Below are 56,753 nucleotides of genomic sequence, written 5' to 3' on the forward strand. Positions count from 1 at the left end.
CCTTCTGCACGTGGTCTTCACGGATGTTGCCCATACCGCCGGCGAGCATGATCGGCTTGTGGTAGCCGCGCACTTCTTCACCGTGCGGGGTGTTGATGGCTTGCTCGAAGGTACGGAAGTAACCGGTCAGGGCCGGGCGGCCGAATTCGTTGTTGAACGCAGCGCCGCCAAGAGGGCCTTCGATCATGATGTCGAGGGCGTCGACGATACGCTCGGGCTTGCCATAGGCCTGCTCCCAAGGCTGTTCGAAGCCCGGAATGCGCAGGTTGGACACGGTGAAGCCGGTCAGGCCGGCCTTGGGCTTGGCGCCCCGGCCGGTAGCACCTTCGTCGCGGATTTCGCCACCGGAGCCGGTGGAGGCGCCGGAGAACGGGGCGATGGCGGTCGGGTGGTTGTGCGTTTCCACCTTCATCAGGATGTGCACCGGCTCCTGCACCGCGCCGTACTGGCGGGTTTCAGGGTTCGGGAAGAAGCGGCCGGCAACGTTGCCGACGATCACCGAGGCGTTGTCCTTGTACGCCGACAGCACACCTTCGTTGTGCATCTGGTAGGTGTTCTTGATCATGCCGAACAGGCTTTTTTCCTGGGCCTGGCCGTCGATATCCCAACTGGCGTTGAAGATCTTGTGGCGGCAGTGCTCGGAGTTGGCCTGGGCGAACATCATCAGTTCGATGTCGTTCGGGTTGCGCTTGAGGCCCTGGAAGGCATTGACCAGGTAGTCGATCTCGTCTTCGGCCAGGGCCAGGCCCAGGTCGATGTTGGCCTTGGCCAGGGCGTCGCGACCGCCGGCCAGGATGTCGACCGAGGTCATTGGCTTGGGCTGGGCGTGGCTGAACAGGTCAGCGGCCTGCTCCAGCTGGCCGAGCACACGCTGGGTCATGCGGTCGTGCAGTTCGGCGGCGATCACGGCGGTGTCAGCGTCGCTCAGGGTGCCGGCCACGTAGTAGGCGATGCCGCGCTCCAGGCGCTGGATCGACTGCAGGCCGCAGTTGTGGGCGATGTCGCTGGCCTTGCTGGCCCATGGCGAAATGGTGCCCAGGCGCGGTACCACCAGGAACAGACGACCCGTCGGCTCCTGTACCGGCACGCTCGGGCCGTACTTGAGCAGACGGCCCAGCACCTGCTGCTGGTCGGCGGTCAGCTCGCCGTCGACATCGGCGAAGTGGGCAAATTCGGCATACAAACCAGTAACAGCGGGGACTTTCTGGCTCAGTTGCTCAAGTAATTTACCGTGGCGAAAGGCAGAAAGGGCAGGAGCGCCGCGCAGGATCAACATCGTCGGGACAGCCTCAGGAAGGGGTGTGCTTAGAGGCCGTGCATTCTAGCCTAATTCGATGGCTTTCGGCACCTGCTCTAAGCCACGCCTGCCGGGCGGCGGAACCGGACTTCGGGGTCAGTTTTCAGAGGTGTCCGTCTTGAGACGAGATCGAGCGCTAAATGTCTCAAACCGGGCACCTGATAGCCCTCATGCAATCCCCCCTCCCCCAACCACACAACCCGCTACCAGACAAGCTAACCGTTGTCGAGATATGGTTGGGCCAGTCCTTTGCGTATACTGCAACCTATGTTCGCCCACACTGCTTTGCGCCAGCGTTGCGCCAAATGGCTTCTCGCAACCGGACTCTTTCTGCTGCTAGGTGCCTGCGTTGAAAAACCCAGCACCCTCGAGCGCGTGAAGGAGGATGGCGTGCTGCGCGTGATCACACGCAACAGCCCGGCAACCTACTTCCAGGACCGTAACGGCGAAACCGGCTTTGAGTACGAACTGGTCCAGCATTTCGCCGACGATCTCGGCGTAAAGCTGCAGATCGAGACCGCCGACAACCTGGACGAGCTGTACGACGCCCTCGGCAAGCCCTCCGGCCCGGTACTGGCTGCCGCCGGCCTGGTCAGCAGTGAGCGGCGCAAAACCCAGGTGAGATACTCCCATCCCTATCTGGAGGTGACCCCGCAGGTCATCTACCGCAACGGCCGCCCGCGCCCCACCGGCGCCAAGGGTTTGGTCGGCAAGAAGATCATGGTGCTCAAGGGCAGCAGCCATGCTGACCAGCTGGCCGAGCTGAAAAAGCAGTACCCGGCCTTGCAATACGAGGAATCCGACGCCGTCGAAGTGGTCGACCTGCTGCGCATGGTGGACGAAGGTCAGATCGACTTGACCCTGGTGGACTCCAACGAACTGGCGATGAACCAGGTGTATTTCCCCAACGTGCGGGTCGCCTTCGATCTGGGCGAAACCCGTGACCAGCGCTGGGCAGTGGCCGCAGGCGAAGACAACAGCCTGCTCAACGAAATCAACGAGTATCTCGACAAGGCACAGAAAAACGGCACCCTTCAGCGATTGAAGGACCGCTACTACGGTCATGTCGACGTACTTGGCTATGTCGGCGCCTACACCTTCGCCCAGCATCTGCAACAGCGCCTGCCCAAGTACGAGAAGCACTTCAAGAGCTACGCCAAGGTCGAGCAGGTCGACTGGCGCCTGCTGGCAGCCATTGGCTACCAGGAATCGATGTGGCAGCCGGAAGTCACCTCCAAGACCGGCGTGCGCGGCCTGATGATGCTGACCCAGCGCACCGCCCAGGCCATGGGTGTGTCCAACCGCCTGGACCCGAGGCAGAGCATCCAGGGCGGCGCCAAGTACTTCATGAAGATCAAGGAAGAGCTTGACGACAGCATCAAGGAGCCGGACCGCACCTGGTTCGCCCTTGCCGCCTACAATGTCGGTGGCGGCCACCTTGAAGATGCCCGCACCCTGGCCAAGCGCGAGAAGCTGAACCCGAACAAGTGGCTGGACGTGAAGAAGATGCTGCCGCGGCTGGCTCAGAAGCAGTGGTACCGGCAGACCAAGTACGGCTATGCCCGTGGGGGCGAACCGGTGCATTTCGTGGCCAACATCCGCCGTTACTACGACATCCTCACCTGGGTGACCCAGCCGCAGCTCGAAGGCCAGGTGGCCGAGGGCAACCTGCATGTGCCCGGGGTCAACAAGGACAAGCCAGCGGATAAGTCGTCGCCGATGTAAGCCTGTCAGGACCTCTTCGCGGGCAAACCCGCGCCTACAAGATTTGCGCAGAACCTGTAGGAGCGGGCTTGCCCGCGAAGAGGCCGGTGCAGCTCAAGCCTTAGCCCGGCGGGCCTTGAAGAAGTCGCTGAGGATCTGCCCGCACTCTTGCGCCAGCACCCCGCCCTCCACCATCACCCGGTGGTTGAGAAAGCCTTGGCCAAAGAACTGCCCCTGGCTCTGCACGATCCCAGCCTTGGGTTCCAACGCGCCAAACACCACGCGCATCACCCGCGAATGCACGATCAGCCCCGCACACATGCTGCACGGTTCCAGGGTCACATACAGGGTGCTGCCGGGTAGCCGGTAGTTGCTGGCCGACCTGGCTGCCGCCCTGATCGCCACCATCTCGGCATGCGCGCTGGGGTCGCTGTCGATGATCGGCCGGTTGAAACCCTGGCCGATCACCTGCCCATGCTGCACCAGCACCGCCCCCACTGGCACCTCGCCCAACGCCGCGCCTTCGGCGGCCAAGGCCAGCGCCAGGCGCATGAATTCCTGATCGCGACTGCGATCGATGATCTGCGGGCGCATCAGACCACCGCAATCGCGGCCATCAGGCCGGTTTCCATGTGGTCGATGACGTGGCAGTGAAACATCCAGGTTCCAGGGTTATCCGCCACCAGTGCTACCTGGGCGCGCTCGTTCTTGCCCAGCAAGTAGGTGTCGGTGAACCACGGTTCCTTGATGTCGTGACGGTTGGAGGCGATCACCTTGAAGCTCATGCCATGCAAGTGGATCGGGTGCTGGTACTGGGTCATGTTCTTAAGCTCGAAGATGTAGCTCTTGCCCTTCTGCAACGTGGCGATGGGGCGGTCGGCGCAGGTCTTGTCGGTAATATCCCAGGCCTGGCCGTTGATCTGCCACATGCTCGACGGTTTGGCCGGATCAGCGGTGACAGAGACGCCGGCCGCCCACTCGAAATTGAAGTTCAGCTTTTCGGCATTCTCCAGGTCCGGCTCGGCGATCGGATTGGGCGGCAGCGCGGGCGGCCAGTCACTCGGCGCGTCGTTGCTGGCCACCGAACGCAGGGTGCCCAGGCGCACGAAACCGTCGCGCAGGGAAATTTCCTCACCCGCCTCAGGAATGCGGATGGCCAGGCAGATACGCATGCCAGGGCCTAGCCAGTATTCGTCCAGCGCACGCGGGGTCACCGGGTTGCCGTCGAGGGCATAGATTCTCGCCTCGCAGTTGCCCTTGAGGTTGAGGCGGTAGGTCCAGGTATTGTCCAGGTTCAGCACGCGCACCCGCACCACCTGGCCGGCCGGCAGCTCGGTGATCGAGTCGGCCTGGCCGTTGATGGTGATCAACCGCCCGGCAGTGCCGTTGCGCGCAGCCTCGCGCGGAATGCTGAAAGGCAGCCATGCGCCCTGCTCGTCCACATGCCAGTTCTTCAGGCTCAGCGTACGCTCATGCTGGAACCCGGTGGGTTCACGTTCCTCGACGATCAGCGGCCCGACCAGACCGCGGCCTAGCTCCTCAGAGCTGCTGACGTGCGGGTGGTACCAGTAACTGCCGGCGTCCGGCACGCGGAATTTGTAATCGAAGTACTCACCCGGCTTGACCGGCAACTGCGACACATAGGGTACGCCGTCCATTTCCAGCGGCAGGCGAATGCCGTGCCAATGGATAGTGGTTTCGACCGGCAGATGGTTGATAAAGCGTACCCGCAGCCAAGTGCCCTGGCGCACGCGCAGCTCGGTGCCCGGGGCCGATGGGCCGAAGGCCCAGGCCTCGGTCTTGAAGCCCGGCACCAGCTCGACGTCCAGGGGTGCTGCGATCAGCTCATAATCGTGGCCTGCGCTGTCGTCTTCGACCTTGCCCAGCCAGTAACGCGCCGCGCCACCGGCGCCCAGGCCAACCACAACCAGGCCGGTCAGGCCCTTGAGCATTTGTCGACGGGTGAAGGACATCGGTGCGGGTACCTCGTGTTCTGCGCAATCAGTCTGCCAGCAAGGCGCTGACGATGAGGGGCGAATACGATACACCTGCAAATGGGAAATATTAAGTGAAGTATCCAAGCATCGTCCGCTTTAGCCACGGCATTGGCTGGACGGCAGGCGTAGCGGAACCAATCGACAGCGCCAACATCAAATTGACACCATTGCCAGAGGCACCTCAGATGAGAAAATGCCTCGCAAGGCAACCATCAGCTTATTTGGCAGTTGGCTTGACTGCCAGGGCGGTGCATGGGAATGAATCGCCTTCAGCCAGCACACTCACCGGGCCTTCTCTAAAGGAATGCAATGGTAAATGGACTTATCAGCTTACGTCCCTAGCTGGGACGACATCGAACGCAACCTGGACCAGAAGTTCAGCGCCCTGAATCAGAGCGTCAGCAGCGGGTTGCGCAGTGCCCATGACAGCTGGGACGGCTTCACCCGCCGTGTAAGCGATGGCGCCAGCCAGGCCTATGGCGCTGTAGGCGGGCACCGGATCGACAACGTCCGGCAGGCGATGGCGCTGTCTTATCCCATGATGCAGTCAAATCTGTCCCGCAAATGGGCATCCATCAACATCGACCAGATTTTGCCCGTGCTGCTCAAGCTCGTGCAGGAAGTGGTGATGATTCTCGGCGGCAGCGTCGCGCTAGGCGGCGCTATAGGCGGCGCGGTAGGTTCTCTTGCCTTTGGCGTGGGCGCGGCACCTGGGGTGGTCGCAGGCAGCGGTATCGGCCTGCAGGTCGGTAACCTGATCCTGATGGCATTGGGCCTGGCCGCCATCGCGGAGTATTTCTATCAAGGGCTTCCCGCCTGCCTGGCCTCGATGCAAGAGGGGCTTGCAACCGCGTGGACTGCCGAAGACGGCCTGAAACCCTCGGGTCTCGATCCTTCGGGCGGCTCGGCCGCGCTGGTTCAAGAACGTACCGAACAAGCTGCAAGGCAACTGGCACGCGGACAAGAGCAACTCGTGATGCTTTTGCTGATGGCGATCGTGACCTACCTGACCCGCGGGCAGATGAAAGCCGGCGTGATGAGCAGCATGGAAAGCATCGCCAGCCGCAGCGCCAAGCTTCAGGCCGAGATTTCCAACAAGCAGTTGGCCAACTGGCTGGCAAAAAACCAGAACAGGCTGCTGATCGAACCTGAGCTGCAGATGAAAACCGCAACGCCGCTTAAGAAAGCGGAGCCAGAGCTGCCCCCAGCGACGCAAGCCACGGAAAAAACCGTTGCAGCGGCGCCGAAGAAGCTCATGAGCCTGCGCGATGCAGTGGGCAAGGACATGGCAGAGCGATGGATTGCCGAAGGCCGCGCTCGGGCAGACATACGGGCCCCGGAGCTTTCGAGACTGCTCAGCGACGATCAAATAGGCGCACTTTACGGCTACTCTACCAACGATGTGTACAAGGCGTATAACCAAGCATTGCGCGAAGGCACTGCTACGCCTGGTATCAAGGCCTTTGCCGAGCATGCAACCGAAGGGCTGGCACGCTTGCCTCGCTACTTAGGCGCTGAAACCTATCGTGGAACGGATCTTCCGCAGCATGTGCTCAATCGGATGCAAATGGGTGCAGTAGAGACCGACATGGCATTCTTCAGCTCATCCGCTACAACACCGTTTTCGGGCAATACCCAGATGGTCGTACGCGGCGTATCCGGCAAGGACATCAGTTTCCTCACGCAAATTCCCGAAGCGGAGGTACTGTACCCGCCAGGTACCTCTTTCAGAGTACTGAATCGGATTGAACAAGGCCCCACGACTCGTCTCTTATTAGAAGAAGTACTATGATCGACCTGCACAGCTCCACCCTCGCCGTTACCGAATATGCCTACCGGTACAACCACTTGCTGCCAGCGCCCACCCCACGCGAATCCGCAAGCCGTGGCTACGTACACCCGCAATGGCAAAATTCGCGCGCCTGCACACTCACCCCCGATCAATCGCTCGACAGAGCCAAGGGGGCATTGCTGGGGTTGGCCATTGGCGATGCCGTAGGCACCACGCTGGAGTTCTTGCCCCGTGATGCCAAGCATGTCGATGACATGGTCGGCGGCGGGCCGTTCAGGCTCAAGCCAGGTGAGTGGACCGATGATACGAGCATGGCGCTTTGCCTGGCGGACTCGTACCTGGCGTGCATGCGATTTGACCATGCCGATTATCTTGAGCGTCTGTGCAGGTGGTACAAGCAAGGGGAAAACAGCGCTAACGGTGTCTGCTTCGACATTGGCAATGCAACCCGCCTTGCCTTGGAAGGATGGCTACGGCAAGGCTTGGACTGGTCAGGCAACACAGACCCGAACACGGCCGGTAATGGCTCGATCATCCGACTCGCCCCGACCGCCATTTTCAGGCGCCACATGCTACCGTCCACCTGGCGCGAAGCTCAAAGTCAGAGTCGGACCACCCACCGGGCGCCCGAAGCACTAAGTTGTTGCGAACTGCTGGGTGCGCAGCTGCACCTCGCCCTGAACGGCGCGGACAAGGATGAAATGTGCCGCCCTATGGTCCGCCCGCTGCAAGCCCGCGCCACCATCATCAACGCTGGCGAATACAAGGAAAAAAGCCGCGATCAGATCCGCTCTTCAGGGTATGTCATCGACACCTTGGAAGCTGCACTGTGGGCGGTGTGGAATACCGACAACTTCAGGGACGCAGTGCTTCTGGCCGCAAACCTGGCAGACGATGCCGACAGTGTGGCAGCCGTGGCGGGGCAACTAGCCGGGGCGTTGTACGGGGTATCCGGTATGCCCGTGCAATGGGTAAAGACAGTGGCGTGGTCAGAACACATACAGGACCTCGCCCAAGCGCTGCACGACCAGGCGCCTGAAAGCGACCCGTTCTACTCGCTGTGATATTGCACGCAGCGGGGCAGATGAACGTGAGGAGCCGATAGACCTCAGAATGACAAAGGCCCGCGATTACGCGGGCCTTTGTGTGTTACAGGTCATCTGACACTGGCTACTGCCATGTGCCGGCTTATTCCCACTCGATGGTCGCCGGCGGCTTGCTCGACACATCGTAGGTAACGCGCGAGATACCGTCGATTTCGTTGATGATACGACCGCTGACAGTTTCCAGCAGCTCGTACGGCAGGTGTGCCCAACGCGCGGTCATGAAGTCCACGGTCTCGACGGCACGCAGGGCCACGACCCAGGCGTAGCGACGGCCGTCGCCGACGACGCCGACCGACTTGACCGGCTGGAACACCACGAACGCCTGGCTGGTCTTGTGGTACCAGTCGGCCTTGCGCAGCTCTTCAATGAAGATGTGGTCGGCGCGACGCAGGATGTCGGCGTATTCCTTCTTCACTTCGCCGAGGATACGCACGCCCAGGCCCGGGCCCGGGAACGGGTGGCGGTAGACCATGTCGTACGGCAGGCCCAGCTCCAGGCCGATCTTGCGCACTTCGTCCTTGAACAGTTCACGCAGCGGCTCGACCAGCTTGAGGTTCATCTCCTCCGGCAGGCCACCTACGTTGTGGTGCGACTTGATCACGTGGGCCTTGCCGCTCTTGGCGCCAGCCGACTCGATCACGTCCGGGTAGATGGTGCCCTGGGCGAGGAACTGGATGTTCTCCAGCTTGCTGGCTTCGGCATCGAACACGTCGATGAAGGTGCGGCCGATGATCTTGCGCTTCTTCTCAGGGTCCGCTTCGCCTTCCAGGTTGTCGAGGAACTGCTTTTCAGCGTCGGCGCGGATCACCTTGACGCCCATGTTCTCTTTGAACATGGCCATCACCTGGTCGCCTTCGTGCAGGCGCAGCAGGCCGTTGTCGACGAATACGCAGGTCAGCTGGTCGCCGATGGCGCGGTGCAGCAGCGCGGCAACCACCGAGCTGTCAACGCCGCCGGACAGGCCCAGCAGAACGTTGGCCGAACCGACTTGCGCACGCACCTGGGCGATGGCGTCTTCGACGATGTTGGACGCCGTCCACAGGGCTTCACAGCCGCAGATGTCCTGCACGAAGCGGGACAGGATACGACCACCTTGCTTGGTGTGGGTCACTTCGGGGTGGAACTGCACGCCGTAGTAGCCGCGGACGTCGTCGTACATGCCGGCGATCGGGCAGCTTGGGGTGCTGGCCAGAATGTTGAAGTTGCCAGGCATCTGGGTGACCTTGTCACCGTGGCTCATCCACACGTCCAGGCCCAGCACGCCGTCGTCATCAACGTGGTCTTCGATGCCGTCGAGCAGGCGGCTCTTGCCGACAACGTCCACACGGGCATAGCCGAACTCACGCAGGTCGGAACCTTCTACCTTGCCGCCCATCTGCTCGGCCATGGTCTGCATGCCGTAGCAGATACCCAGCACAGGCACATTCAGGTCAAACACGGCCTGCGGAGCGCGCGGGCTGTTGGCTTCGTGGACCGACTCGGGGCCGCCGGCGAGGATGATGCCGCGCGGGTTGAATTCGCGGATCGCTTCATCGTCCATGTCGAACGGGTGCAGTTCGCAGTACACGCCGATTTCGCGCACGCGGCGGGCGATCAGCTGGGTGTACTGGGAACCGAAATCGAGGATCAGGATGCGGTGAGCGTGAATGTCGAGGGCCATGACTCAATCTCGTCAGTGGAAATCGGAAACGACGCGGGGCTGTCATGACAGCCCCGCTTTATGTTGTAGCTGGAAGCCTCAGCCTACGCGGTAGTTAGGGGCTTCTTTGGTGATTTGCACGTCGTGCACGTGGGACTCGGCCATGCCGGCACCGGTGATGCGCACGAACTCCGGCTTGGTGCGCATTTCTTCGATGGTTGCGCTGCCGGTGTAGCCCATGGACGAACGCAGGCCGCCCATCAGCTGGTGGATGATCGCGGCCAGGGCGCCTTTGTAAGGAACGCGGCCTTCGATGCCTTCCGGTACCAGCTTCTCGGCGCCGGCCGAGGAGTCCTGGAAGTAACGGTCGGACGAACCCTGCGCCTGCGCCATGGCGCCCAGCGAGCCCATGCCGCGGTAGGCCTTGTAGGAACGGCCCTGGAACAGCTCGACTTCACCCGGGGCCTCTTCGGTACCGGCGAACATCGAACCCATCATCACGCAGGAAGCACCGGCAACGATGGCCTTGGACAGGTCACCGGAGAAGCGGATACCGCCGTCAGCGATCAGTGGCACACCAGTGCCTTCCAGTGCTGCTGCGACGTTGGCGATGGCGCTGATTTGCGGCACGCCGACACCGGCAACGATACGGGTGGTGCAGATAGAGCCAGGGCCGATACCGACCTTGACCGCGTCGGCACCCGCTTCGGCCAGGGCCTTGGCGGCAGCGCCGGTGGCGATGTTGCCGCCGATCACCTGCACTTGCGGGTAGGTTTCCTTCACCCAGCGTACGCGGTCGATCACACCTTTGGAGTGGCCGTGGGCAGTGTCGACGACGACGACATCAACGCCAGCCGCCACCAGGGCAGCAACGCGCTCGCCGGTGTCCTTGCCGGTGCCGACGGCGGCGCCGACGCGCAGGCGACCCTGGTCGTCCTTGCTGGCCAGCGGGTAAGCCTTGGCCTTTTCGATGTCCTTGACGGTCATCATCCCCTTGAGGTTGAACTTGTCGTCAACGATCAGGACTTTTTCCAGGCGATGCTTGTGCAGCAGCTCGCGAACTTCGTTCTTGTCGGCGCCTTCGCGGACGGTGACCAGGCGCTCTTTCGGCGTCATCACGTCGCGTACCTTGGCGTCCAGGCGATTTTCGAAGCGCACGTCACGGGAGGTGACGATGCCGACCAGGTCGCCGTTCGCCAGTACCGGCACGCCGGAGATGTTGTTCAGGCGGGTCAGCTCGAACAGGTCGCGCACAGTGGCATCGGCGTCGATGGTGATCGGGTCCTTGACCACGCCAGCCTCGAACTTCTTGACCTTGCGCACTTCGCCGGCCTGTTGTTCGATGGTCATGTTCTTGTGGATGATGCCGATACCGCCTTCCTGAGCCATGGCAATGGCCAGACGCGCTTCGGTCACGGTATCCATGGCAGCGGAAACCAGCGGAATGTTCAGCTCGATGCCACGGGTCAAACGGGTCTTGAGACTGACTTCATTGGGCAGTACCTCGGAATAGCCAGGTACAAGGAGGATATCGTCGAAGGTCAGGGCTTCTTGGCTGATACGCAGCATCGCGGGGGCTCCCGGGCGGGAAAAATGGAAGCGCGCCATTATACTCATGCATGGCGCGCCGCTCAATGCAAAATAAGGGCCTTCGGTCAGGCTTGTGGCAGTTTTACCTGCACCACGGCCACCGGCTGGTCGAGCCAGTCGGCGAAGCTGTCGAGAAAGGCCTGGGTGAACCCGGCCTCGCCCCAGTTGTTGAAGATGAACCCCAGGTTGGAAAAGGCACATGGCTGCAGGTAAATGAAGCCATTGATGTCATCTTCGAAGCCGCACAGTGGGCAGGTAAAGTTGTCGCTCACTGCCGGCATCCACTCTTCCAGGCTTTCGAACAACGGCTCACCTACCTCGCGCCGGCACTCCGGGCAACCGGCTTCTTCAAGGAAGCCTTCGGTGGGGGTATAGATGCAGCGTTTGAGCATCACTTCCAGGCCGTTGACCGGTTCGCCGAAGGGCAGTTTTTCCGGGTGCAGGGCCACTTTGCGCGCCCCTGCCGCCAGGGCATGGCCCATGCGGTTACCGGTGCGGCCACAGGTGGTCAGCTGCTCCTCGACGACCTTTTCGCGCACCAGCCAGCGCAGGATGGCGCGGGCACGGGCTTCATGCACCGGGACGGTAGACAGCTTTGGAACGATGATGCTCTGGGTGTTCATGAACGGGACAAGCCTGAGAAACGCCGGTAATGACGCAATTCTACCGCTCAGGCGCTCAGGTAGCGACCAATCAACGCCAGCCCACTGGCCAGCACCAGCCAGGTCACCAGCCGTACGAACGCTTCGCGGGACAACCGGTTGGTCAACCGACGCCCTACCCACAGACCAATGAACATGACAGGCAGCAGGCAGGCGGCGAGCAGCAGCAGGCGTTGGTCGGCATAGACACCGGCAATCAGGAACAGCGACAGACGCACTATCGTACTGCAGCTGATCAGCGCGCTCTGGGTGGCGCGTACCTGTTCCTTCACCTCCAGCCGTGCGCTCAGGTAAAGGGCATAAAGAAACCCGCCGCTGCCGAACAAAGCCCCGAACAAACCGCCTGCCGTGCCCATCGGCACCGCCCAGAAGCCGGACAGGCTCGCTGGCCTCACTTTCACTGCCAGCCCGTAAAGTGCATAGGCAGTCACGAATACCCCCATCAACAGCAGCAACAGGTCGGACTTCAGTTGCAGCAGGAACACCACGCCCAACGTACAACCCAAGGCCATGAAGGGCAGCAGCCGCAGCAATTCACTGCGGACCACATCCCGGCGCGACGGCAGCAGGTTGCCGAACGCGGCCACGAAATCCAGCAGCACCAGCAACGGGATGATGCGTGACAACGGCATGAAGTGAATCAGCACCGGCCCCGCCACCAGTGCAGTACCAAAACCGGCGATGCCGAAGACGATGTAGGCCGCGGCAATGGCGAACAGGATCGGCAGCCAGTCAAGGCCGGAAAACGACAGTTGGGCAAGCATGGCAGCAGTTCCTGGGAAGACAGGCAAAGGTTAGCCAGCCATGAGCCATGCCGACTAATATGCCTTTATCCCAAAAGCCATCTCGAAAAGGCATGACATGACGTCAATCCGACAGTTGCGTTACTTCGTGGAGATCGCCGAGTGCGGCAGTTTCAGCAGTGCAGCCGAGCGCCTGTACGTCGCCCAGTCGGCCCTTAGCCGGCAGATCAAGGAGCTGGAGCAACAACTCGGCACGCCGCTGTTCGAACGCACGGCGCGCCTGCCTCGCCTGACGCTGGCGGGTCAGGCCTTTCTTGAACGGGCGCGACGCTTGCTGGCCGACCTGGCACAGGCCGAGCGGGTTACCCGTGACATTGGCCAAGGGTTGCAAGGCAGCTTGCGCCTGAACCATTCCAGCACCGTGCCACTGACCGGCGGGCTTCTGGCTCGCCTGGGGAACTACCTGAAGCACAACCCAGGGGTTTCGCTGGAGATTGCGCAGCAGTCATCGGAGGCACAGCTGGAAGACATTGCTGCCGGACGGCTGGATATCGGCCTGTTGCGCTTGCCGGTGCTGCGCCAGCATGAAGGCGTGGTGCTGCACGAGTTGTTCGACGAACCCTTGTTGCTGGCGGTCGCCGCTGGACACCCCTTGGCGGGTACTCAGCACGTGCAACTGGAGCAATTGAAGGAAGAGCGCTTCATTTCCATCCCGCACCGGGATCGTGGTGGTTTGAGCTACCTGTCTGCCTCGTTGTGCATGGGGGCAGGGTTCTTCCCGCAGGCGGCGCAGGTACTGTCGCGCAAGACTACGCAGTTGCAGCTGATACAGGCGGGGTTTGGGGTTGCGTTGTTGCCAGAGTGCATGAGGCAGATCGCACCCGCTTCGGTCAGCTTCGTGGCACTGGAAGGAGATTGCCAGAGCACAGTGGCGCTGGCCTGTCGCCGCGATGCGGGGCAGATAGCCCGGCAGTTCGTAACGGCCCTGCAGGCCTGAACCTTGTTCTTCGCCGGTGCACCCGCTCCAACAGGGCCCGGGACAGACAACCGGGGCCGATGTCATTTATGATGCCAGCCATGATCAAAGACCCTTTCGAACGACTCGGGCTGGACCGCGAGGTCCTTACCGTCAGCCAACTCAACGGCCGCGCCCGCGTGCTGCTGGAAGACGTTTTCCGCAGCGTGTGGGTGGAAGGCGAAATCTCCAACCTCGCCCGCCCGGCGTCCGGCCACATGTACTTCACCCTCAAGGACAGCGGCGCCCAGGTGCGTTGTGCGTTGTTCCGGCAGAACGCCACGCGGGTACGCCAGGCGCTGCGCGACGGCCTGGCGGTGCGGGTGCGTGGCAAGGTTTCGCTGTTCGAGGGGCGTGGCGACTACCAGCTGATTCTCGACACCGTCGAGCCAGCCGGTGATGGCGCGCTGCGCCTGGCTTTCGAGGCCCTGAAGGAAAAGCTCGGGGCCGAGGGGCTGTTCAGCGCCGAACGAAAGAAGCCACTGCCGGCTCACCCGCAGCGCATCGGCATCATCACCTCGCCCACTGGCGCGGTGATCCGCGACATCATCAGCGTGTTCGGCCGCCGTGCCCCGCAGGTGGAACTGAACCTGATCCCTACGGCGGTACAGGGCCGCGAAGCCATCGCGCAGATCGTACGCGCCATCCGCCAGGCCGACAGCCTCGGCTTCGATGCGCTGATCCTGGCGCGGGGTGGGGGTTCGCTGGAAGACCTGTGGTGTTTCAACGAGGAAGCCGTGGCGCGTGCCGTGGCCGCCTGCGTCACGCCAATTGTCAGCGCCGTGGGCCATGAAACCGACGTGTCGATCAGCGACTTCGTGGCTGACGTGCGCGCGCCCACCCCGTCTGCGGCCGCCGAGCTGCTGGCCCCTGACAACAGCGGCCTTCGGCAACGCCTAGATGGCCTGCAACGGCGCCTGCTGCTGCGCATGCAGAACCGCCTGACCCACGACCGCCTGCGCCTGGAGTCACTCACCCGGCGCCTGCGCCACCCAGGCGAGCGTTTGCGCCAGCAGGCTCAACGCCTGGACGACCTGGACATGCGCCTGCGTCGCGCGTTCATGCTCAACCTCAACCAGCGCCGCGAACGCCTGGCGCGCCTGGACGCCCGTCTGGCCGCGCAGCATCCGGGGCGTAACCTGAAACTGCTGAACCAGCGCCTGGACAGCCTGGCCGAGCGCCTGCCACGGGCCATGCGCGAGGTGCTCAAGGACCGTCGCCAGCGGTTCCAGGCCCAGTTGCAGACACTGCAGGTGGTCAGTCCGCTGGCCACTCTGGCCCGCGGATACAGCATTTTGCTGGATGAGCAAGGCCAGGCCATTCGCAGCGCCGAACAGACCCGCAATGGCCAACGCCTGACCGCCCGCCTTAACGAAGGCGAGCTGCTGGTGCGGGTCGAAGACAACCACCTGACCCCGGTCACCCTCTCACTACTGGACTGACACATGCCCCGCATGCTCGCGCCCCTGCTTGCCCTTTCCCTGCTGCTGCTGGCCGGCGGCGCCCAGGCCAGCTACATCACCCGCACACTGAACAAACCGGTACCCGGCGGTGTGGCAGTCGTCGACCTGGGCCCCGCCGCCAATGCACCCAGCGCCCGTTTCGACGGCAAGCCGGTGCTGGTGGTGAAGGAGCAGGACAACTGGCTGGCCATCGTCGGCATCCCGCTGACCCAGAAGCCCGGCACCGCAGTGCTGAACCAGGGCGGGCGCACCCTGCCTTTCAGCGTACGCAGCAAGAAGTACCCTGAGCAGCGCATCACCCTGAAGAACACGCGCCAGGTCAACCCGAACTCGGCCGACCTCAAACGCATCGAGCGCGAGCTGGCCGAGCAGATCAAGGCCTACCGCAGCTTCAGCCCGAACCTGCCGAGCAACCTGGTTCTCGACAAGCCGGTCAACGGCCCGCTGTCGAGCAAGTTCGGCGTGCGCCGCTTCTTCAACGGCGAAGAACGCAACCCGCATGCGGGGCTGGATTTTGCGGTGCCGGCAGGCACGCCGATCAAGACACCCGCCAATGGTAAAGTGATTCTGGTGGGGGATTATTTCTTCAACGGCCGCACGGTGTTCGTCGACCATGGGCAGGGCTTTATCAGCATGTTCTGCCACATGTCGAAAATCGATGTGCAGGTCGGCCAGCAACTGCGTCGTGGCGAGGTGGTCGGGCGCGTGGGCTCGACCGGGCGGGCAACCGGGCCGCACATGCACTGGAACGTCAGCCTGAACGATGCGCGGGTGGACCCGGCGATTTTCATTGGCGCGTTCCAGCCCTGAAACTGCGGCGCCTGCTTTGCGGGCACGCCCGCTCCCACAGGTACAGCGAAGCCTTCAGACACAGCACAATACTTGTGGGAGCGGGCATGCCCGCGAAGAGGCCAGCACAGTCGACAGCAGTTCAACTGTGTTGCGCCATCGAAAAATACTGCGCAAACATCAATAAGCGCCCAGCAGATCCAAGCCATAAAATCTCGCCTAATGGCTTTTTTTAAGCATTCCTCTCAATTTTTCCCGAACGCTTGCCATCCCCCACCCCACTGGTTAAGTTTGAAGGCATGAAAACCTTCAGCACCCTCATCCTGCTCCGACAACATCGCAGCCTCTGCCTGGTCAGCGCCCGACTACCAGGCTGAATCGCGTCGCCTCGCCTCTTCATATCGTTATCGCTCGGCAGGTCCGATCTCGGCCGCACACAAAAGGATTGCTTCCATGACCATGCTCAAAGACCCTTCGAAGAAATACCGCGCTTTCCCGACCATCGACCTGCCTGACCGTACCTGGCCGTCGAAGACCATCACCCAGGCACCTATCTGGTGCAGTTCCGACCTGCGTGACGGCAACCAGTCGCTGATAGAGCCGATGGACTCGGAGAAGAAACTGCGCTTCTGGAAGACCTTGGTGCAGGTTGGCGTGAAGGAGATCGAAGCCTCGTTCCCGTCTGCCTCGCAAACCGATTTCGACTTCGTGCGCACCCTGATCGAGGACGGCCACATCCCGGATGACACCACCATCCAGGTGCTCACCCAGGCACGTGAAGACCTGATTGCCCGTACCTTCGAATCACTGCGCGGTGCGAAGAAGGCCATCGTCCACCTGTACAACGCCACCAGCCCGTCGTTCCGCCGCATCGTCTTCAATCAGGACAAGCAAGGCGTGAAGGACATCGCGGTGAACGCGGCCAAGCTGTTCGTCAAGTACGCCGCCCAGCAGCCGGAAACCCAGTGGACCTTCCAGTACTCGCCAGAAACCTTCAGCGCCACTGAAATGGAGTTCGCCAAGGAGGTCTGCGACGCGGTCATCGAGGTGTGGAACCCTACCCCTGAACACAAGATCATCCTCAACCTGCCGGCCACCGTGGAAGTGTCCACGCCAAATATCTACGCCGACCAGATCGAGTGGTTCTGCCGCAACGTCAGCCGCCGCGACAGCGTGATCATCAGCCTGCACTGCCACAACGACCGCGGCACCGGCATCGCTGCCACCGAACTGGGCCTCATGGCCGGCGCCGACCGTGCCGAAGGCTGCCTGTTCGGCAACGGCGAGCGTACCGGTAACGTCGACCTGGTGACCTTGGCACTGAACCTCTACACCCAGGGCATCGACCCGTTGCTGGACTTCTCCGACATCGACGGCGTGCGCAAGGTGGTCGAAGAATGCAACCAGTTGCCGGTACATCCTCGTCACCCCTATGTGGGCGATCTGGTCCATACCGCGTTCTCCGGCTCGCACCAGGACGCCATCCGCAAGGGCTTCGCCAAGCAGCAGGATGGGGAACTGTGGGAGGTGCCTTACCTGCCGATCGACCCGGCCGACATCGGCCGCAGCTACGAAGCGGTAATCCGCGTCAACAGCCAGTCGGGCAAAGGCGGTATCACCTACCTGCTCGAGCAGGAATATGGCATCAGCCTGCCGCGTCGCATGCAGATCGAATTCAGCCAGGTGGTGCAGGGTGAGACTGACCGCCTGGGCCTGGAAATGACCGCCCAGCAGATCTACAGCCTGCTGCACAAGGAATACCTCCAGGCCAACGCGCCATATGCACTGGTCAGCCATCGCCTGCAGGAAGAAAACGGCCACAGCGCCGTGGAAGTGGAAGTTGCCGGTGAAGGCGAAACCACCCTGCACTGGCGCGGCAAGGGCAACGGCGCCCTGGAAGCACTGGTGGCCGGCCTGCCGATTGCCGTGGAGATCATGGACTACAACGAGCATGCGATTGGCGCTGGCACCAATGCCAAGGCAGCTGCCTACATCGAACTGCGCGTGGCCGGTGGCCGCCCGGTACATGGCGTGGGTATCGATGAGAACATCACCACGGCCAGCTTCAAGGCGCTGTTCAGTGCGCTGAACCGCTCGCTGAGCCAGCAGGAAGCCAAGGCGGCCTGAAGCCTGGAATGAGGGATGAGAAAGCCCGCATCGTTTGATGCGGGCTTTTTTTGTGGGCCTGGACTGGCCCATTCGCGGGTAAACCCGCTCCTACGACGGCCTGTGTCCAAAACCCGGTGTGTGTCCACCGCAAATCGGTGCGTAGGAGCGGGTCTACCCGCGAAAGGGCCAGCACAACCACTGCAAATACCCCAGGCAAAAAAAGGGGCGCCGACCAAGCGCCCCACAAGCCGTAAAGCACACAACTGTTTCAGTTAGCGTCCAGCAGCGCCATCGCCTCGGCACTGCACGCTTCGATCCGCGCCCAGTCACCGTTCTTGATCCAGCTGCTGTCGAGCATCCAGGTTCCCCCCACGCACATCACGTTTGGCAGTGCCATGTAGTTGCGCACGTTGGCCGGGTTTACACCACCGGTAGGACAAAAACGAATATCGCCGAACGGGCCACCAAAGGCCTTGATCGCCGCTACGCCGCCGCTGATTTCCGCCGGGAACAACTTGAACCGGCGGTAGCCCAGGGCATAGCCCATCATGATTTCGGACGGCGTGCTGATGCCCGGCAACAGCGGGATTTCACTTTCCACGCCAGCCTCGAGAATGTCCTGGGTAATGCCAGGGGTAACGACGAACTGCGCGCCCGCAGCTTCAACCGCCGCGAACATGCTGCGGTCGAGCACGGTACCGGCGCCGACACACAGCTCCGGGCGCTGCTCACGCAGCACCTGAATGGCCTTGAGGCCATGCTGTGAGCGCAGGGTCACTTCCAGGGTACGGATACCGCCAGCGGCCAGGGCGTCAGCCAGCGGCAGGATGTCTTCCTCACGAGCAATGGTGATTACCGGCAGGATGCGCGCCTTTTTGCAAATGGCGTCGATCCGCGCGGCTTTATCAGCCATCGAGAGCTTGGGCTGTGGGCGTTCAAGGGTGGTCATGACTGTGGATCCTTGGCTCATGGGCACCAGTAGATGTCCAGGGGGTCGTGAAGAAAAGCGCGAATCGGCATTTCAGTAAGGTCGTTGCCCGCCAGCGCGGCGCGCAGGGTAGCGAGTTTGCCCTGGCCCTGCACAGACAGCGCGATGAAGGCCGCGCTGGCCAGCAGCGAACGGGTCATCGACAGGCGCTGGTGCGGCACGCTCGGCGCCAGCATCGGCAGGCAGCGGCGTGGGCCAGCTAGGTCCAGGCCTGCTTCCAGGTTGGGACTGGCGGGGAACAGCGAGGCGGTATGGCCATCGTCGCCCATGCCCAGCACCAGCACGTCGATCGGCGGTAGCTCGGCCAAGGCCTGGTCAGCTTTGAGCGCAGCTGCATCGAGGTTCTCCGCCTGCTGGTACAGGCCAACGAAACGGGCCTTGGCCGCTTCGCCCTTCAACAGGTGACGGGCCAGCAGGCCGGCATTGCTGTCGGCGTGCTCCACCGGCACCCAGCGCTCATCAGCCAGGCTGACAGTGACCTTGGCCCAGTCCAGGTGCTCGCTGGCCAGTTTCTCCAGGAACGGCACCGGGCTGCGGCCGCCAGACAACACCACACAGGCCTGCCCCTTGGCGGCAATCGCGGCGCGCAGGCGCTCAGCCACATCATGAGCCAAGGACACGGACAGTGCCTTGGCATCCGCCAGTTCATGAGCCTTCACGGCCGCTGGCAGTTTCAATTCAGATATCCCCATACCACGCCCTCCCATCGCGTGTGATCAGTGCAATCGAGCTCATCGGCCCCCAGGAGCCCGCCGCGTATGGCTTGGGCGCATCGCCCGCATTACGCCAGCCGGCGATCAACTGGTCGCACCACTTCCAGGCATACTCGATTTCGTCCTTGCGCACGAACAGGTTCTGGTTGCCGCGCATCACTTCGAGCAACAGCCGCTCGTAGGCATCCGGAATTCGTGCACTGCGCCAGGCATCGGAAAAATTCAGCTGCAATGGGCCACTGCGCAGTTGCATGCCCTTGTCCAGGCCCTGCTCCTTGGTCATCACCCGTAAAGAAATGCCTTCGTCCGGTTGCAGGCGGATGATCAGCTTGTTACCGATCTGCAAACGCTGTTCCGGGGCGAAGATGTAGTGCGGCGTTTCCTTGAAGTGAATGACGATCTGCGACAGTTTTTGCGGCATGCGCTTGCCGGTTCGCAGGTAGAACGGCACGCCCGACCAGCGCCAGTTACGGATGTCGGCGCGCAGGGCGACGAAGGTTTCGGTGTCGCTCTGGGCGTTGGCGTTGTCTTCTTCCAGGTAACCCGGCACCGGCTTGCCTTCGCTGTAGCCGGCAATGTACTGGCCGCGCACCACGCTGGTGCTCAGGCCGTCGCCAGTGATCGGTGCCAGGGCTTTGAGCACTTTCACCTTCTCGTCGCGGATGGCATCGGCGGACAGTTCGCTGGGCGGGTCCATGGCGATCAGGCACAGCAACTGCAGCAGGTGATTCTGGATCATGTCGCGCAGTTGGCCGGCCTTGTCGAAATAACCCCAACGGCCCTCGATACCGACCTTTTCCGCGACGGTAATCTCCACATGGGAGATGGAATTCTGGTTCCACTGGGTTTCGAACAGGCTATTGGCGAAGCGCAGGGCAATCAGGTTCTGCACCGTCTCTTTGCCCAGGTAATGGTCAATGCGGTAAACCCGGCTTTCAGGGAAGAACCGCGCCACGGCGTCGTTGACCCGGCGCGACGACTCCAGATCGTGGCCAATAGGTTTCTCGAGCACTACCCGGGTGCGCGCAGCCAGCCCGACCTTGTCGAGGTTTTCGCAGATGGCCCCATACACCGCCGCCGCCGTGGCGAAGTAGGCGATCAGCGGCAGCTCGCCCGGCAGTTGCTCGGCCAGGGCCTGATAGCCCTCGGGCTGAAGGAAGTCCAGGTGCTGGTAATTCAGGCGGGCGAGGAAGCGCCCCAGCGCAGCAGGCTCGATATCTGCCTCGGGCACGTGCCGGCGCAGGTGGGCTTCGATGCTGTCCAGGTGCTCCTGCGCACTGCCGACCTCACGGGCGAGGGCCAGCAGGCGGGTGTCCGGGTGCAACAGGTTGGCCCGGTCGAGCTGGTAGAGCGCAGGAAACAGCTTGCGCAATGCCAGGTCGCCGAGGGCGCCAAACAGGGCAAAGGTGCAAGGTTCGACACTGATTGCAGCCATGATGTTGGTTCTTTCCTAAAGTTGGTCTAGGAATACCGCTTTCACACACGGTTTTCAAGGGATAATGTAGTAAAAACCACAACATTACACACAAGTGTTACAGACAAGTGGTACGCCAACCGCACCGACAGTACGATAGACGACCGTGCAAAAAGCCTGCTGCTCACACAGCCGGCTGTCTTCCCGACCCAAGGACACACCCATGGACCGCGTGCGAAACCTCCTGGAACAGATCCAGGGCCGCCTCGACGAGCTGAACAAGGCCGAACGCAAAGTCGCCGAAGTCATCCTGCTCAACCCGCAACAAGCCACCCGTTTCAGCATCGCTGCGCTGGCCCAGGCGGCCAAGGTCAGCGAACCGACCGTCAACCGCTTCTGCCGCTCGTTCGGCGTCAGCGGCTACCCCGAACTCAAGCTGCAACTGGCGCAGAGCCTGGCCAGTGGTGCCGCCTATGTCAGCCGCGCGGTAGAGGCCGACGATGACCCGGCCGCCTACACCCAGAAGATCTTCGCCAGCGCCATCGCCTCGCTTGACAGCGCCTGCCAGCAACTGGACCCGCAGCAGGTCAGCCGCGCCGTGGACATGATGATCCAGGCCCGGCAGATCCACTTCTTCGGCCTCGGCGCCTCAGCCCCGGTGGCCCTGGATGCGCAGCACAAGTTCTTCCGCTTCAACCTGGCCGTGTCGGCCCACGCCGATGTGCTGATGCAGCGCATGCTGGCCTCGGTCGCCCACACCGGCGATCTGTTCGTGATCATTTCCTACACCGGGCGCACCCGCGAACTGGTCGACGTGGCGCGCCTGGCACGTGAAAACGGCGCTTCGGTGCTGGGCCTCACCGCCGCAGGCTCGCCACTGGCCAATGCCTGCAGCCTGAGCCTGCACATTCCGCTGCCGGAAGATACCGACATCTACATGCCAATGACCTCGCGGATCATCCAGCTGACCGTGCTCGATGTACTGGCCACCGGCATGACCCTGCGCCGCGGCGTGGACTTCCAGCCTCACCTGCGCAAGATCAAGGAAAGCCTCAACGCCAGCCGTTACCCGATCGAGGACGACGACCTCAACTGAGCCGGTGCGCCTGCAAACGCAGGTGCGCACGCTGCCCAGGTGCCAGGCTCAGGCCTTCGCCACTGCCACTGGTCGCCTCGACGCAGACAAAACGCTGCGACTCGCGGCCGGTCACCCCCATCAGCGGGCGATTGCCAGGGTGCCAGACCACGGTGTCGTCGCTGTCACCGGTATCGATGCACAGCTCGCGCTGCCAGGCCGGGTCCTGCAATTGCACCCGTGGCGTACCGGGGTAGACCTTCTGGCAGCCGCCCTTGAGCTTCAGCGCGCCATCTTCACGGCAAGCCTGACGGTTGAGGCGGTCGTAGCCCTCGATGTCTTCCAGACCAGACAGCGCTATCTCGGACACGTCACTGATGCGCCAGTACGCCAGCAGCGCATGGCTCAACTGGCAGGGTTCGCTGTCCTGATGTTCGGTGCTCAGGCTCAGCTCCATGCGGCTACCCAGCCGGGCATGCAGGTCGACCTGCCAGTCGCACAGGTCCAGCCGCCATTTCAGGGTCACGCCCTCCTCGTCCTCACGGCTGTCCACCAGCTTCCAGTCCAGCAACCGCGCCCAACCGTGGGCCGGCCACAGGTCTTCGCTGGGATGACGGCCATACCAGGGCCAGCACACCGGCACACCACCGCGGATCGCCCCCACCTGCGGCCACTGTTCGGCGCACCACAGCCACGGCCGTTCACCCGCTGGTTGAAAGTGCAGCAACTGCGCGCCCTGGCGGCTGAACACCGCCTGGCAACGGGGGTGGTCGATGATCAGGACATCGCGCTGCTGATAACGCTCCCACTCGAATGTCGGCCGGGGCCGCTGCGAGGAGAAGAAGCGATGGAGCGGATGTTCGGGCATGGTTCAGAGCTCTTGTTGTTTGAGATAGCGCTGTCTCGGCCTATCCCCAACACCCACTGCAGACCAGTGGGTGCCGGGAACCGAAAATGGATTGGCGTAAATTTACAACAAGTTGCCTCAGAATGACGACTGAATCTTCAAGCCAGCGACCAGCGCGTTATCCACCTCGTCCACCCCGCCAGGGCTCTTGATGTACTGCAGGTTGGGCCTCACGGTCAGCCAGTTGGTAACGTGGAAGCCGTAGTAGAGCTCTGCGTTGTATTCGGTACGCTGCAGCGGCACGAAACCAGGGTTGTCGTAATCGTTGATGCCGCTCTGTGCGTTGAGCAGTTCGGCGCGCTTCTTCACGTCGTCATTCACATGAATACGCGCCACGCCGAAGCCGATGTCATCCTTGGGCCGGGCGTCGAAAGCGCCTTTGTAGACCAGCCCCACCTGCTGGTAGTTGTCGACCACGTTGGTGGCCTTGTCGTGCACGGTGAAGTTGGCGAACAGGCTGAGGCCCCGGTTGACGTCGCCGCCATGGGCAGTGACCTGCTGCTGCGCCACCACCCACCATCCGTGCTTGCTGGAGTGCGACTTGAAGGCTTCACCTGTCAGCGCCTGCGGGTTGCCGTTGACGTCGTCGTACACATCGTCAGCCTTGGCCGTGCTGTAGTAGTAACCCAGGCGGTACTCGCCCGGCAGGCCATTGACCTTGGGCGACCACACCGCTTCCACCGGCAAGATCGCCCCCTTGGTACCACTGCCGCTGAGCTTGAAGCCGTTGCCGGTTTCCAGGTTGGAAGGGTTCTGCTCGAAGGCCCCGATCTGTACGAAGAACTCCGGCGTGATGTTGTACTTCACCCGCAGCGCCCACTGGCTGACCGGCCAGTTGTACCAGATGCCGCCCACCCAGTTGCCCACCTGCGAGCCGCAGAAGGCCAGGTTCTGGAAGTCGCAAGGGAAGCTGTTGAAGTCCTCGCCCTCGCCAAAACGGCCAAATTTCACGTCCAGCGCGCCGTCGAAGTACTTCTGCTTGATCCACATCTGGGTCAGGCGCCAGGTCTGGCCACGGCCCCACACCTCCTGCACCGAGCTGAACTGCCCGGCGCGCGGGTCGCTGATGCGGTCGTTGGACAGGTTGCGACCGCTTCGCTCGGTGATTGCCAGCTTGAACTCGGCATCATGCCAGCCCAGTATCTTCTGCAAGTCCAGATGCGCGCCGAGGGCGAACTGGTCGCTGTAGCGTGCCGTCTTGTCGTCGTTGTAGCCGCCATGCAGGTTGCCAGCCACCTCACCCACATAATCGAGGGTGAAGTCATAGCCCTTGTCCAGCAACTCGGTCCGGGTGCCGCCCCAGTCGCCGGTCATCCATTTGGATTCGCTGGAAAAAGCCTCGGCAGCCTGTGTACCGCTGCTGCCTACAAGTGCAAGCAAGGCCAGCGATCCCAGTGTCTTGATGCGTTTGCGCTGTTCCATCCCTTTGCGTCCTCTTTTTCTTATTGATGGTGTAGACGAGTCAACGGCCTTTGAAGTGAGCCACGTTGTCCTTTGCGGTTGCGCCAGTACTGGCCAGGTGCAGGCGCTCGCCATTGGCAGCGTCGAACAGCAGCACCCGGGCCGGGTCGAATTGCAGGTTGAGGGTGTCACCCACCCGGCACGCCACATCTGGCGCCAGGCGGCAGCACACCTTGGTCTGGTTGAGCGTGACGAACACCAGCAGGTCCGGCCCGGTGGGCTCTGTCACCTGCACCTCAGCGCGGATAGCCGGCAAACCATTGCCGTCAGCAGCGCCCAGGGCTATCTGCTCAGGGCGGATGCCGAGGATGATCTCGCGCCCCTCAAGCGCGTCAGCAGCCTCCCCCAAGGGCAGTTCGCAGCGCGCCTGGCCGCTGTCGAGCAGCGCCAGCAAGCGGCCATCCTGCCTGGCCAGACGCACCGGAATGAAGTTCATTGGTGGCGAACCGATGAAGCTGGCCACGAACTGGTTGGCCGGGTCGTTGTAGATCTGCTGCGGGGTGCCGAACTGCTGGATGATGCCGTCCTTCATCACCGCCACCTTGTCGCCCAGGGTCATGGCCTCGATCTGGTCATGGGTGACGTACACCGTGGTGGTCTTCAGGCGCTGGTGCATCAACTTCATTTCAGTGCGCATTTCGACCCGCAGCTTGGCGTCGAGGTTGGACAGGGGTTCATCGAACAGGTAGATCTTGGGTCGCCGCGCCAGCGCCCGGCCCATGGCCACACGCTGCTGCTGGCCGCCGGACAGCTGCGCCGGCTTGCGCGCCAGCAAGTGTTCGATCTGCAGCAACTTGGCCACCCGCGCCACTTCCTCGTCGATGGCGGCCTGGGGCAGCTTGCGGATCTTCAGGCCGAACTCGATGTTCTCGCGCACGCTCATGGTGGGGTACAGCGCATAGGACTGGAACACCATGGCGATATCGCGGTCCTTGGGGCTCATGCCACTGACGTCCTGCTCGTCGATGAGGATGGCGCCGCCGGTGATCTGCTCCAGGCCGGCGATACAGTTCATCAAGGTCGACTTGCCGCAGCCCGACGGGCCCACCAGGATCAGGAACTCGCCGTCCTTGATCGACAGCTGGATGTCCTTGAGGGTGTCCGGCAGGCCGCTGCCGTAGGTCTTGTTCACATTGCGAAGTTCGAGCGTTGCCATGGCTTACCCCTTGACCGCGCCGGCCGTCAGCCCGCGCACGAAATATTTGCCTGCCACCACGTAGACCAGCAGGGTTGGCAGGCCAGCGATCATCGCTGCCGCCATGTCGACGTTGTATTCCTTGGCCCCGGTGCTGGTATTGACCAGATTGTTCAGGGCTACGGTGATAGGTTGCGAATCGCCGCTGGAGAACACCACGCCGAACAGGAAGTCGTTCCAGATCTGGGTGAACTGCCAGATCTGGCAGACCATGATGATCGGCGTGGACATCGGCAGGATGATGCGGCGGAAGATGGTGAAGAACCCGGCACCGTCCAACCGCGCGGCCTTGACCAGCGCGTCGGGGATGCTCACGTAGAAGTTGCGGAAGAACAGCGTGGTGAAGGCCAGGCCGTAGACCACATGCACCAGCACCAGGCCACCAGTGGTACTGGCCAGGCCAAGCTTGCCGAGGGTGAACGAGGCCGGCAGCAGCACGGTCTGGAACGGCAGGAAACAGCCGAACAGCAGCAGGCCGAAGAACAGTTGCGAACCTCGGAAGCGCCACATCGACAGCACATAGCCGTTCAGTGCACCAATCGCGGTGGAGATCAGCACCGCGGGCACGGTGATCATGATCGAGTTCCAGAAGTAACCGCTGACCGCTCCCCAGGCCTTGACCCAGCCTATGCCGGTAATCACTGCAGGCCAGCTCAGCAGGTTGCCGGTGGTGATGTCTTCGGGGGTCTTGAAGCTGGTCAGCAGCATCACCACCAGCGGCACAAGATACAGCAGCACGGCGATCAGCAACACGGCATGGATGGCCATGCGGCTGAGGCTGAGCACTGGCTTGTCGACAGGACTATGCATGGCGTTTGCTCCGCAGCTCCGAGTACAGGTAAGGCACGAGGATCGCCAGGATTGCCCCGAGCATCAGGATGGCGCTGGCCGAGCCCATGCCCATCTGGCCGCGGCTGAAGGTGAACGAGTACATGAACATGGCCGGCAAGTCGGAGGAGTAACCCGGGCCGCCGGCCGTCATTGCCGCCACCAGGTCGAAGCTCTTGATGGCAATGTGCGAAAGGATCATCAGCGCGCTGAAGAACACCGGGCGCAGGCTGGGCAGCACCACGGTCCAGTAGATGCGCGGCAGGCTGGCGCCATCCATCTGCGCCGCGCGGATGATCGACGGGTCGACGCCACGCAAGCCGGCAAGGAACATGGCCATGATGAAGCCCGAAGCCTGCCACACGGCCGCGATCACCAGGCAATACACCACCCGGTCGGGATCGATCAGCCAGTCCAGGCGAAAGCCCTCCCAGCCCCAGTCGCGCAGCAGCTTGTCCAGGCCCATGCCCGGGTTGAGCAGCCACTTCCAGGCGGTACCGGTGACGATCATCGACAGTGCCATGGGGTACAGGTAAATGGTGCGAATGAAGCCCTCGCGACGGATGCGCTGGTCCAGCAGCACCGCCAGCAACACACCGATGGCCAGGCTGATGGCGATGAACAGGCCGCCGAACAGAAGCAGGTTCTTGCTCGCCACCCACCAGCGGTCGTTGTCGAACAGACGGGCGTATTGCGCAAGGCCCGCCCACTTGTAGGTGGGCAGAAAGGTCGAGGTGGTGAAGGACAGCACGAAGGTCCAGAGGATGTAGCCGTAGAAGCCCACCAGGACGATGAACATGCTGGGTGCCAGCACCAGCTTGGGCAGCCAGCGCTGAAGCGCGTCCAGGGGTGAGGCCCGCAGTTGGGCGGTGGTCGTTGTCATGTATTGGATCCCGAGGTAGTGGCGATGCTACGCACCGCTTCGCGGGCAAGCCCGCTCCCACAGGTCCGGCGTCATGACCAGGAACAGTGGTGAGCAGGGCCCATCTGGGAGCGGGCGTGCCCGCGAACAGCCGTTACTGGGCAGCCTTGATAGCCGCCGCCAGCTTCTTCGCCGCATCGGCCGGGTCGGCCTTGGGGTCGTTGATGTAGTTGGTCACCACATCGAAGAACGCGCCCTGCACGGCCAGCGTGGTGGCCATGTTGTGCGCCATGCTCGGTTGCAGGCCGCCCGTTTTGGCGTCGGCCAGGAAGTCCTTGGCGGAGGTTTGAGCACAGGCATCGAAACCATACTTGCCCATGTCGGCAAGCATGTCGTTGCGTACCGGGATCGAACCCTTGTTGATGCTGAAGACCTTCTGGAAGTCCTCACCCAGCACCTTGCGGGCGATGTCCTGCTGACCAGCAGAGGTGCCAGCGTTGTTCTGCTTGAACACCACCAACGAGTCGATGTTGTACAGGAAGGACTTGTCAGTACCGGGGAACGGCACGCACTGGTAATCCTTGCCAGCAGTTTTCTTCGCCAGGGTCCATTCGCTCTTGGCCCAGTCGCCCATGATCTGCATGCCGGCCTTGCCGTTAATGACCTTGGCGGCTTCCAGGTTCCAGTCCTGGCCCTTGCCGTCCGGGTCCATGTAGGTGGCGACCTTCTTCAGCTCGGTCAGCGCCTTGACCATCTGCGGCCCGGTCAGCGTTGCGCTGTCGAGGTCGACCAAGGCCTTCTTGTAGCCATCGACGCCCATCACCGACAGCACCACGCTTTCGAACACGGTGCTGTCCTGCCAGGGTTGCCCACCATGGGCGAGCGGGATGAAACCGGCAGCCTTGAGCTTGTCGGCGGCGGCGTAGAATTCGTCGAGGGTGGTGGGCGCCTTGTCGATGCCGGCTTTTTTGAACACCTCGGGGTTGATCCACAGCCAGTTGATGCGGTGGATATTCACCGGTACGGCAACGTAGTCACCGTCGTACTTCACGGTGTCGGCCACTTTCTTGTCGAGCAGCGAGTCCCACTTTCCTTCCTTGGCCACATCCTTGAGCACATCGGCGTCGAGCAGGCCGGTGGCCGCCCAGTCCTGGATGTCCGGGCCTTTGATCTGCGCGACGCCCGGCGGGTTGCCGGCCACTGCGCGGCTTTTGAGCACGGTCATGGCCGTTGCACCACCGCCGCCGGCGACGGCGCCGTCCTTCCAGATGAAGCCGTCTTTTTCGACCTGGGCCTTGAGCACATCGACCGCCGCTTTTTCACCACCAGAGGTCCACCAGTGCACCACTTCGACACTGCCTTTGGCGTCAGCAGCCTGGGCACCCAAGGGGATTAACGAGGCAAAGGAAATTGCGGCAGCGAGACGGAGCGTGGAATTCATCGGAGCACCTTTCTTGTTGTTATGCCGTGCAAGTCGATCGCTTGCGTAGCATGAAGTCTAAACAGCGTGCCCGCCTCGTCAGGTAACGAAGCGATGCGTGAATGTCATCGTTTGGTTACATTGCCGGCCAGGTTGCTGGCCAGGCTGGGTGCCAGGGGCAAACCTGGCAGCAGCAGCGCCTGGTAGGCGTGATAGAGGTCGGGCTTGCCCGGCCAGAGGGACCCGGCCGGCTGGTTGTGCGCATCGAGTTCGTGGTGCCAGCTGCCGCCAATGGGGTCGATGAAATGGTTGGCGATAAAGCCCCAGCAGCAGCGGTACCACTGTTCGTAATGCGCCTCGCCGGTGCGTTGCAACAGGGCTGCCGCAGCCGCGCAAGCCTCAGCGTGCACCCAGTGCAATCGTGCATGCACCACCGGGCGATCAGCCCAGTCCAGCGTATAGACGAAACCCGGTTCGCCATCGACGTTCCAGGCCTGTTGGCAGGCTGTGTCGAACAATGCGCGGGCACTGTCCGGCAGCCATTGCGGGGCGTACAGGCCGGCCCGTTCAAGGCTTGCTTCCAGGTGCAACAGCAACCGCGCCCACTCCAGGGCATGCCCGGGTGTAGTGCCATAAGGCCGGAAGGGGTCGGCGGGGTGTTCGAGGTTGTAATCCGGCAGCGGCTGCCAATGGACATCGAAATGCTCGATCACCCGATAGCCGTTGGCGGTGGCATGGGTATGGATGATGCGTTCGGCGATACGCAAGGCACGTTGCAGCCACAGGCCGTTGCCGGTGACGTCTGCCAACGCCAGGAAGGCCTCGGTCGCGTGCATGTTGCTGTTGGCGCCCCGGTACTGCTCGGGGAGCTGCCAGGCGCGGGAGAAGGTTTCCCGCAGAGCACCTTCGTCTTCGCTCCAGAAATGCGCTTCGATCACCTGGATTGCGTCTGCCAATAGCGTATTGGCGTCGACAGCGCCGGCCACCACCGCCGAGCTGGCGGCCAGCGCGACGAAGGCATGCAGGTACGCCGCCTTGCCGCTATCGTCGTGGCCGCCAGGATGGGCGAACCAACCGCCGTGGGTGGCATCCTGCATGGCACCGCGCAGTGCTGCCACACCGTGCTCGGCATAGGCCAGGCTACCGGGGATGCCCTGCAGGTGGGCCAGGGCAAAGCAATGGGTCATGCGGGCGGTGTTGATGGTTTCGGCACGGGCACCGGGGGCGAGTTGCCCATTGGCATCCAGGTTACCGAAACCGTCGGGTAGTTTCGCGGCCTTGGCAAAGGCCAGCAGGCGCTGTGCTTCAGCCAGGCGCCAGGCGGTGTGGGCCGGGGCATTGAGCCAACTGTTCACATACAGGTTGAGGGGGGTCATGGGCCAGCTTGATCCTTGCCAGTCGTTTGCGAATTCTAGCCAGCGGGGTCATGGCGGATGTCACGAAGGACGACGGGATTGTCACTGGACAGTGACATTTCGCCTGCCTGTATTGGCCTCTTCGCGGGCGCGCCCGCTCCCACAAAGACTGCACAGCCTTCCAGGTTTACGCTGTACCTGTGGGAGCGGGCTTGCCCGCGAAGAGGCCCGCACTGGCACCCCAAAAACTCAATCCATACCACGCGGCAGATACAGGGTCACCCGCAGCCCGCCCTCCCGCAGGTTCAACAAGCTCACCTCGCCCCCATGGCTATGGGCGATGTTGCGCGCAATGCCCAACCCCAGCCCATACCCCTGCTGCTGCCCGGCCAGCCGGAAATGCGGCTCGAACACCTGTTCCAGCTGCTGCTGCGGCACCCCGGGCCCCTGGTCATCCACCTGCAGCACAAAACCCTCTGCCCCGTCGATGATGCGCAGCCGCGCCCGTTCGCCGTACTTGATGGCGTTGTCGATCAGGTTACCGATGCAGCGACGCAACGCCAGCGGCTTGCCCGGGTATGGCGCCAGCGCCTGGCCCTCGACGGTGATGCGACCATCGCCCAGGTAAGGCTCGGCCAGAATCTCCAGCACCTGGTTAAGGTCGACCGGCTCGATGTTTTCGTGGATGTCGGTGTCCTTTACGCACTGCAAGGCGCCTTTGACCAGCAACTCCAGCTCGTCCAGGTCCTGGCTGAACTTGGCCTGCAGGCGCTCGTCCTCCAGCAGTTCGACGCGCAGGCGCAGGCGCGTGATCGGCGTGCGCAGGTCGTGGGAAATGGCGCTGAACAGCTGGCTGCGTTCGGTCAGGTAACGGCTGATACGCTCGCGCATGCTGTTGAATGCCCGGCTCACCTCAACCACTTCGCTGCCGCCAGCTTCAGCCACTGGCGCCACATCGGCACCCAGCGACATCTCTCGGGCGGCCCGCGCCAGGCGCTTCAGTGGCCAGCTTTGCCAATGCACCAGCAAGCCGATGAACAGCAACAGCAAGGCCGTGGTCAGCACGATGAAGCCAATCTGCTGGCGCGGCAGGCGTTCGGCTTCCAGCCCCGTGTACGGTTCGGGCAACAGCGAGGCGATGTACAACCATTCGCCCTCGCCCAAGCGGATCTGCGTGACCAGTACCGGGGGTTTCAGCGGTTCCAGGGTCAGCGAATAATGGGCCCATGAGCGCGGCAGTTCGTCGAGTTTGAGGCCGCTGTTGAAGATGCGCAGGTCGTCAGGCCCGACAAACTCCACGGAAATTTCCATCTGCGAACCCAGACGCTCGTGCAGCACCTGCTGGAACACATCAATCACCGCCTGCTTGCGAGGGGTGATGGGCAGTGCCTGCATGTCCAGCGGCGTGGCGTTGAGCGACACGAAGAAACGCGTGCCGCCCATGCTGCGCAATTGGTCGAGCACCAGCGGCCGGTAGGCCACCGGCAGCGAGCGGAAGTAACTGACGCTGGCACTCATGGAATGCGCCAGGCTGCTGGCGCTGGCACGCAGCCCCTGAAGCTGGCTGGCGCGCAGCTGAGATACCCAGATAATGCTGGCCAACCCCTGGGCCAGCAGGACAACCAGCAAGGTCAGCAGCAGCATCCGCCCCAGCAAGGAGCGCGGCAGCAGGCGCCAGCGCCGCTCAGGGCGCACAGCAGACATGTGCCGCCAACAAGTAGCCACTGCCGCGCACCGTGCGGATCAGCCGGGGAGGCTTGTCGGTATCGCGCAGGCGCTGGCGCAGACGGCTGACCGCCATGTCGACGATACGGTCCAACGGCATCGGTTCGCGACCACGGGTGGCGTTGCCGATGGTGTCGCGGTCGAGGATTTGCTGCGGGTGATCGAGGAACAGTTTGAGCAGGGCAAAGTCGGCGCCGGAGAGGATCACCTCCTCTCCATCACGGTGGAACAGGCGGTGGCTGACCGTGTCCAGGCGCCAGTCGTCGAAGGCCAGCACGGCGTTGCCCGGCGCCGTCTGGCCGAACTCGGTGCGACGCAACAAAGCCTTGATTCGCGCTTGCAGTTCGCGGGGGCTGAACGGCTTGCCCAGATAGTCGTCAGCGCCCAGCTCCAGGCCGATGACCCGGTCGGCCTCGTCCGAACTGGCGGTGAGCATGATGATAGGTACGCGCGCCTGGCGAGGGTGCTGGCGCACCCAGCGGCACAAGCTGAAGCCGTCTTCGTCGGGCAACATGACGTCAAGAATGACCAGGTCGCAGGGCGTGGTTTCCAGCGCGTGGCGAAAGCCCTTGCCGTCAGCCTCGGCATGCACCTGGAAGCCGGATCGGCTCAGGTAGGTTTGCAGCAGTTCACGGATTTCCTGGTCGTCGTCGACCATCAGGATCGATTTGCCGGCAGTGCTCAAGGTGGTCCTTCCTCTTGTTGATTACAGGTCTTTTTGCCTGCTGTCGGGTATTGCCATCGGGGCCGCAAAGCGCCCCCCTCAGTGATCCAACGCCTGCTGCAACGCTACCCCTGCTCCCTCCAACCCGGAAAACTCCGCCGTCACCAGCCACACCGGCACCCCGGTGAAATAGCCACTCATACACCCCTTGTCGGCAAAACTCGCGGCAAACCCGCTACGCAGGAACAGCTCGGCAAAGCGCGGAATCACACCGCCCACAATATAGACCCCGCCTCGCGCGCCCAGCGTCAGCACATTGTTACCCGCCACTCGCCCAAGGAAACGACAGAACTGCTCGACCACCGCCAGCGCCCGTGGCTCCCCGCCCAGCGCGGCATCGGTGATATGCGCCGGGGTCTTGTGCCTGGGCGTGTCGCCGTCCAGCGCACAGATCGCCTGGTACAGCCGCACCAGGCCACCCCCACTGAGCACGGCCTCGGCGCTGACATGACCGATCTGACTGTGGATCTGCTGGTGGATTGCCGCTTCGCGAGCATTGCCTACCGGCAGGTCAACATGCCCGCCTTCACCCGGCAGGGCCTTCCAGAGCTGTTCGCCCAGGCGCAGCAGCGAGCCCACACCCAGGCCAGTACCTGGCCCGATCACCAGTGCCGGCCTCGAGGGGTCGGCCTGGCCGGGGCACACCTCGCGGAACTCGCCTTCGCGCAGACGCGTCATGCCCAGTGCCATTGCGGTGAAATCATTGATCAGCAACAGTCGCTCGACCTGCAAGGTCTTGCAAAATGCCGTGCGACTCAGGCGCCAGTGGTTGTTGGTGAAGCGGAATTCATCGCCATCGACCGGGCCGGCCACCGCCAGGCACACCGCCGCCAGGCCACCGCGGGCGATACCTTGGCTTTCCAGGTAGGCCTCGATGGCCTGCTCGGGGTTGGTGTAGTCCGCGGTGGCGAAAACATTTACTTCATGCAGCTGGTTGTCACGCCACAACGCAAAACGGGCATTGGTGCCGCCAATATCACCAACCAGCAGGTGCTTCATTTGAGGTGCTCCAGGGCCGAGGTAAAGGCACTGGCGCCCTGCTCTGCCGGGCTGAACGCCATGCGCATGAAGCCGAACAGCTCGCGCCCACAACCCAGGTCGTTGCCCTGGGGTGCCGGCGGCAGCTCACGGCTGGCCAGTTCTTCGGCCGACACCATGATCCGCAACGTGCCTTCGACTCCGTCGACCCGCACGATATCACCATCGCGCACCCGTGCCAGCGGGCCGCCGTCGTAAGCCTCCGGGCAAACGTGGATGGCCGCGGGGATCTTGCCCGAGGCACCGGACATGCGCCCGTCGGTGACCAACGCAACCTTGTAGCCACGGTCCTGCAATACACCGAGGAACGGGGTGAGCTTGTGCAGTTCCGGCATGCCATTGCAGCGCGGGCCCTGGAAGCGCACCACCGCGACAAAGTCACGCTCCAGCTCACCGGCCTTGAACGCATCGGCCAGCGACTGCTGGTCCTGGAACACCCGCGCCGGGGCCTCGACCACCTGGTGCTCGGGGGCGACGGCAGATACTTTCATCACGCCACGGCCCAGGTTGCCTTCCATCACCCGCAGACCGCCTTCGGCCGAGAATGGTCGCGACACCGGGCGCAGGATGCTTTCGTCCAGGCTGTGTTGCGGCCCTTCGCGCCACACCAGCTTGCCATTGTCGAGGAAGGGTTCCTGGGTGTAGCGGCGCAGGCCATGGCCGGCCACGGTGTTGACATCTTCGTGCAGCAGGCCGGCGTCGAGCAGTTCACGAATGAGGAAGGCCATGCCGCCGGCAGCCTGGAAGTGGTTGATGTCGGCCTTGCCGTTGGGGTAGACGTGCGACAGGGTCGGCACCACTTCGGAGAGGTCGGCCATGTCCTGCCAGGTCAGCTGGATACCCGCAGCCTGGGCGATCGCCGGGATGTGCAGGGTGTGGTTGGTCGAGCCGCCGGTAGCGTGCAGCGCGACGATGGAGTTGACCAGCGCCTTCTCGTCGACGATTTCGCCCAGCGGCATGAAGCTGCCGCTGGCCTTGGTCATGCGCGTCACCTGCTGCGCAGCCTCGGCGGTGAGTGCGTCACGCAGCGGCGTGTACGGGTTGACGAACGAGGCGCCCGGCAGGTGCAGCCCCATCACTTCCATCACCAACTGGTTGGTGTTGGCGGTGCCGTAGAAGGTGCAGGTGCCGGGGCTGTGGTAGGAATTCATCTCGGACTCCAACAGCTCTTCGCGGCTGGCCTTGCCTTCGGCATAGCGCTGGCGCACATCGGCCTTCTGCTTGTTGGAGATGCCGGAAACCATTGGCCCACCCGGGACGAAGATGGTCGGCAGGTGGCCGAAGCGCAACGCGCCCATCATCAGGCCGGGGACGATCTTGTCGCAGATGCCCAGCATGAGTGCCGCGTCGAACATGTTGTGCGACAACGCTACCGCCGTGGACATCGCGATCACTTCACGGCTGGCGATCGCCAGCTCCATGCCCGGCTCGCCCTGGGTCACCCCGTCGCACATGGCCGGCACGCCACCGGCGAACTGGCCGACCGAACCGACCTCGCGCAGGGCCTGCTTGATCTGCTCGGGGAAGTGCAAGTAAGGCTGGTGGGCAGACAACATGTCGTTGTAGGCCGAGACGATGGCCACGTTGGCCGCGTTCATCAGGCGCAGAGTCTGCTTGTCTTCGCTGCCGCAACCGGCCACGCCGTGGGCGAAGTTGGCGCACTGCAGGCTGGCACGCATGGGGCCTTCACTGGCCGCACCGCGAATCAGTTGCAGGTAGCGTTCGCGGGTGGCGCGGCTGCGTTCGACCAGCCGCTGGGTGACCTCAAGGATGCGCGGATGCATGTACTGGACTCCAGGCTAATTGTAAGGGCGGTTTACCGGGCATTTCCCCTCCAAACGATTGCGGCCTAGGCTCATGGTTAGGAGCCCGCTGCATCGGTGGAGGCACGACGCCCAACCACTCGTTGTATATTTAAACAAAATACTGCCACTAAAAAGGCTTGTTTTCTATCAGCCAGTGAATAATCTTGTAATTCCAACAACAAAACCGTTTCAGTGAAGCTCCTTTGTGCCACAGGTTTCACTCGAACTGCCAGAGGTACTGCCATGACCCTTCGCATCGCCATCAATGGATTCGGCCGAATCGGGCGCAATGTCCTGCGCGCACTGTATACCCAAGGCTACCGCCAGGACCTGCAGGTCGTCGCCATCAACGACCTGGGCGACAGCACCATGAATGCCCACCTGCTCAAGTACGACAGTGTCCACGGCACCTTCGACGCGACCGTCGAGGCCGACCACGAAAGCCTGACGGTCAACGGTGACCGTATCGCGGTCAGTGCCATTCGCAATCCGGCCGAACTGCCCTGGAAGGCCGAGGCGATCGACGTGGTGTTCGAGTGCACCGGGCTGTTCACCGACCGCACCAAAGCCGCTGCGCACCTCGCCGCCGGGGCGGGCAAGGTGATTGTCTCGGCTCCGGCCAAGGGTGCCGATGCCACCGTGGTATACGGGGTCAACCACGACATCCTGCGCGCCTCGCACCAGATCATTTCCAATGCCTCCTGCACCACCAACTGCCTGGCGCCGATCGCCCAGGTGCTGCACCGTGAGTTCGGCATCGAGCAAGGCCTGATGACCACCATCCACGCCTACACCAACGACCAGGTGCTGACTGACGTTTACCACAGCGACCCGTACCGCGCGCGTTCAGCCACCCAGTCGATGATCCCGAGCAAGACCGGTGCCGCCGAGGCCGTGGGCCTGGTGCTGCCGGAGCTGGCCGGCAAGCTGACCGGCATGGCGGTGCGGGTGCCCGTCATCAACGTGTCGTTGGTGGATCTCACCGTCAACCTCAAGCGCGAGGCCACGGCCGAGCAGGTCAACCAGCTGTTCCTCGAGGCCAGCAAGCACTCCAAGGTATTGGGCTACAACGCTCTGCCATTGGTTTCCTGCGATTTCAACCACAACCCGCTGTCGTCGATCTTCGATGCCAACCATACCCGGGCCAACGGGCGGATGCTCAAGGTGCTGGCCTGGTATGACAACGAGTGGGGGTTCAGCAACCGGATGCTGGACAACTGCCTGGCGCTGCACCGGGCTGGCTGAGCATGACAAGGCATTTTCGGCGCCTATGAAATCGAGCGCCGCCCGCGCGGCGCATCGCGAGCAAGCTCGCTCCTACATTTGTTTCGGGCCAGTCCATCCTGTGCCACTCGCGCGCGACCGCCTTGTTTGTACGACGCGATATCGAGCCATGCGCCAGGGCGTTCGCGCGCAAATCCCACAGGCATAATTGGCCCGAAACAAATGTAGGAGCGAGCTTGCTCGCGATGCGCCGCGCGGGCGGCGCTCGATTTCAAATACACAGAAAATCCACCGCCAAGCGCCCGCAGACTCACAATCTTTACCTTTTCCTGATAATTCCACACTTGACCTGCAGCACGGATGATAAGCATTATCATTAACCTTTCGTCGGCCAGGTCCCCCCGTGAGTCAGTCCCGGTTCAATTCCGTCTTCCTCGTTCAGCGCCTCACCCTGCTGCGTACCCTGCAGCGCATGGTCGGTAACCCCAGCACGGCCGAAGACCTGCTGCAGGAAACCTACCTGCGGGTGTCCCGCGCGCTGGGCGAGCGGCCCATCGAGCACATCGAGCCGTTCGTGTTTCAGACCGCGCGCAACCTGGCGCTGGACCACCTGCGTGCACGCCGGGTGCAGGCACGCATGCTGGTCGACGACGTGCCCGACGAAGTGCTGCACAGTGTCGCCGCGCCAGCCACCAGCAGCGAGGATGCCGCCCACGCCGAGCAGTTGCTCAAGCACCTCAGCGTCAGCCTCAATCAACTGAGCGAACGCCAACAACGCATTTTCATCCTCAGCCGCCTGCATGGCGCCACCTATCTGGAAATCGCCGAACAACTGAGTGTTTCGCCCAGCACGGTACAAAAGGAACTGAAACTGATCATGGCAATCTGCATGGGTGTTGCCGAACGACTCAAGTGAGCTGCCCCCAGGCGAACGGCAACGCAAAGCCCTTGCCACACCCCGCCTTAGCCTTGATCATTCGCAAAAAAACCATTCAAGGATTCACCGTGACCGACAGCCCTGCCCCTCGCCCGTCACCTGCCAGGCCTGATGCCCGTGCTCGTGCCATGGACGAGGCGCTGGACTGGCTGGTGCGCCTGCAATGCGCAGATGCCGCAGACACCCAGGCCTTTGAAGCCTGGCTGAGCGCCGCGCCGGAAAACGCCGAGGCCTATGTCGAAGCCGAGGCGCTGTGGAACGGTACGCCGTTGCACAAGGTGGCCACGCACATGCACCAGCAGCAACGCCGCTCATGGCGCGGGCGCCTGCGCAGTCACTGGAAACCCCTGGCCACCGCAGCGCTGCTGCTGGTCGGGCTATTCACCGTCGGTAACCTGCCCATGCGCCTGCAGGCCGACCACCTTACGGTGGTCGGCGAGCGCCAGCGCCTGCAACTGGAAGACGGCGCAAAAGTGCTGCTCAACACCAATTCGGCATTCGCCAGCGAACGCCAGGACGGCCGCCAGGTCGCCCGCCTGCTACAGGGCGAGGCTTACTTCCAGGTCCCCGAGGGCGCGCAGCTGCCGCTGGAGGTGGAAGCCGGGCCGTTGCGCGCACAGGTGCGCGACACCGACTTTGCCGTGCGCTACCTTGACGGCGAGGCCCAGGTACGGGTGCAACGCGGCGATGTCGACCTGCAGGGGGAGCGCGACCAGCGCATCCGCCTGAGGGCCGGCGACAGCATCAGCGTCGGCCCCCAGGGCTTTGGCCAGCGCCAGCGCCCCGACATGCACAAGGACCTGGCCTGGATCGACGGCCGCCTGGTGTTCGAGAACTGCCCGTTGAGCCAGGTGCTGGCCGAAGTACAGCGCTACTACCCGGGCTGGATCATCAACCGCAATGCGCAGTTGGAGCACGTTGCCGTCACCGGTAACTACCGCCTCGACCAGCCACTGGAAACCCTGCGCGCACTGGCCCACATCACCTCGGCACAACTGCATGAGTACCCGGCGCTGGTCATCCTGAACTGACCCCTGAATTATTTTTACGCGATCGCACTCGCCCGCCCGTCTCGTTATAGCCAATGCAACTGATTCTTGTTTGAGAACGAGAACAGCCATCACCTATAACAGCCCGCGCGTCTGGGAGCGCTTCCGATGTCCACTGGTCCTACCCGCTCGTCCAACCTTCCCCGCCGTACAGGACAACTGTCCCTGTTGACCCTTGCCCTGCTCGCCAGCGGTGCCTGCAGCCTGCCGGCGCTGGCCGCCGAGCCGGCCCAGGCCAGCAGCCCGCGCATGGGCGACTACCGCTTCAGCATCGGCCAGCAGCCGCTGGTGTCGGCGATCAACGCCTTCAGCCAGGTCACCGGCTGGCAGGTCGGCTTCAGCGCCGAGCTGGCCGACGGCGTGGCTTCGCCAGGCGTACAGGGTTCGCTGCCGCCAGATGCTGCCCTCAAGCGCCTGTTGCGGGGCACCGGGCTGAGCTTTCGCAAGATCAGCAACGGCAATGTGGTACTGGAGCGCCAAACCGCAAGCAACGTGATCGCCCTGCAGCAGGTGACCGTCAGCGCTACCCGCAGCGCTCAGGACGTCAGCCAGGTACCCAGCACTGTCAGTGTGCAGACCCGTGAGCAACTGGACCGGCAGAACGTGAACAATATCCAGGATCTGGTGCGCTACGAGCCGGGGGTGTCGGTATCCGGAACCGGCCAACGCAGCGGGCTGAACGGCTACAACATCCGTGGTATCGACGGCGAGCGGATCCTCACCCAGGTCGACGGCGTGTCGATCCCCGACAGCTTCTTCTACGGCCCTTACGCCCAGACCCAGCGCAACTACGTCGACCCGGAAATCGTCAAGCGTGTGGAAATCCTCCGCGGCCCGGCCTCGGTGTTGTATGGCAGCAACGCCATCGGCGGTGCGGTGAGCTACTTCACCCTCGACCCGGACGACATCATCAAGCCCGGTAAAGATGTGGGGGCACGCCTGAAAACCGGCTACAGCTCGGCCGACGAAAGCTGGCTGACCTCCGCCACCGTCGCCGGCCGCCAGGGTGACTTCGACGGCCTGCTGCACCTGAGCCAGCGCAACGGCCACGAGACCGAAACCCACGGCAGCCACAGTGGCGACGGCCTGTCGCGCACCGAAGCCAACCCGATGGACGTGCGCACCACCAACGTGCTGGCCAAGCTGGGCTGGAACTACGCCGACGACGCGCGCCTGGGGTTCACCTACGAGCGCTACAAGGATGACCGTGACCAGAACATCCTCAGCGCGGTGGGTGGGCCGTTCATTCCGGGCTTCGGTGGCATGAACTCGTACCGCATGCGCCAAGGCAACGACACGATCACCCGTGAACGCTTCGGCCTCAATCATGAATTCGACCTCGATAGCGTGGTCGCGGATCACGTCAAATGGAGCCTCAACTACCAGATCGCGAAGACCGACCAACGTACCGATGAGCTGTATGTCGCCTCGGGACGCCAAGTGTTTCGGGACCGGCAGACTACCTACAAGGATCGCCAGTGGGTATTCGACGCCCAATTGGACAAGGCCTTCAGCATTGGCCAAACCGACCACCTGTTTACCTACGGCACCACACTCAAACAGGAGAAAGTCACGGGTTCACGTAGCGGCACCGGCACTTGCCTGAACATCGGTGGTACCTGTACAGCCATCGGACAGGACAGCGCGCGTGACGGGCAGGCCTTGGTCAGCGACTTCCCGGACCCGACCGTGAATACCTACAGCCTGTTCGCGCAGGATGAAATCCGCTGGAACAACTGGACCTTCATGCCCGGCGCGCGCTACGACTACACCCGTATGGAGCCCAAATTCACGGAAGAATTCCTGCGTGGTCTGGAGTCCAGCGGTACGGCGCCTACCGCCCAGGACGATTCGGACAAGAAGTGGCACCGCGTCTCGCCCAAGTTCGGCCTGACCTACGCCTTCAACGACAATTACACCTGGTACGGCCAGTATGCAGAGGGCTTCCGCACGCCGACCGCCAAAGCCATGTATGGCCGCTTCCAGAACCTGGACCAAGGCTACCGCGTGGAGGGCAACCCGAACCTTGAGCCTGAAAAGAGCAAAAGCTACGAAACCGGCCTGCGTGGCAACTTCGACGCCGGCAACTTCGACGTGGCAGTGTTCTACAACAAGTACCGTGATTTCATCGACGAAGATGCCGTGCAAAGCGCCAATCTGGAACAGACCTTCCAGGCCAACAACATCAAGCACGCCACCATCAAGGGTGCCGAATTCAAGGGCCGCCTGAACCTCGACCACTTCGGCGCACCGCAGGGTCTCTATACCCAAACTTCGATTGCCTACACCTATGGTCGTAACGATGACACCGGTCAACCGCTGAACAGTGTCAACCCGCTCAAAGGCGTATTTGGCCTGGGCTACGAGCAACAGAACTACGGTGGCTTGCTGAGCTGGACGCTGGTCAAGCGCAAGACCCGTGTCGACGACAGCACCTTCTATTCGCCTGACGGTTCTACCTCGAAGTTCCGCACCCCGGGCTACGGTGTGCTGGACCTGACCGGTTACTACAAGGTCACCGACGACGTCACCATCAACGCCGGGCTGTACAACCTTACCGACAAGAAGTACTGGCAGTGGGATTCGGTGCGCAGCTACGACGGCCAGGGTGAGGCGGCTGTGACCCAGCCAGCCAACATCGACCGCCTGACCATGCCGGGGCGCAACTTCGGTATCAATGTGGTTTGGGATATCTGATCGCTTTAAATGTGCATTGGTTGTGAGATCGAGCGCCGCCCGCGCGGCGCATCGCGAGCGAAGCTCGCTCCTACATCTGTTTCGGGCCTATAACACCTGTGACCGCGCGCGACCGCCTTGTTGGCTCGACACAATACAGAGCCGGACAGCAAGGGGCCGCGCGCATAAGGCGCAGGAATAACTGGCCCGAAACAGATGTAGGAGCGAGCTTCGCTCGCGATGCGCCGCGCGGGCGGCGCTCGATCTCTCAGGCGCTGCAATAACCAATCTGAAAAAAACCTTTTTTTACTGTCCCGCTCCCGCTGTTTCGTCTTGTATCTAGACGCCCTCTTTCCAAGGACTGCCCCATGACCGACCGCCCAGCCCTGCGCTCCCAGCGCCTGAACCAGATCACCCACGCCCCGCACGCCGAGCTGGATGCCCTGGTGAAATCCCACGCGCCTTTCGACAGCCGCGAAAGTTTCGCCCGCTTCGTCGTCGCACAGTACCTGTTCCAGTCCGAGCTGCAGGCCCTGTACAACGACCCTCAGCTGATCGCCATCGTCCCTGATCTGGCTGAGCGCTGCCGTGCCGACCAGGCCCGCCTGGACCTTGCCGACCTCGACACCGAAGTACCGGCCGCCGTACCGGGTGCCGTGGGCAAGCCGAGCCTGGGCGAGGCAATGGGCTGGATCTTCGTCTCCGAAGGCTCCAAACTGGGCGCTGCGTTTCTGATCAAGCGTGCCGTGGCCCTGGAACTGTCCGACAGCTTCGGCGCCCGTCACCTGGGGGAGCCCGCCGGTGGCCGTGCCGAAGGCTGGAAGCAGTTCACCCGCATCCTCGATGGCCTGGCGCTCTCGCCTGAAGAGGAAGCGGCTGCCGAACGCGGTGCAGTGGCCGCCTTCGAACGCTTCACCCAGTTGCTCAAGCACGCCTACGCTGCGGATGCCGCGCTGGTCTGATACGCCGTAGCCGGCCACCCCTCCGGTGGCCGAACCGTTTTTTGCAGTGAGAACATGACCCTACCAGCCCGCTCGAAACTCGCCCGCCTGTTGTATGGAATCCTGGCTTACGTGAGCCTCGGGGTGGGCCTGGTTGCCATTGTGATTCCCGGCTTGCCGACCACCGAGTTCATCCTGCTGGCCGCCTGGGCCGCCACACGCAGTTCACCGCGCCTGTCGGCATGGCTGGAGAACCACCGGCTGTTCGGGCCAATTCTGCATAACTGGCGCAACGGCAAGGTGATCCAGCGCCGGGCCAAGGTCAGCGCAACCATCAGCATGCTGCTGTGCGCGGGCCTGATGCTGACCTTTCTGGAACATCACTGGCCGGTATTCCTGGCAATCGCCGGCATGACCCTGGGCAACCTGTGGATCTGGTCACGCCCGGAACATGCCTGCCCTGCCCCGTCACAAGCTCAGCAGCCCTGAATACAAGGCGTAGGCCGCCAGCGCGGCACCCACCAGCACGGCGGCGAAAATCAGCTTTTCCCAGGCCGTGAACAACGTCTGCCCCTGCTCATGCTTGGCCCTCGCGAACAAGATGACGCCGGGGGCGTACAGCAGCGCCGAAAGCAGCAGGTACTTGAGCCCGCCGGCATACAGCAGCCACACGGCATACAGCAGGGCAACCAGCGCCACCAGCAAGTCCTTGCGCCGCAACCTCGGCTGCCCGCCATAGGTTTCTGCGCGCATCGCCAGCAGCACGGCATAGGCCGCAGACCACAGGTAGGGCACCAGGATCATTGACGAGGCCAGGTAGATCAGACTGGTGTACGTACCGGCGGAGAACAGCGTAATCAGCAGGAAACCCTGAATCATGCAGTTGGTCAGCCACAGGGCGTTAGCCGGCACATGGTTGGCGTTTTCCTTGGCCAGAAAGCGCGGCATGGTCTTGTCCCGCGCCGTGGCGTAAAGGATTTCGGCACACAGCAGCGCCCATGAAAGCAAGGCGCCAAGCAGCGAGACCGCCAGGCCGAGGCTGATCAGCAAGGCGCCCCAGGGGCCGACGATATGCTCCAGCACCGAGGCCAGCGAGGGGTTCTGCAGACCGGCCAGTTCCGGTTGGGTCATGATGCCCAGCGACAACACGTTGACCAGCACCAGCAGCGCCAGCACACCCAGAAAACCGATGACCGTGGCCTTGCCCACGTCTGACCGACGCTGGGCGCGCCCGGAATACACACTGGCGCCCTCGATGCCGATGAACACGAACACGGTCACCAGCATCATGTTGCGCACCTGCTCCAGCACGCTGCCGAATTGTGGGTTGCTCAAGCCCCAGATATCCCGGGTGAAGATATCGGCGCGGAAGGCAAATGCCGCGATCACCACGAAAATCAGCAAAGGCACCACTTTGGCCACGGTGGTGACCTGGTTGATGAAGGCCGCCTCCTTGATACCGCGCAGCACCAGAAAATGTACCGACCACAGCAGCAGCGATGCACAACCGATGGCGATGGGTGTGTTGCCTTCGCCGAACACCGGGAAGTAGAAGCCCAGGGTGCTGAACAGCAGCACGAAATAGCCGACGTTGCCCAGCCAGGCGCTGATCCAGTAGCCCCAGGCCGAGGAAAAGCCCATGTACTCGCCAAAGCCGGCCTTGGCGTAGGCATATACCCCCGAGTCCAGTTCCGGCTTGCGGTTGGCCAGGGTCTGGAACACGAAGGCCAGGGCCAACATGCCGACCGCGGTGATCCCCCAGCCGATCAGCACTGCGCCCACATCAGCACGCGCGGCCATGTTCTGCGGCAGCGAGAAGATCCCGCCGCCAATCATCGACCCGACCACCAGCGCGATCAGCGCGCCCAGGCGCAGCTTCTGTCCCGGTTCGCTCATGAGCCTCCCTTTCTTCGAGCCCTGTCATGCGTTTGAAACAGCCTTGCGGGCTATATGAATATCGTTACTTATACTAAAGCTGTGCGTTCAACCTATATCACTCATAACTGCTTTGTCTATGTGCCTGCTCTCTCAAAACTAGCAGCAGTCCGGCAACTAGAAAAGAAACGGATAAAACTCGAAATTCTTGTGGAAAATTTGCGAAAGCGGCAAAAGCAGCTAGTTTCAAGCATCGCAGGCTGAACAGAGCGTTTGCTCTAGAAGGACATGGAGGTGCCAGTACGCAAGGCCTGCAGCTCAAGCTGTCGGCACTCTCCAGGAGCACCCGTGAAGGAAATTTCCTACCTTCACGGCGCCTTAAACTGACATAAGTCAGCTCAAGGCAAAGGCGTCGGATCTATTCTGTCGTCAACTTTCTCCTGGCAGGAGTTGTTAAATGTCTGATTCATCCGGAAAACTAAAGCTCGGCGCGTTAGTTGCACTTGTCGTCGGCTCGATGATTGGCGGCGGTATCTTCTCGCTGCCACAAAACATGGCCGCCAGCGCAGGGGTTGGGGCCGTACTGATCGGCTGGGCGATCACCGCAGTCGGCATGCTGACCCTGGCCTTCGTGTTCCAGACCCTGGCCAACCGCAAGCCCGACCTGGATGGTGGGGTGTATGCGTATGCCAAGGCTGGCTTCGGCGACTACATGGGCTTTTCCTCAGCCTGGGGCTACTGGATCAGTGCCTGGCTGGGCAACGTCGGCTACTTCGTGCTGCTGTTCAGCACCCTGGGCTACTTCTTCCCGATCTTCGGTGAAGGCAACACCCCAGCCGCCATCATTGGCGCGTCGATCCTGTTGTGGGCGGTGCACTTCCTGGTACTGCGCGGCATCAAGGAAGCCGCCTTCATCAACTTGGTCACCACTGTGGCCAAAGTGGTGCCGCTGGTGCTGTTCGCCCTGATCTGCCTGTTCGCCTTCAGGCTCGACATCTTCACCGCCGATATCTGGGCCATGGGCACGCCAGAGCTTGGCAGTGTCATGAACCAGGTGCGCAACATGATGCTGGTCACCGTGTGGGTGTTCATCGGCATCGAGGGCGCGAGCATCTTCTCGGCGCGGGCGGAAAAACGCACCGACGTGGGCAAGGCAACGGTGATCGGCTTCGTGACCGTGCTGCTGTTCCTGGTGTTGGTCAACGTGCTGTCGCTGGGCATCATGACTCAACCGGAACTGGCCAAGCTGCAGAACCCGTCGATGGCTGCCGTGCTGGAGCATGTGGTCGGCCACTGGGGGGCGGTGCTGATCAGCGTCGGCCTGGTCATCTCGCTGCTCGGGGCGCTGCTGTCGTGGGTGCTGCTGTGCGCCGAGATCATGTTCGCCGCAGCCAAGGACCACACCATGCCGGAGTTCCTGCGCCGCGAGAACGCCAAACAGGTACCGGCCAACGCCCTGTGGCTGACCAACGCCATGGTGCAGATCTTTCTGGTCATCACGCTGTTCTCAAGCAGCACCTACCTGTCTCTGATCTACCTCGCCACCTCGATGATCCTGGTGCCCTACCTGTGGTCGGCAGCCTATGCGTTCCTGCTGGCACTGCGCAGCGAAACCTACGAACAAGCCCTGGCCGAACGCAAGAAGGACCTGATCATCGGTGGCATCGCCCTGTTGTACGCCATCTGGCTGCTGTACGCCGGCGGCGTGAAATACCTGCTGCTCTCTGCCCTGCTCTACGCACCTGGCGCCATCCTGTTCGCCAAGGCCAAGCGTGAGGTGGGCAAACCGGTCTTCACCAACGTGGAAAAACTGATCTTCGCAGCCGTGGTCATTGGCGCCCTGGTGGCAGCCTATGGCCTGTATGACGGCTTCCTGACCCTTTGACCCACGTCTTCGCTCAATTGGAGGAATGAAACCATGTCCGCTGAAAAACAGAAGTACGGTGTCCACTCCGAAGCCGGCAAACTGCGCAAAGTGATGGTTTGCGCCCCGGGCCTGGCGCACAAGCGCCTGACGCCGAGCAACTGTGACGAACTGCTGTTCGACGACGTGATCTGGGTCGACCAGGCCAAGCGTGACCATTTCGACTTCGTCACCAAGATGCGCGAGCGTGGCGTGGATGTGCTGGAGATGCACAACCTGCTGACCGATATCGTGCAGAACAAAGAGGCGCTCAAGTGGATCCTCGACCGCAAGATCACCCCTGACACCGTCGGCGTAGGCCTGACCAACGAAGTGCGTAGCTGGCTCGAAGGCCTGGAGCCACGCCACCTGGCCGAATTCCTGATCGGCGGCGTGGCGGGCCAGGACCTGCCGCAAAGCGAAGGCGCCGATGTCGTGAAGATGTACAACGACTACCTGGGCCACTCCAGCTTCATCCTGCCACCACTGCCCAACACCCAGTTCACGCGCGACACCACCTGCTGGATCTACGGCGGCGTGACGTTGAACCCGATGTACTGGCCGGCGCGTCGCCAGGAAACGCTTTTGACCACCGCCATCTACAAGTTCCACAAGGAGTTCACCGAGGCCGACTTCCAGGTGTGGTATGGCGACCCGGACAAGGACCATGGCAATGCCACGCTCGAAGGCGGTGATGTGATGCCGATCGGCAATGGCATCGTGCTCATCGGCATGGGCGAGCGCACCTCGCGCCAGGCCATCGGCCAGCTCGCGCAAAACCTGTTTGCCAAGGGCGCCGTCAAGGAAGTGATCGTCGCCGGCCTGCCAAAGTCCCGCGCCGCCATGCACCTGGACACTGTCTTCAGCTTCTGCGACCGCGACCTGGTCACGGTCTTCCCGGAAGTGGTGAAAGAGATTGTGCCATTCATCATCCGCCCGGACGAAAGCAAGCCTTACGGAATGGATGTACGCCGCATCAACAAGTCGTTCATCGAAGTGGTGGGCGAGCAACTGGGCGTCCAGCTGCGCGTGGTCGAGACCGGCGGCAACAGCTTCGCCGCCGAGCGCGAACAGTGGGATGACGGTAACAACGTGGTGGCCATCGAGCCAGGCGTGGTCATTGGCTACGACCGCAACACCTACACCAACACCCTGCTGCGCAAGGCCGGCATCGAGGTCATCACCATCAGCGCCGGCGAACTGGGCCGGGGCCGTGGCGGCGGCCACTGCATGACCTGCCCTATCGTGCGCGACCCGATCGACTACTAACGACCATTACGCCCGGCCGCACCCATGAAGTGGCGGCCGGGACATCACCGAACTCAAGGAGAAACTGTCATGGCGTTCAACATTCACAACCGCAACTTGCTCAGCCTGGAACACCACACCACCCGTGAGTTGCGCTACCTGCTGGACCTGTCCCGCGACCTCAAGCGCGCCAAGTACACGGGCACCGAGCAGCAGCACCTGAAGGGCAACAACATCGCCCTGATCTTCGAAAAAACCTCCACCCGTACCCGTTGTGCCTTCGAAGTCGCAGCCTATGACCAAGGCGCCAACGTCACCTACATCGACCCCAACTCCTCGCAGATCGGCCACAAGGAAAGCATGAAGGACACCGCCCGTGTGCTTGGGCGCATGTATGACGCCATCGAGTACCGTGGCTTCAAGCAGGAAATCGTCGAAGAGCTGGCCAAGTTCGCCGGCGTACCGGTGTTCAACGGCCTGACCGACGAATACCACCCGACCCAGATGATCGCCGACGTGCTGACCATGCGTGAGCACAGCGACAAGCCGCTGCACGACATCAGCTACGCCTACCTGGGCGATGCCCGCAACAACATGGGCAACTCGCTGCTGCTGATCGGCGCCAAGCTGGGCATGGATGTGCGCATCGCCGCGCCCAAGGCACTGTGGCCACATGACGACCTGGTCGAGCGCTGCAAGCAGTACGCTGAAGAAAGCGGCGCACGCATTACCCTCACCGAAGACCCGAAAGCCGCGGTCAAGGGTGTCGACTTTGTGCATACCGACGTGTGGGTATCGATGGGCGAGCCGATCGAAGCCTGGGGTGAGCGCATCAAGCAGCTCAAGCCTTATCAGGTGAATGCCGAACTGATGAAGTCCACCGGTAACCCGCGGACCAAGTTCATGCACTGCCTGCCGGCATTCCACAACTCCGAAACCAAAGTAGGCAAGCAGATCGCCGAACAATACCCGGACCTGGCCAACGGCATCGAAGTGACCGATGACGTGTTCGAGTCGCCAGCGTGCATCGCCTTCGAGCAGGCGGAAAACCGCATGCACACGATCAAGGCGATCCTGGTATCGACCCTGGCTGATCTATAAGTAGCCCGCAGTCCCTGTGGGAGCGGGCGTGCCCGCGAAGGCGTCAGCCGCATCATCGATGATGTCAGGTCTGGCCTCTTCGCGGGCATGCCCGCTCCCACAGCGAACTCCGCAGCTTCCGTGCAGCGACAGTCCATTCATTCTTTCGCTAAAGGACATTCCACATGCGTATCGTTGTTGCATTGGGCGGCAACGCCCTGCTTCGTCGCGGCGAGCCCATGACCGCTGACAACCAGCGCGCCAATATCCGCACCGCCACCGAACAGATCGCCAAGATTCACCCTGGCAACGAGCTGGTCATCGCCCACGGCAACGGCCCGCAAGTGGGTCTGCTGTCGCTTCAGGCCCTGTCGTACAAGCCAGACGAGGCCTACCCGCTGGACGTGCTGGGTGCCGAGACCGAGGGCATGATCGGTTACATGATCGAACAGGAACTGGGCAACCTGCTGGCCTTCGAGGTGCCGTTCGCCACCCTGCTGACCCAGGTGGAAGTGGACGCCAACGACCCTGCCTTCAAGGACCCGACCAAGTTCATCGGTCCGGTCTACAGCAAGGAAGAGGCCGAGCGCCTGGCCAAGGAAAAGGGCTGGGTGGTCAAGGCCGACGGCGACAAGTACCGCCGCGTGGTAGCCAGCCCGAAACCCAAGCGCATCTTCGAAATTCGCCCGATCAAGTGGCTGCTGGAAAAAAGCAGCATCGTGATTTGCGCAGGCGGTGGCGGCATCCCCACCATGTACGATGAAAACCGCAAGCTCAAAGGCATCGAGGCGGTGATCGACAAAGACCTGTGCTCGGCGCTGCTGGCCGAGCAATTGGAAGCCGACCTTCTGATTATCGCCACCGACGTCGATGCAGCCTACATTGACTGGGGCAAGCCGACGCAGAAGGCCATCGCCCAGGCCCACCCGGACGCGTTGGAAACGCTGGGGTTTGCCGCCGGCTCCATGGGGCCGAAGGTGCAGGCCGCCTGCGACTTTGCCCGCAACACCGGCAAGGTGGCGGTGATCAGTTCGCTGGAGAACATCGAAGGCATCGTCAAAGGCAAAGCCGGCACTCGGGTTTCCACCGAGAAGCCGGGGATCAGCTACCGTTGAATGCAGTCAGCGGGCTTACGCGGCCCGCCATTTTCGACCTTCCAAAGGAGATAGCCATGGCCCAGTATCACTCCGGTCATGTACACATCGAGCGCACTGCGCTGAACAACGCCGACCACAGCTATGACCTGAACATCGAGTACGAGGCCGTGGCGGACCCCAAGGAAGGCAGAGGTATTCAGTTCCACATGCATGGCAGCATCGAAGGCAAGCCGGTGGAAGAAAAGTTCTTCCTGGCCAAGGACCAGGTCTTGCCCAGCTTCCTCATGCTACTGACCCGCAAGGCGCAGTCATATCTGGCGCCGCCGAAGAAATTCGAGACCCTGAGTTCGCCGCACAAGCTCTATGACCATATGTTCGCGGACATTCGCGAAAAGCTCGATGTGAAATCGGGCGACCCGATCAAACCTGAACATCTGGAGTGACCCTTTTCGCGAGCAAGCCCGCCCCTACAGCAGCAACCCTGTGGGAGCGGGCGCGCCCGCGAATGCGCCACCGCCGACCTTGGGCCTGAACCCCGTCTCAGGGCATACTGGCGGCCTCCATTGCCAACTGTTCGAACCCCATGCGCATCCACGTCAGCTTCATCGACCGCGTCGGCATCACCCAGGAAGTCCTCGCCCTGCTCGGTGCCCGCAACCTCAACCTGGACGCCGTGGAGATGGTCCCGCCGAACGTCTACATCGACGCCCCCACCCTCAGCCCCGCCGTACTTGAAGAACTGCACGACGCGCTGTTCGAAGTACACGGCGTGCAATCGGTGGACGTGGTCGACATCCTCCCCGGCCAGCGCCGCCACCTGCAACTCGATGCCCTGCTGGCCGCCATGAGCGACCCGGTGCTGGCGGTAGATAGTGCAGGCCTGGTGCTGTTGGCCAACCCGGCGCTGATCGAACTGTGCGGCCGCGAATCTGCCGGCCGCTCGGTGGGTGAGCTGTTTGGCGACCCCGCGCTGCTGCAGGCGCTGCTGGACAACAACTTCCACCTGCCCATGCGCGAAATGCAGCTGAACGGCCATAGCCTGCTGCTGGACGCCATGCCGATTACCAACGCCGGTGGCCTGCTGACGCTGTACCCACCTTCGCGTATGGGCGAACGCCTGTCGGCCCTGCACCACGACCACGCCGAAGGCTTCGATGCCTTGCTGGGCGAGTCGCCGGCCATCCGCACCCTCAAGGCCCGCGCCTTACGCGTGGCTGCGCTCGATGCACCGCTGCTGGTGCATGGCGAGACCGGCACCGGTAAAGAACTGGTAGCCCGCGCCTGCCATGCCGTCAGCAGCCGCCATGCGGCCCCGTTCCTGGCCCTGAACTGCGCCGCGCTGCCCGAGAGCCTGGCCGAAAGCGAGCTGTTCGGCTACGCGCCCGGGGCCTTTACCGGCGCGCAACGAGGTGGCAAGCCTGGGCTGATGGAACTGGCCAACCAGGGCACCGTGTTCCTCGATGAAATTGGTGAAATGTCACCCTACCTGCAGGCCAAGCTGCTGCGTTTTCTCAGCGATGGCAGCTTCCGCCGGGTGGGTGGCGACCGTGAAGTGAAGGTGGATGTGCGCATCATCAGCGCCACCCACCGCGATCTGGAGCGCATGGTCGCCGAAGGCAGCTTCCGCGAAGACCTGTTCTACCGTCTGAACGTGCTTAACCTGGAGGTACCGCCGCTTCGCGACCGTGGCCAGGACATCCTGATGCTGGCGCACTTCTTCATGCAGCAGGCGTGCACGCAGATCCAGCGCCCAGCCTGTCGGCTGACCCCCTCCACCCATTCGGCACTGCTGGCCAACCCTTGGCCGGGCAATGTGCGCCAGTTGCAGAACGTGATCTTCCGCGCCGCGGCTATCTGCGAGGGCAACCTGGTGGATATCGGCGACCTGGATATCGCCGGCACCTCGGTGGCACGCGGGCAAGACGGCGAAGTGGCCAGCCTGGAACAGGCTGTAGGTGATTTCGAGCGCGAACTGTTACAGCGCTTATACGCCAGCTACCCGTCAACACGGCAACTGGCCGGGCGCTTGCAAACTTCGCACACGGCTATCGCGCAGAGGCTGCGTAAATATGGAATACCCGGGAAACCATGACGGCTGTGGTCAAAACCCATAATTGAATCGGACTTTTCCTAGCCGCTCAGCCACATTTGACTGGAGTGCTCCCCGTAGAATGGCGACATTGTAATTTTGCTTGTCACCCTGAACGAAGAGTACCCTGATGTTCGAACTCGATTTTTACGGGACACTTGTAGCCGCCTCTTTGGTACTGCTACTGGGACGCGGCCTGGTTGCACGCATTGGTTTCCTGCGCGCATACAATATCCCGGAGCCTGTTGCAGGCGGCCTGGTCGTTGCCTTGTCACTCCTGGCATTGCGCAGTTTCGATGTACACGTCCAATTTGATACCTCGTTGCAAACACCGTTGATGCTGGCATTCTTCGCTACCATCGGCTTGAGTGCAGACTTCGCAAGCCTGAAGAAGGGTGGACGCGTGGTCGCCGTATTCCTTCTGGTGGTGACGGGTTTGCTAATGGTTCAGAACGCCATGGGCATCGGCCTGGCAACAGCATTGGGGCTCGACCCGCTGATGGGCCTGCTAGCCGGATCGATCAGCTTGTCGGGTGGCCACGGCACAGGCGCTGCCTGGGGCGCGACCTTCACTGAGCGGTTCGGCCTGGCTTCGGCTTCGGAACTGGCAATGGCCTCTGCCACTTTCGGCCTGGTGTTGGGCGGTTTGATTGGTGGCCCAGTCGCCCGGTTGCTGATCAAACGGGTCGAAACGCCTGGGGTGCAAGAAGAAGCACCGCAATTACCCAAAGGCTTTGAACAACCGGACAAAGAGCGCCTGATCACCTCGTTTTCATTTATAGAAACCTTGGCACTTATTGCTGTCAGCTTACTGACGGGCACATTACTTAATGGCTTGTTGAAAGGCACAGCATTCGAACTGCCGACATTCGTTTGCGTACTCTTCGTCGGTGTAGTGTTGCGCAATGGGCTTCGGGCTTTAGGTGTTTACAAAGTATTCGAACGGGAAGTGTCGGTACTGGGCAATGTGAGTTTGTCCCTGTTCCTGGCCATTGCCTTGATGTCGCTCAAGTTGTGGGACCTGGCAGCCCTGGCATTACCCTTCTTTACCTTGTTGGCCGCACAGACACTGGTCATGGCGCTGTTCGCAATCTTCGTGACGTTCAAGGTAATGGGGCGCAACTACGATGCAGCAGTCCTGGCTGCCGGCCACTGTGGCTTCGGCCTGGGTGCTACACCGACAGCCATCGCCAACATGCAGGCGGTGACACAACGCTATGGGGCCTCGCACCTCGCCTTCCTGGTGGTGCCGATGGTGGGGGCGTTCTTCATCGACATCATCAATGTCATCGTGATCAAGCTGTACCTGGCATTGCCTTGGTTTGTTGCGGGTTAAGCGAGGTCACGAACCTGTGAAGCCAGGGCAAGCAATCAGAACGTCGTTCTGAGTTGCGTGGGGCCTGCCGGTACAGCCTACCAACGCAGCATGCGGGGGCCCCACCAGGCACCGAACACCGTCGGCACGAGCATGCCGAGGACATACCACACCCCCCAGAACGGCACGCCCATTTCCGGGCAATGCAGGCAGTAGGCCACCGTTGCGCTCGACCCCGCCAGCAGGCCACCGGCAGCACCTGCCAGCCGTAACCGGGTCGGCGCCAAGCCTTTCAGCGCCCAGAACACGGTGACAAAGGCCGGCACCGACAGCAACGCGATATTCAGTGCGCAGGTACGCCATGTGCGCCCGAACAACAGGTCGGCGCGCGCATCCACAGGCGCCCCGGCGATACTCACCGCCGCCCCGCACCAGACCAGCAGCAGTGGCAAGCCGAGCATCTTCCAGCCTGCAGCACCCTTCCCCCCTGGCCTGGCCAAGCGGCTCGTCAACCACAGCCCGATCAACGCCAAGCTGGTCGGAAAGGCGACTTTGCCCCAGAACAGCGGGGTTTGTGCGACCTCTGTGATATCACTGCGTACACCGTAAAGGGTAATAGTCAGCAGCAGTGCTGCGGTCAGCCCGCCCAGCACAGCCACTGCCATCCGCCTGCCAACGGCGTGGCGCGGCACTGGCCCTTCGCCTGCGGCCAGCAAGGCAATCAAATCGTCAGTCTTCATGGTTGTTGGCTCCTCCAATCAGCCTGGATAGCGCTTTCAGACCTCGATGTATCCCAACCTTTACCGCTGAACTGGAAAGCCCGGTAAGTTGTGCCGTCTCCTCGACAGACAAACCCTCCAGCTTGACATGAACAATCGGCAGTCGTTGCCGCTCTGGCAGCTGTTTGAGCAGCTTGGTCAGGTCTCGGCTGGCCTCGGCTGATTCAACCTCCGAGACGGCAAACAGTTGCGCCTCATCGTCCAGCACATCATGCCGGACGTCGCGACGTGAAACACTTCGCAGATGATCCGCCAGCTTGTAACGGGCGATCGCCTGCACCCAGGCAGTCAAAGGCTGCTGCGGCTGGTAAGTGTGGCGCGCGTTATGCACCGCCAGTAGCACATCCTGCACCATGTCCTCTATCTCGGCCGGGCGCCTGCTCAGACGGCTGCGCAGAAACGCACGTACATGCAGCGCAAGCGTGCCAAGAAAATCCTGATAGGCCAGCTGGTCGCCTGTCAGCCCCTGAAGCAACAGTGCTTTCAACCGGGCCTCGCGAGCCTCGAGCTCATCCTGTGAGTTAGTTCGCTGCATGGGTCGCCTGGGTTACACCCTGAATACAATTGACTTGATTCATCCGCTCCCGCCGTGTGGCACGCAGGTGCTGCAAATATGCCATGCCCTTGGCTTCAACATCAGGTCGTGAAGACTCGCCCTGAAAAAATTTCTTCCAAGGCTGTAACCCGTTTTACGCAAGGCACGAATTACTCCATGAGCCGCCGGTATAGACCACGGCCACACTCTCAGGAGATTGACCATGAAAACCCTCGCCCTCACCACCGCAGCACTCGCGCTTGCCACGCTTGCAGGCGCCGCCATGGCGGCCGACAGCACGCAACCCGCAGGCAATGGCGCTGCCATGGAAAAATGCTACGGCGTCGCCATGGCAGGAAAGAACGATTGCAAGGCCGGCGCCGGCACCAGCTGCGCTGGCAGTGCGAAGAAGGACTACGACGGCATGCACTGGAAAAACGTCCCCGCCGGCACCTGCACATCGATCAAGACACCCGCCGGCATGGGCTCGCTGACACCTATCAAGTCTTGATCAGGGGAAACCGACCATGAACGCAGACGCACGAATGGGCGCCGGAGTCAGCCTGAAGGCCGAGCACTACGACCAGGCGCTGGCGTGCAATCTCGAAGGGCTCTGGTTTGAAGTTCACCCGGAGAACTACATGGTCGGTGGCCCTCGCCTTGCCTGGCTGAACCGAATCGCAGAGCGGCACCCGGTCTCATTGCATGGTGTGGCACTTTCGCTTGCGGCTGACGCGGCCCCCGATCAGGACCATCTGCAGCGTCTGCGCGCACTGTGCGATCAGATCGAACCGGTACTGGTATCAGAGCACCTGGCCTGGTCAACCTGGCAGGGGCACTACCATCCAGACCTGCTGCCATTTCCGCGCAGCAACGAAGCCCTGCAGCGCATCGCTGAAAACATCCAGCGATGCCAGGAGGTTTTGGGCCGGCGGATATCCATCGAAAACCCCAGTCATTACTTGCAGCTGCAGGGCCATGAATGGGACGAGATCGACTTTCTTGGCGAACTGACACGTCGCACCGGTTGTGGTCTGTTGCTGGACATCAACAACGTCTACGTGAGCGCTCACAATCTGGGGTTCTCGGCAACTGCCTACCTGGACCGCTTTCCAGCGCAAGCCATCACAGAAGTTCATCTGGCCGGGCACAGCGACGATGACCAAGGCAGCCTGCTGATCGACTCTCATGATGCGCAGGTCGCCGAGCCTGTATGGGCGCTGTACCGCAAACTGGTATCCCGTGTCGGCCCGCGCCCGACCCTCATTGAACGTGACGACAAGCTTCCCCCGTTCACCGAACTGCTTGCTGAACGGTCCATTGCACAGTCGATCATGACTTGCCCAGGTGTATTGCCATGAACCTTTCCCTTGGTCAGTTCCAGCAAGCGTTCATCGAGGCACTCTATTCCCGTCCCGCTCCCCAGCTTGCGGGCGTGACCGAACAAGCGGCGTTCGCGGTTTATCGCAACACGGTGTTGGCCGGCTGCGTGGATGCGCTGCGCGCAAACTTTCCGAGCGTGTGCACACTCGTCGGGCGCGCCTGGATGGACGAGACCGCGGCAATCTATGCGCGGCAATTCCCCCCCAGCGATCCCCGGCTGATCTGCTACGGCGCGACCTTCCCGGATTTCCTCGAAGACATTCAGTCACAGCACGCTGTGCCGTATCTGGCGGAAGTCGCCCGCCTGGACCTGCGTTGGACAGAAGCCTTCAGTGCGCCGTACGAAACGTGCCTGAACCTTGTCGAACTGGCAGGCATGACCCCCAGCGATCTTGATCACGGTTGCTTGCACCCCCGTGCCAGTGCTCGCTGGTACTGGTGCGAGGCGCACCCTGTGTACACCCTGTGGCGCTGCGCCCGCGAGCAGGTTGCCTGGCCCGATGACCAGCCATGGGTGGGCGAAGGGGTGCTGTTTGTCGGCACCGCTGATGGCGTATGCCACCAGCCACTGGGAAAAGGTGGCCATGCGTTTCTCAAGGCCTGTGCTGCCGGACAGTCGCTGATGCAGGCCTCGAACCTGGCGCGACACGCTGAAACCGACCTGGATTTCACCGAGATGCTCGGGCGCCTGATGACGGCCCAGGCGTTTCGCTCACTCGCCTTCACAGGAGAACACCACCATGGCTAGTGCCGATTTCACACCTCCGGCCAGCAGCCTGCGGCGCGCCTGGAACCACGTTGCACAGAGCCTCGAGCGCCGTTTGAGCGATGACCTGTTGTGCCTGGTCGCCCGGTTCGGGATCGCCTCGATATTCTTTCTTTCCGGACGCACCAAAGTGGAGGGTTTCCTCACCCTTACACCCGGCACCTATGAGCTGTTCCGCACCGAGTACGCGCTGCCTCTACTCTCGCCCTGGATTGCAGCGCACCTGGCCGCCTACGCTGAGCACTTGTTCCCGCTATTGCTGGTGCTCGGGCTGATGACCCGGCTATCGGCGCTGGCACTGCTGGGCATGACGTTGGTGATCGAAGTGTTCGTCTACCCCGATGCGTGGCCCACCCACCTGACCTGGGCAGGGCTCTTGCTGCTCCTGGTTGCCCGAGGCGCCGGCGCGTTTTCGCTGGATCATCTGCTGAAAGTGAGAT

Annotated in this window: 50 protein-coding genes (2 of these 50 cut by a window edge); 25 read left to right on the forward strand and 25 right to left on the reverse strand. The window is 62.3% G+C overall.

What is annotated here, in order from left to right; translation table 11 throughout:
• Positions 1 to 1,276, reverse strand: the beginning of a protein-coding gene (purL, locus tag ACF8O8_RS01650; RefSeq protein WP_392509156.1) for a phosphoribosylformylglycinamidine synthase. 2,624 nt of this gene lie to the left of the window's left edge; only the first 1,276 of its 3,900 coding nucleotides appear in the window; the start codon lies at positions 1,274 to 1,276; its stop codon lies off the left edge, out of view.
• Positions 1,277 to 1,564: 288 nt separating this feature from the next.
• Here purL and mltF point away from each other — a divergent pair, with 288 nt between their 5' ends.
• Complete coding sequence (gene mltF, locus ACF8O8_RS01655) at positions 1,565 to 3,022, forward strand: membrane-bound lytic murein transglycosylase MltF (RefSeq protein ID WP_020193355.1); 1,458 nt, start codon at positions 1,565 to 1,567, stop codon at positions 3,020 to 3,022.
• 93 nt (positions 3,023 to 3,115) lie between these two features.
• Here the strand turns inward: mltF and tadA are convergent, their stop codons facing one another.
• On the reverse strand, positions 3,116 to 3,595 hold the full coding sequence (tadA, locus tag ACF8O8_RS01660) for a tRNA adenosine(34) deaminase TadA (protein ID WP_012051365.1): 480 nt from the start codon (positions 3,593 to 3,595) through the stop codon (positions 3,116 to 3,118).
• A complete protein-coding gene (locus ACF8O8_RS01665; protein ID WP_392509157.1) occupies positions 3,595 to 4,974 on the reverse strand; it encodes a multicopper oxidase family protein in 1,380 nt (459 codons plus the stop codon). Before ACF8O8_RS01665 ends, tadA begins: the two co-directional genes overlap by 1 nt.
• Positions 4,975 to 5,314: 340 nt before the next feature.
• Here ACF8O8_RS01665 and ACF8O8_RS01670 point away from each other — a divergent pair, with 340 nt between their 5' ends.
• The gene (locus ACF8O8_RS01670) at positions 5,315 to 6,790 is read left to right on the forward strand and encodes a DUF6861 domain-containing protein (protein ID WP_012051363.1); all 1,476 of its coding nucleotides are present in this window, start codon (positions 5,315 to 5,317) and stop codon (positions 6,788 to 6,790) included.
• Positions 6,787 to 7,854 (forward strand): ADP-ribosylarginine hydrolase Tri1, encoded by a 1,068-nt coding sequence (tri1, locus tag ACF8O8_RS01675; RefSeq protein ID WP_012051362.1) that lies wholly within the window; start codon positions 6,787 to 6,789, stop codon positions 7,852 to 7,854. Before ACF8O8_RS01670 ends, tri1 begins: the two co-directional genes overlap by 4 nt.
• A 124-nt stretch (positions 7,855 to 7,978) precedes the next feature.
• Here the strand turns inward: tri1 and guaA are convergent, their stop codons facing one another.
• The 4 genes from guaA to ACF8O8_RS01695 all read right to left on the reverse strand — a co-directional run bounded on the left by guaA (position 7,979) and on the right by ACF8O8_RS01695 (position 12,551).
• Complete coding sequence (guaA, locus tag ACF8O8_RS01680) at positions 7,979 to 9,556, reverse strand: glutamine-hydrolyzing GMP synthase (protein ID WP_010952209.1); 1,578 nt, start codon at positions 9,554 to 9,556, stop codon at positions 7,979 to 7,981.
• Between the two features lie 78 nt (positions 9,557 to 9,634).
• On the reverse strand, positions 9,635 to 11,104 hold the full coding sequence (guaB, locus tag ACF8O8_RS01685; RefSeq protein WP_003255025.1) for an IMP dehydrogenase: 1,470 nt from the start codon (positions 11,102 to 11,104) through the stop codon (positions 9,635 to 9,637).
• An 86-nt stretch (positions 11,105 to 11,190) separates the two neighbouring features.
• Positions 11,191 to 11,748 carry a hypothetical protein gene (locus tag ACF8O8_RS01690; protein WP_003255027.1) on the reverse strand — a complete coding sequence of 186 codons (558 nt, stop codon included), beginning with the start codon at positions 11,746 to 11,748 and terminating at the stop codon, positions 11,191 to 11,193.
• 47 nt (positions 11,749 to 11,795) lie between these two features.
• A complete protein-coding gene (locus tag ACF8O8_RS01695) occupies positions 11,796 to 12,551 on the reverse strand; it encodes a sulfite exporter TauE/SafE family protein (RefSeq protein WP_010952208.1) in 756 nt (251 codons plus the stop codon).
• Between the two features lie 97 nt (positions 12,552 to 12,648).
• Between ACF8O8_RS01695 and ACF8O8_RS01700 the strand changes: the two genes are divergently transcribed.
• The 4 genes from ACF8O8_RS01700 to leuA all read left to right on the forward strand — a co-directional run bounded on the left by ACF8O8_RS01700 (position 12,649) and on the right by leuA (position 17,924).
• Positions 12,649 to 13,527, forward strand: a complete 879-nt coding sequence (locus tag ACF8O8_RS01700) for a LysR family transcriptional regulator (protein WP_064493198.1) — start codon at positions 12,649 to 12,651, stop codon at positions 13,525 to 13,527.
• Between the two features lie 80 nt (positions 13,528 to 13,607).
• The gene (gene xseA, locus ACF8O8_RS01705) at positions 13,608 to 14,987 is read left to right on the forward strand and encodes an exodeoxyribonuclease VII large subunit (RefSeq protein ID WP_392509158.1); all 1,380 of its coding nucleotides are present in this window, start codon (positions 13,608 to 13,610) and stop codon (positions 14,985 to 14,987) included.
• A gap of 3 nt (positions 14,988 to 14,990) precedes the next feature.
• A complete protein-coding gene (locus ACF8O8_RS01710) occupies positions 14,991 to 15,818 on the forward strand; it encodes a peptidoglycan DD-metalloendopeptidase family protein (RefSeq protein WP_392509159.1) in 828 nt (275 codons plus the stop codon).
• Between the two features lie 432 nt (positions 15,819 to 16,250).
• A complete protein-coding gene (gene leuA / locus ACF8O8_RS01715) occupies positions 16,251 to 17,924 on the forward strand; it encodes a 2-isopropylmalate synthase (protein ID WP_010952204.1) in 1,674 nt (557 codons plus the stop codon).
• Positions 17,925 to 18,174: 250 nt separating this feature from the next.
• On the opposite strand, the gene ACF8O8_RS01720 is transcribed toward leuA, so the two are convergent.
• Genes ACF8O8_RS01720 through zwf form a run of 3 tightly spaced genes read right to left on the reverse strand, consistent with a single transcriptional unit; the run spans position 18,175 to position 21,042 of the window.
• Positions 18,175 to 18,855, reverse strand: a complete 681-nt coding sequence (locus ACF8O8_RS01720) for a bifunctional 4-hydroxy-2-oxoglutarate aldolase/2-dehydro-3-deoxy-phosphogluconate aldolase (protein ID WP_392509160.1) — start codon at positions 18,853 to 18,855, stop codon at positions 18,175 to 18,177.
• A 17-nt stretch (positions 18,856 to 18,872) separates the two neighbouring features.
• A complete protein-coding gene (gene pgl, locus ACF8O8_RS01725; protein ID WP_049588484.1) occupies positions 18,873 to 19,586 on the reverse strand; it encodes a 6-phosphogluconolactonase in 714 nt (237 codons plus the stop codon).
• Entirely contained in the window at positions 19,573 to 21,042 is a 1,470-nt protein-coding gene (gene zwf / locus ACF8O8_RS01730; protein WP_010952201.1) for a glucose-6-phosphate dehydrogenase, read from the reverse strand. Before zwf ends, pgl begins: the two co-directional genes overlap by 14 nt.
• A gap of 211 nt (positions 21,043 to 21,253) precedes the next feature.
• Between zwf and hexR the strand changes: the two genes are divergently transcribed.
• On the forward strand, positions 21,254 to 22,117 hold the full coding sequence (gene hexR, locus ACF8O8_RS01735) for a DNA-binding transcriptional regulator HexR (protein WP_198748214.1): 864 nt from the start codon (positions 21,254 to 21,256) through the stop codon (positions 22,115 to 22,117).
• On the opposite strand, the gene ACF8O8_RS01740 is transcribed toward hexR, so the two are convergent.
• From ACF8O8_RS01740 to edd, 11 genes are all read right to left on the reverse strand, one after another.
• Entirely contained in the window at positions 22,110 to 22,964 is an 855-nt protein-coding gene (locus ACF8O8_RS01740) for a D-hexose-6-phosphate mutarotase (RefSeq protein ID WP_003255044.1), read from the reverse strand. The genes hexR and ACF8O8_RS01740 overlap by 8 nt on opposite strands.
• 117 nt (positions 22,965 to 23,081) lie before the next feature.
• Entirely contained in the window at positions 23,082 to 24,425 is a 1,344-nt protein-coding gene (locus ACF8O8_RS01745) for a carbohydrate porin (protein ID WP_392509161.1), read from the reverse strand.
• 40 nt (positions 24,426 to 24,465) lie between these two features.
• Positions 24,466 to 25,620: an ABC transporter ATP-binding protein gene (locus tag ACF8O8_RS01750; protein WP_003255047.1), complete on the reverse strand. Its 1,155-nt coding sequence runs from the start codon at positions 25,618 to 25,620 to the stop codon at positions 24,466 to 24,468.
• Positions 25,621 to 25,623: 3 nt separating this feature from the next.
• Entirely contained in the window at positions 25,624 to 26,469 is an 846-nt protein-coding gene (locus ACF8O8_RS01755; RefSeq protein ID WP_392509162.1) for a carbohydrate ABC transporter permease, read from the reverse strand.
• Positions 26,462 to 27,370 carry a carbohydrate ABC transporter permease gene (locus ACF8O8_RS01760; protein ID WP_003255050.1) on the reverse strand — a complete coding sequence of 303 codons (909 nt, stop codon included), beginning with the start codon at positions 27,368 to 27,370 and terminating at the stop codon, positions 26,462 to 26,464. The genes ACF8O8_RS01755 and ACF8O8_RS01760 overlap by 8 nt, the downstream gene beginning before the upstream one ends.
• A gap of 133 nt (positions 27,371 to 27,503) precedes the next feature.
• Entirely contained in the window at positions 27,504 to 28,790 is a 1,287-nt protein-coding gene (locus ACF8O8_RS01765; protein WP_010952197.1) for an ABC transporter substrate-binding protein, read from the reverse strand.
• 104 nt (positions 28,791 to 28,894) lie between these two features.
• Positions 28,895 to 30,145: an AGE family epimerase/isomerase gene (locus tag ACF8O8_RS01770; protein WP_392509163.1), complete on the reverse strand. Its 1,251-nt coding sequence runs from the start codon at positions 30,143 to 30,145 to the stop codon at positions 28,895 to 28,897.
• 228 nt (positions 30,146 to 30,373) lie between these two features.
• Complete coding sequence (locus ACF8O8_RS01775) at positions 30,374 to 31,828, reverse strand: ATP-binding protein (protein ID WP_392509164.1); 1,455 nt, start codon at positions 31,826 to 31,828, stop codon at positions 30,374 to 30,376.
• Entirely contained in the window at positions 31,809 to 32,534 is a 726-nt protein-coding gene (gltR, locus tag ACF8O8_RS01780; RefSeq protein ID WP_010952194.1) for a two-component system response regulator GltR, read from the reverse strand. Before gltR ends, ACF8O8_RS01775 begins: the two co-directional genes overlap by 20 nt.
• Positions 32,535 to 32,612: 78 nt before the next feature.
• The gene (locus ACF8O8_RS01785) at positions 32,613 to 33,572 is read right to left on the reverse strand and encodes a glucokinase (RefSeq protein WP_274145374.1); all 960 of its coding nucleotides are present in this window, start codon (positions 33,570 to 33,572) and stop codon (positions 32,613 to 32,615) included.
• Complete coding sequence (edd, locus tag ACF8O8_RS01790) at positions 33,569 to 35,395, reverse strand: phosphogluconate dehydratase (protein WP_003255057.1); 1,827 nt, start codon at positions 35,393 to 35,395, stop codon at positions 33,569 to 33,571. The genes ACF8O8_RS01785 and edd overlap by 4 nt, the downstream gene beginning before the upstream one ends.
• A gap of 264 nt (positions 35,396 to 35,659) precedes the next feature.
• Here edd and gap point away from each other — a divergent pair, with 264 nt between their 5' ends.
• Positions 35,660 to 36,661: a type I glyceraldehyde-3-phosphate dehydrogenase gene (gap, locus tag ACF8O8_RS01795; RefSeq protein ID WP_392509165.1), complete on the forward strand. Its 1,002-nt coding sequence runs from the start codon at positions 35,660 to 35,662 to the stop codon at positions 36,659 to 36,661.
• A 23-nt stretch (positions 36,662 to 36,684) separates the two neighbouring features.
• Here the strand turns inward: gap and ACF8O8_RS01800 are convergent, their stop codons facing one another.
• Positions 36,685 to 37,011 (reverse strand): hypothetical protein, encoded by a 327-nt coding sequence (locus tag ACF8O8_RS01800; RefSeq protein ID WP_392509166.1) that lies wholly within the window; start codon positions 37,009 to 37,011, stop codon positions 36,685 to 36,687.
• A 32-nt stretch (positions 37,012 to 37,043) separates the two neighbouring features.
• On the opposite strand from ACF8O8_RS01800, the gene ACF8O8_RS01805 reads away from it, so the two are divergent.
• From ACF8O8_RS01805 to ACF8O8_RS01825, 5 genes are all read left to right on the forward strand, one after another.
• Complete coding sequence (locus ACF8O8_RS01805; protein ID WP_003255059.1) at positions 37,044 to 37,556, forward strand: RNA polymerase sigma factor; 513 nt, start codon at positions 37,044 to 37,046, stop codon at positions 37,554 to 37,556.
• 89 nt (positions 37,557 to 37,645) lie between these two features.
• On the forward strand, positions 37,646 to 38,608 hold the full coding sequence (locus ACF8O8_RS01810; RefSeq protein ID WP_392509167.1) for a FecR family protein: 963 nt from the start codon (positions 37,646 to 37,648) through the stop codon (positions 38,606 to 38,608).
• Between the two features lie 126 nt (positions 38,609 to 38,734).
• A complete protein-coding gene (locus ACF8O8_RS01815) occupies positions 38,735 to 41,323 on the forward strand; it encodes a TonB-dependent receptor (protein WP_392509168.1) in 2,589 nt (862 codons plus the stop codon).
• A 347-nt stretch (positions 41,324 to 41,670) separates the two neighbouring features.
• Positions 41,671 to 42,264 (forward strand): biliverdin-producing heme oxygenase, encoded by a 594-nt coding sequence (locus ACF8O8_RS01820; RefSeq protein WP_392509169.1) that lies wholly within the window; start codon positions 41,671 to 41,673, stop codon positions 42,262 to 42,264.
• A 54-nt stretch (positions 42,265 to 42,318) separates the two neighbouring features.
• Positions 42,319 to 42,732: a YbaN family protein gene (locus ACF8O8_RS01825; protein WP_020189896.1), complete on the forward strand. Its 414-nt coding sequence runs from the start codon at positions 42,319 to 42,321 to the stop codon at positions 42,730 to 42,732.
• On the opposite strand, the gene arcD (ACF8O8_RS01830) is transcribed toward ACF8O8_RS01825, so the two are convergent.
• Complete coding sequence (gene arcD, locus ACF8O8_RS01830; RefSeq protein ID WP_392509170.1) at positions 42,712 to 44,139, reverse strand: arginine-ornithine antiporter; 1,428 nt, start codon at positions 44,137 to 44,139, stop codon at positions 42,712 to 42,714. The genes ACF8O8_RS01825 and arcD (ACF8O8_RS01830) overlap by 21 nt on opposite strands.
• A 436-nt stretch (positions 44,140 to 44,575) precedes the next feature.
• Between arcD (ACF8O8_RS01830) and arcD (ACF8O8_RS01835) the strand changes: the two genes are divergently transcribed.
• The 7 genes from arcD (ACF8O8_RS01835) to gltS all read left to right on the forward strand — a co-directional run bounded on the left by arcD (ACF8O8_RS01835) (position 44,576) and on the right by gltS (position 52,871).
• Positions 44,576 to 46,003: an arginine-ornithine antiporter gene (gene arcD / locus ACF8O8_RS01835; protein ID WP_010952187.1), complete on the forward strand. Its 1,428-nt coding sequence runs from the start codon at positions 44,576 to 44,578 to the stop codon at positions 46,001 to 46,003.
• A gap of 33 nt (positions 46,004 to 46,036) precedes the next feature.
• A complete protein-coding gene (arcA, locus tag ACF8O8_RS01840) occupies positions 46,037 to 47,290 on the forward strand; it encodes an arginine deiminase (RefSeq protein ID WP_014589852.1) in 1,254 nt (417 codons plus the stop codon).
• A gap of 69 nt (positions 47,291 to 47,359) precedes the next feature.
• Complete coding sequence (locus ACF8O8_RS01845) at positions 47,360 to 48,370, forward strand: ornithine carbamoyltransferase (RefSeq protein ID WP_010952185.1); 1,011 nt, start codon at positions 47,360 to 47,362, stop codon at positions 48,368 to 48,370.
• A gap of 164 nt (positions 48,371 to 48,534) precedes the next feature.
• Positions 48,535 to 49,464, forward strand: coding sequence for a carbamate kinase (arcC, locus tag ACF8O8_RS01850; protein ID WP_047605011.1), 930 nt, complete (start codon positions 48,535 to 48,537; stop codon positions 49,462 to 49,464).
• 56 nt (positions 49,465 to 49,520) lie between these two features.
• Complete coding sequence (locus tag ACF8O8_RS01855) at positions 49,521 to 49,889, forward strand: DUF5064 family protein (protein ID WP_049588478.1); 369 nt, start codon at positions 49,521 to 49,523, stop codon at positions 49,887 to 49,889.
• A 140-nt stretch (positions 49,890 to 50,029) separates the two neighbouring features.
• Positions 50,030 to 51,538 carry a sigma-54-dependent transcriptional regulator gene (locus ACF8O8_RS01860; RefSeq protein WP_003255078.1) on the forward strand — a complete coding sequence of 503 codons (1,509 nt, stop codon included), beginning with the start codon at positions 50,030 to 50,032 and terminating at the stop codon, positions 51,536 to 51,538.
• Positions 51,539 to 51,665: 127 nt separating this feature from the next.
• Entirely contained in the window at positions 51,666 to 52,871 is a 1,206-nt protein-coding gene (gene gltS, locus ACF8O8_RS01865; RefSeq protein ID WP_010952182.1) for a sodium/glutamate symporter, read from the forward strand.
• 77 nt (positions 52,872 to 52,948) lie between these two features.
• Here the strand turns inward: gltS and ACF8O8_RS01870 are convergent, their stop codons facing one another.
• Together ACF8O8_RS01870 and ACF8O8_RS01875 are read right to left on the reverse strand one after the other, a co-directional pair.
• Positions 52,949 to 53,590 (reverse strand): DUF1109 domain-containing protein, encoded by a 642-nt coding sequence (locus ACF8O8_RS01870; RefSeq protein ID WP_020189902.1) that lies wholly within the window; start codon positions 53,588 to 53,590, stop codon positions 52,949 to 52,951.
• Positions 53,580 to 54,164, reverse strand: a complete 585-nt coding sequence (locus tag ACF8O8_RS01875) for a sigma-70 family RNA polymerase sigma factor (RefSeq protein WP_392509171.1) — start codon at positions 54,162 to 54,164, stop codon at positions 53,580 to 53,582. The genes ACF8O8_RS01870 and ACF8O8_RS01875 overlap by 11 nt, the downstream gene beginning before the upstream one ends.
• A gap of 223 nt (positions 54,165 to 54,387) precedes the next feature.
• Between ACF8O8_RS01875 and ACF8O8_RS01880 the strand changes: the two genes are divergently transcribed.
• The 4 genes in view from ACF8O8_RS01880 to ACF8O8_RS01895 are tightly spaced (at most 16 nt apart) and all read left to right on the forward strand, a layout consistent with a single transcriptional unit that may run on beyond the window.
• Positions 54,388 to 54,675 (forward strand): DUF2282 domain-containing protein, encoded by a 288-nt coding sequence (locus tag ACF8O8_RS01880; RefSeq protein ID WP_010952179.1) that lies wholly within the window; start codon positions 54,388 to 54,390, stop codon positions 54,673 to 54,675.
• Positions 54,676 to 54,691: 16 nt separating this feature from the next.
• Complete coding sequence (locus ACF8O8_RS01885; protein ID WP_392509172.1) at positions 54,692 to 55,525, forward strand: DUF692 domain-containing protein; 834 nt, start codon at positions 54,692 to 54,694, stop codon at positions 55,523 to 55,525.
• The gene (locus tag ACF8O8_RS01890) at positions 55,522 to 56,295 is read left to right on the forward strand and encodes a DNA-binding domain-containing protein (RefSeq protein ID WP_392509173.1); all 774 of its coding nucleotides are present in this window, start codon (positions 55,522 to 55,524) and stop codon (positions 56,293 to 56,295) included. Before ACF8O8_RS01885 ends, ACF8O8_RS01890 begins: the two co-directional genes overlap by 4 nt.
• Positions 56,288 to 56,753 carry the 5' portion of a DoxX family protein gene (locus ACF8O8_RS01895; RefSeq protein WP_392509174.1) on the forward strand. It continues 2 nt past the right edge of the window, so only the first 466 of its 468 coding nucleotides appear in the window; it begins with the start codon at positions 56,288 to 56,290; only part of the stop codon is in view: it crosses the right edge, with 1 base visible at position 56,753. The genes ACF8O8_RS01890 and ACF8O8_RS01895 overlap by 8 nt, the downstream gene beginning before the upstream one ends.

Origin of the sequence: Pseudomonas sp. TYF_14 (assembly GCF_043105275.1) — a bacterium.
GTDB classification, from domain to species: Bacteria; Pseudomonadota; Gammaproteobacteria; order Pseudomonadales; family Pseudomonadaceae; genus Aquipseudomonas; species Aquipseudomonas alloputida.

What these genes read in the sequence shown, in the direction of transcription:
- mltF (WP_020193355.1), top strand. Translation starts at nt 1,565, where the DNA reads ATGTTCGCCCACACTGCTTTGCGCCAGCGTTGCGCCAAATGGCTTCTC.
- tadA (WP_012051365.1), bottom strand. Translation starts at nt 3,595, where the DNA reads ATGCGCCCGCAGATCATCGATCGCAGTCGCGATCAGGAATTCATGCGC.
- ACF8O8_RS01665 (WP_392509157.1), bottom strand. Translation starts at nt 4,974, where the DNA reads ATGTCCTTCACCCGTCGACAAATGCTCAAGGGCCTGACCGGCCTGGTT.
- ACF8O8_RS01670 (WP_012051363.1), top strand. Translation starts at nt 5,315, where the DNA reads ATGGACTTATCAGCTTACGTCCCTAGCTGGGACGACATCGAACGCAAC.
- tri1 (WP_012051362.1), top strand. Translation starts at nt 6,787, where the DNA reads ATGATCGACCTGCACAGCTCCACCCTCGCCGTTACCGAATATGCCTAC.
- guaA (WP_010952209.1), bottom strand. Translation starts at nt 9,556, where the DNA reads ATGGCCCTCGACATTCACGCTCACCGCATCCTGATCCTCGATTTCGGT.
- guaB (WP_003255025.1), bottom strand. Translation starts at nt 11,104, where the DNA reads ATGCTGCGTATCAGCCAAGAAGCCCTGACCTTCGACGATATCCTCCTT.
- ACF8O8_RS01690 (WP_003255027.1), bottom strand. Translation starts at nt 11,748, where the DNA reads ATGAACACCCAGAGCATCATCGTTCCAAAGCTGTCTACCGTCCCGGTG.
- ACF8O8_RS01695 (WP_010952208.1), bottom strand. Translation starts at nt 12,551, where the DNA reads ATGCTTGCCCAACTGTCGTTTTCCGGCCTTGACTGGCTGCCGATCCTG.
- ACF8O8_RS01700 (WP_064493198.1), top strand. Translation starts at nt 12,649, where the DNA reads ATGACGTCAATCCGACAGTTGCGTTACTTCGTGGAGATCGCCGAGTGC.
- xseA (WP_392509158.1), top strand. Translation starts at nt 13,608, where the DNA reads ATGATCAAAGACCCTTTCGAACGACTCGGGCTGGACCGCGAGGTCCTT.
- ACF8O8_RS01710 (WP_392509159.1), top strand. Translation starts at nt 14,991, where the DNA reads ATGCCCCGCATGCTCGCGCCCCTGCTTGCCCTTTCCCTGCTGCTGCTG.
- leuA (WP_010952204.1), top strand. Translation starts at nt 16,251, where the DNA reads ATGACCATGCTCAAAGACCCTTCGAAGAAATACCGCGCTTTCCCGACC.
- ACF8O8_RS01720 (WP_392509160.1), bottom strand. Translation starts at nt 18,855, where the DNA reads ATGACCACCCTTGAACGCCCACAGCCCAAGCTCTCGATGGCTGATAAA.
- pgl (WP_049588484.1), bottom strand. Translation starts at nt 19,586, where the DNA reads ATGGGGATATCTGAATTGAAACTGCCAGCGGCCGTGAAGGCTCATGAA.
- zwf (WP_010952201.1), bottom strand. Translation starts at nt 21,042, where the DNA reads ATGGCTGCAATCAGTGTCGAACCTTGCACCTTTGCCCTGTTTGGCGCC.
- ACF8O8_RS01740 (WP_003255044.1), bottom strand. Translation starts at nt 22,964, where the DNA reads ATGCCCGAACATCCGCTCCATCGCTTCTTCTCCTCGCAGCGGCCCCGG.
- ACF8O8_RS01745 (WP_392509161.1), bottom strand. Translation starts at nt 24,425, where the DNA reads ATGGAACAGCGCAAACGCATCAAGACACTGGGATCGCTGGCCTTGCTT.
- ACF8O8_RS01750 (WP_003255047.1), bottom strand. Translation starts at nt 25,620, where the DNA reads ATGGCAACGCTCGAACTTCGCAATGTGAACAAGACCTACGGCAGCGGC.
- ACF8O8_RS01755 (WP_392509162.1), bottom strand. Translation starts at nt 26,469, where the DNA reads ATGCATAGTCCTGTCGACAAGCCAGTGCTCAGCCTCAGCCGCATGGCC.
- ACF8O8_RS01760 (WP_003255050.1), bottom strand. Translation starts at nt 27,370, where the DNA reads ATGACAACGACCACCGCCCAACTGCGGGCCTCACCCCTGGACGCGCTT.
- ACF8O8_RS01765 (WP_010952197.1), bottom strand. Translation starts at nt 28,790, where the DNA reads ATGAATTCCACGCTCCGTCTCGCTGCCGCAATTTCCTTTGCCTCGTTA.
- ACF8O8_RS01770 (WP_392509163.1), bottom strand. Translation starts at nt 30,145, where the DNA reads ATGACCCCCCTCAACCTGTATGTGAACAGTTGGCTCAATGCCCCGGCC.
- ACF8O8_RS01775 (WP_392509164.1), bottom strand. Translation starts at nt 31,828, where the DNA reads ATGTCTGCTGTGCGCCCTGAGCGGCGCTGGCGCCTGCTGCCGCGCTCC.
- ACF8O8_RS01785 (WP_274145374.1), bottom strand. Translation starts at nt 33,572, where the DNA reads ATGAAGCACCTGCTGGTTGGTGATATTGGCGGCACCAATGCCCGTTTT.
- edd (WP_003255057.1), bottom strand. Translation starts at nt 35,395, where the DNA reads ATGCATCCGCGCATCCTTGAGGTCACCCAGCGGCTGGTCGAACGCAGC.
- gap (WP_392509165.1), top strand. Translation starts at nt 35,660, where the DNA reads ATGACCCTTCGCATCGCCATCAATGGATTCGGCCGAATCGGGCGCAAT.
- ACF8O8_RS01800 (WP_392509166.1), bottom strand. Translation starts at nt 37,011, where the DNA reads ATGCTTATCATCCGTGCTGCAGGTCAAGTGTGGAATTATCAGGAAAAG.
- ACF8O8_RS01815 (WP_392509168.1), top strand. Translation starts at nt 38,735, where the DNA reads ATGTCCACTGGTCCTACCCGCTCGTCCAACCTTCCCCGCCGTACAGGA.
- ACF8O8_RS01820 (WP_392509169.1), top strand. Translation starts at nt 41,671, where the DNA reads ATGACCGACCGCCCAGCCCTGCGCTCCCAGCGCCTGAACCAGATCACC.
- ACF8O8_RS01825 (WP_020189896.1), top strand. Translation starts at nt 42,319, where the DNA reads ATGACCCTACCAGCCCGCTCGAAACTCGCCCGCCTGTTGTATGGAATC.
- arcD (WP_392509170.1), bottom strand. Translation starts at nt 44,139, where the DNA reads ATGAGCGAACCGGGACAGAAGCTGCGCCTGGGCGCGCTGATCGCGCTG.
- arcD (WP_010952187.1), top strand. Translation starts at nt 44,576, where the DNA reads ATGTCTGATTCATCCGGAAAACTAAAGCTCGGCGCGTTAGTTGCACTT.
- arcA (WP_014589852.1), top strand. Translation starts at nt 46,037, where the DNA reads ATGTCCGCTGAAAAACAGAAGTACGGTGTCCACTCCGAAGCCGGCAAA.
- ACF8O8_RS01845 (WP_010952185.1), top strand. Translation starts at nt 47,360, where the DNA reads ATGGCGTTCAACATTCACAACCGCAACTTGCTCAGCCTGGAACACCAC.
- arcC (WP_047605011.1), top strand. Translation starts at nt 48,535, where the DNA reads ATGCGTATCGTTGTTGCATTGGGCGGCAACGCCCTGCTTCGTCGCGGC.
- ACF8O8_RS01855 (WP_049588478.1), top strand. Translation starts at nt 49,521, where the DNA reads ATGGCCCAGTATCACTCCGGTCATGTACACATCGAGCGCACTGCGCTG.
- ACF8O8_RS01860 (WP_003255078.1), top strand. Translation starts at nt 50,030, where the DNA reads ATGCGCATCCACGTCAGCTTCATCGACCGCGTCGGCATCACCCAGGAA.
- gltS (WP_010952182.1), top strand. Translation starts at nt 51,666, where the DNA reads ATGTTCGAACTCGATTTTTACGGGACACTTGTAGCCGCCTCTTTGGTA.
- ACF8O8_RS01870 (WP_020189902.1), bottom strand. Translation starts at nt 53,590, where the DNA reads ATGAAGACTGACGATTTGATTGCCTTGCTGGCCGCAGGCGAAGGGCCA.
- ACF8O8_RS01875 (WP_392509171.1), bottom strand. Translation starts at nt 54,164, where the DNA reads ATGCAGCGAACTAACTCACAGGATGAGCTCGAGGCTCGCGAGGCCCGG.
- ACF8O8_RS01880 (WP_010952179.1), top strand. Translation starts at nt 54,388, where the DNA reads ATGAAAACCCTCGCCCTCACCACCGCAGCACTCGCGCTTGCCACGCTT.
- ACF8O8_RS01885 (WP_392509172.1), top strand. Translation starts at nt 54,692, where the DNA reads ATGAACGCAGACGCACGAATGGGCGCCGGAGTCAGCCTGAAGGCCGAG.
- ACF8O8_RS01890 (WP_392509173.1), top strand. Translation starts at nt 55,522, where the DNA reads ATGAACCTTTCCCTTGGTCAGTTCCAGCAAGCGTTCATCGAGGCACTC.